Source organism: Bacteroidota bacterium, from assembly GCA_016715425.1.
Taxonomy (GTDB): Bacteria; Bacteroidota; Bacteroidia; order Chitinophagales; family BACL12; genus JADKAC01.
In genome coordinates this window covers 230,686-288,356 of sequence record JADKAC010000007.1, presented here as the reverse complement: position 1 = coordinate 288,356, position 57,671 = coordinate 230,686, and the positions used below count along the sequence as shown (strand labels likewise).

General features: G+C 34.5%; 52 protein-coding genes, 1 tRNA gene and 1 pseudogene (2 of these 54 only partly in view). 24 read left to right on the top strand and 30 right to left on the bottom strand.

Annotated elements, in window-relative coordinates:
* Window positions 1-237 carry the beginning of an anion permease gene (locus IPN31_13565; GenBank protein ID MBK8682902.1) on the bottom strand. 1,536 nt of this gene lie to the left of the window's left edge, so only the first 237 of its 1,773 coding nucleotides appear in the window; it begins with the start codon at window positions 235-237; its stop codon lies off the left edge, out of view.
* A gap of 75 nt (window positions 238-312) precedes the next feature.
* Here IPN31_13565 and IPN31_13560 point away from each other — a divergent pair, with 75 nt between their 5' ends.
* On the top strand, window positions 313-822 hold the full coding sequence (locus IPN31_13560) for a hypothetical protein (GenBank protein MBK8682901.1): 510 nt from the start codon (window positions 313-315) through the stop codon (window positions 820-822).
* Between the two features lie 9 nt (window positions 823-831).
* Window positions 832-1,902, top strand: coding sequence for a Rieske 2Fe-2S domain-containing protein (locus IPN31_13555; protein MBK8682900.1), 1,071 nt, complete (start codon window positions 832-834; stop codon window positions 1,900-1,902).
* A gap of 37 nt (window positions 1,903-1,939) precedes the next feature.
* Here the strand turns inward: IPN31_13555 and IPN31_13550 are convergent, their stop codons facing one another.
* The 6 genes and pseudogenes from IPN31_13550 to IPN31_13525 all read right to left on the bottom strand — a co-directional run bounded on the left by IPN31_13550 (window position 1,940) and on the right by IPN31_13525 (window position 9,096).
* Window positions 1,940-4,318, bottom strand: coding sequence for a Smr/MutS family protein (locus IPN31_13550; protein ID MBK8682899.1), 2,379 nt, complete (start codon window positions 4,316-4,318; stop codon window positions 1,940-1,942).
* 95 nt (window positions 4,319-4,413) lie between these two features.
* Entirely contained in the window at window positions 4,414-4,857 is a 444-nt protein-coding gene (locus IPN31_13545; GenBank protein ID MBK8682898.1) for an Hsp20/alpha crystallin family protein, read from the bottom strand.
* A 551-nt stretch (window positions 4,858-5,408) separates the two neighbouring features.
* Window positions 5,409-5,912, bottom strand: a complete 504-nt coding sequence (locus IPN31_13540) for a metallophosphoesterase family protein (protein MBK8682897.1) — start codon at window positions 5,910-5,912, stop codon at window positions 5,409-5,411.
* Window positions 5,909-6,823, bottom strand: coding sequence for a tRNA (adenosine(37)-N6)-dimethylallyltransferase MiaA (miaA, locus tag IPN31_13535; GenBank protein ID MBK8682896.1), 915 nt, complete (start codon window positions 6,821-6,823; stop codon window positions 5,909-5,911). Before miaA ends, IPN31_13540 begins: the two co-directional genes overlap by 4 nt.
* A gap of 4 nt (window positions 6,824-6,827) precedes the next feature.
* On the bottom strand, window positions 6,828-8,282 hold the full coding sequence (locus IPN31_13530) for an HD domain-containing protein (GenBank protein MBK8682895.1): 1,455 nt from the start codon (window positions 8,280-8,282) through the stop codon (window positions 6,828-6,830).
* Window positions 8,282-9,096: pseudogene (locus IPN31_13525) on the bottom strand (2,3,4,5-tetrahydropyridine-2,6-dicarboxylate N-succinyltransferase). Before IPN31_13525 ends, IPN31_13530 begins: the two are co-directional and overlap by 1 nt.
* 52 nt (window positions 9,097-9,148) lie before the next feature.
* On the opposite strand from IPN31_13525, the gene IPN31_13520 reads away from it, so the two are divergent.
* Window positions 9,149-9,892, top strand: coding sequence for an anion permease (locus tag IPN31_13520; GenBank protein MBK8682894.1), 744 nt, complete (start codon window positions 9,149-9,151; stop codon window positions 9,890-9,892).
* Window positions 9,832-10,617 (top strand): anion permease, encoded by a 786-nt coding sequence (locus IPN31_13515; protein ID MBK8682893.1) that lies wholly within the window; start codon window positions 9,832-9,834, stop codon window positions 10,615-10,617. The genes IPN31_13520 and IPN31_13515 overlap by 61 nt, the downstream gene beginning before the upstream one ends.
* 751 nt (window positions 10,618-11,368) lie before the next feature.
* Here the strand turns inward: IPN31_13515 and IPN31_13510 are convergent.
* The 3 genes from IPN31_13510 to IPN31_13500 form a co-directional block, all read right to left on the bottom strand.
* The gene (locus tag IPN31_13510) at window positions 11,369-12,436 is read right to left on the bottom strand and encodes a T9SS type A sorting domain-containing protein (protein ID MBK8682892.1); all 1,068 of its coding nucleotides are present in this window, start codon (window positions 12,434-12,436) and stop codon (window positions 11,369-11,371) included.
* 307 nt (window positions 12,437-12,743) lie between these two features.
* Complete coding sequence (locus IPN31_13505) at window positions 12,744-14,399, bottom strand: hypothetical protein (GenBank protein ID MBK8682891.1); 1,656 nt, start codon at window positions 14,397-14,399, stop codon at window positions 12,744-12,746.
* Between the two features lie 63 nt (window positions 14,400-14,462).
* Window positions 14,463-14,813, bottom strand: a complete 351-nt coding sequence (locus IPN31_13500; GenBank protein ID MBK8682890.1) for an SCP2 sterol-binding domain-containing protein — start codon at window positions 14,811-14,813, stop codon at window positions 14,463-14,465.
* A 67-nt stretch (window positions 14,814-14,880) separates the two neighbouring features.
* Here IPN31_13500 and IPN31_13495 point away from each other — a divergent pair, with 67 nt between their 5' ends.
* A complete protein-coding gene (locus IPN31_13495; GenBank protein MBK8682889.1) occupies window positions 14,881-15,258 on the top strand; it encodes an RNA-binding S4 domain-containing protein in 378 nt (125 codons plus the stop codon).
* A gap of 359 nt (window positions 15,259-15,617) precedes the next feature.
* Here the strand turns inward: IPN31_13495 and IPN31_13490 are convergent, their stop codons facing one another.
* Entirely contained in the window at window positions 15,618-16,340 is a 723-nt protein-coding gene (locus tag IPN31_13490) for a hypothetical protein (GenBank protein MBK8682888.1), read from the bottom strand.
* Window positions 16,341-16,354: 14 nt separating this feature from the next.
* On the bottom strand, window positions 16,355-16,627 hold the full coding sequence (locus IPN31_13485) for a DUF255 domain-containing protein (GenBank protein MBK8682887.1): 273 nt from the start codon (window positions 16,625-16,627) through the stop codon (window positions 16,355-16,357).
* Window positions 16,628-16,838: 211 nt separating this feature from the next.
* Between IPN31_13485 and IPN31_13480 the strand changes: the two genes are divergently transcribed.
* From IPN31_13480 to IPN31_13455, 6 genes are all read left to right on the top strand, one after another.
* Window positions 16,839-16,910 (top strand) — tRNA-Arg (locus IPN31_13480).
* A 13-nt stretch (window positions 16,911-16,923) separates the two neighbouring features.
* The gene (locus tag IPN31_13475) at window positions 16,924-17,433 is read left to right on the top strand and encodes a hypothetical protein (GenBank protein MBK8682886.1); all 510 of its coding nucleotides are present in this window, start codon (window positions 16,924-16,926) and stop codon (window positions 17,431-17,433) included.
* Between the two features lie 82 nt (window positions 17,434-17,515).
* Window positions 17,516-18,013 (top strand): hypothetical protein, encoded by a 498-nt coding sequence (locus tag IPN31_13470; GenBank protein ID MBK8682885.1) that lies wholly within the window; start codon window positions 17,516-17,518, stop codon window positions 18,011-18,013.
* Window positions 17,977-19,926 carry a TonB-dependent receptor gene (locus IPN31_13465; GenBank protein MBK8682884.1) on the top strand — a complete coding sequence of 650 codons (1,950 nt, stop codon included), beginning with the start codon at window positions 17,977-17,979 and terminating at the stop codon, window positions 19,924-19,926. The genes IPN31_13470 and IPN31_13465 overlap by 37 nt, the downstream gene beginning before the upstream one ends.
* Window positions 19,927-20,036: 110 nt before the next feature.
* Window positions 20,037-20,339 carry a hypothetical protein gene (locus IPN31_13460; GenBank protein ID MBK8682883.1) on the top strand — a complete coding sequence of 101 codons (303 nt, stop codon included), beginning with the start codon at window positions 20,037-20,039 and terminating at the stop codon, window positions 20,337-20,339.
* Between the two features lie 15 nt (window positions 20,340-20,354).
* The gene (locus tag IPN31_13455) at window positions 20,355-20,891 is read left to right on the top strand and encodes a cytochrome B (GenBank protein MBK8682882.1); all 537 of its coding nucleotides are present in this window, start codon (window positions 20,355-20,357) and stop codon (window positions 20,889-20,891) included.
* A 23-nt stretch (window positions 20,892-20,914) separates the two neighbouring features.
* On the opposite strand, the gene IPN31_13450 is transcribed toward IPN31_13455, so the two are convergent.
* From IPN31_13450 to IPN31_13440, 3 genes are all read right to left on the bottom strand, one after another.
* A complete protein-coding gene (locus IPN31_13450) occupies window positions 20,915-21,628 on the bottom strand; it encodes a Crp/Fnr family transcriptional regulator (protein ID MBK8682881.1) in 714 nt (237 codons plus the stop codon).
* 92 nt (window positions 21,629-21,720) lie between these two features.
* Window positions 21,721-22,569 carry a universal stress protein gene (locus IPN31_13445; GenBank protein MBK8682880.1) on the bottom strand — a complete coding sequence of 283 codons (849 nt, stop codon included), beginning with the start codon at window positions 22,567-22,569 and terminating at the stop codon, window positions 21,721-21,723.
* 212 nt (window positions 22,570-22,781) lie between these two features.
* Complete coding sequence (locus IPN31_13440) at window positions 22,782-23,345, bottom strand: DUF4468 domain-containing protein (GenBank protein ID MBK8682879.1); 564 nt, start codon at window positions 23,343-23,345, stop codon at window positions 22,782-22,784.
* A 157-nt stretch (window positions 23,346-23,502) separates the two neighbouring features.
* On the opposite strand from IPN31_13440, the gene IPN31_13435 reads away from it, so the two are divergent.
* Both IPN31_13435 and gyrB read left to right on the top strand, forming a co-directional pair.
* The gene (locus IPN31_13435) at window positions 23,503-25,188 is read left to right on the top strand and encodes a M1 family metallopeptidase (protein MBK8682878.1); all 1,686 of its coding nucleotides are present in this window, start codon (window positions 23,503-23,505) and stop codon (window positions 25,186-25,188) included.
* Window positions 25,189-25,296: 108 nt separating this feature from the next.
* Window positions 25,297-27,261, top strand: a complete 1,965-nt coding sequence (gyrB, locus tag IPN31_13430) for a DNA topoisomerase (ATP-hydrolyzing) subunit B (GenBank protein ID MBK8682877.1) — start codon at window positions 25,297-25,299, stop codon at window positions 27,259-27,261.
* 74 nt (window positions 27,262-27,335) lie between these two features.
* Here the strand turns inward: gyrB and IPN31_13425 are convergent, their stop codons facing one another.
* From IPN31_13425 to glmM, 5 genes are all read right to left on the bottom strand, one after another.
* Window positions 27,336-27,653 carry a hypothetical protein gene (locus tag IPN31_13425; GenBank protein MBK8682876.1) on the bottom strand — a complete coding sequence of 106 codons (318 nt, stop codon included), beginning with the start codon at window positions 27,651-27,653 and terminating at the stop codon, window positions 27,336-27,338.
* Window positions 27,654-27,706: 53 nt separating this feature from the next.
* The gene (locus tag IPN31_13420; protein ID MBK8682875.1) at window positions 27,707-28,243 is read right to left on the bottom strand and encodes a GNAT family N-acetyltransferase; all 537 of its coding nucleotides are present in this window, start codon (window positions 28,241-28,243) and stop codon (window positions 27,707-27,709) included.
* Window positions 28,244-28,297: 54 nt separating this feature from the next.
* Window positions 28,298-29,587 (bottom strand): aminotransferase class V-fold PLP-dependent enzyme, encoded by a 1,290-nt coding sequence (locus IPN31_13415; protein ID MBK8682874.1) that lies wholly within the window; start codon window positions 29,585-29,587, stop codon window positions 28,298-28,300.
* A 108-nt stretch (window positions 29,588-29,695) separates the two neighbouring features.
* Complete coding sequence (locus IPN31_13410; protein MBK8682873.1) at window positions 29,696-30,835, bottom strand: cysteine desulfurase; 1,140 nt, start codon at window positions 30,833-30,835, stop codon at window positions 29,696-29,698.
* A 33-nt stretch (window positions 30,836-30,868) separates the two neighbouring features.
* Window positions 30,869-32,257 (bottom strand): phosphoglucosamine mutase, encoded by a 1,389-nt coding sequence (glmM, locus tag IPN31_13405; protein MBK8682872.1) that lies wholly within the window; start codon window positions 32,255-32,257, stop codon window positions 30,869-30,871.
* A 170-nt stretch (window positions 32,258-32,427) separates the two neighbouring features.
* On the opposite strand from glmM, the gene IPN31_13400 reads away from it, so the two are divergent.
* The 7 genes from IPN31_13400 (at window position 32,428) to IPN31_13370 (ending at window position 41,801) form a co-directional block, all read left to right on the top strand.
* On the top strand, window positions 32,428-33,021 hold the full coding sequence (locus IPN31_13400; protein MBK8682871.1) for a phosphatase PAP2 family protein: 594 nt from the start codon (window positions 32,428-32,430) through the stop codon (window positions 33,019-33,021).
* Entirely contained in the window at window positions 33,018-33,743 is a 726-nt protein-coding gene (locus IPN31_13395) for a ZIP family metal transporter (protein ID MBK8682870.1), read from the top strand. The genes IPN31_13400 and IPN31_13395 overlap by 4 nt, the downstream gene beginning before the upstream one ends.
* Window positions 33,744-33,778: 35 nt before the next feature.
* Window positions 33,779-34,543, top strand: a complete 765-nt coding sequence (locus tag IPN31_13390) for a DNA alkylation repair protein (protein ID MBK8682869.1) — start codon at window positions 33,779-33,781, stop codon at window positions 34,541-34,543.
* A gap of 161 nt (window positions 34,544-34,704) precedes the next feature.
* On the top strand, window positions 34,705-34,911 hold the full coding sequence (locus tag IPN31_13385; GenBank protein ID MBK8682868.1) for a DUF2892 domain-containing protein: 207 nt from the start codon (window positions 34,705-34,707) through the stop codon (window positions 34,909-34,911).
* A 174-nt stretch (window positions 34,912-35,085) separates the two neighbouring features.
* Window positions 35,086-37,896, top strand: a complete 2,811-nt coding sequence (locus IPN31_13380; protein MBK8682867.1) for a choice-of-anchor B family protein — start codon at window positions 35,086-35,088, stop codon at window positions 37,894-37,896.
* Between the two features lie 46 nt (window positions 37,897-37,942).
* Window positions 37,943-39,466, top strand: coding sequence for a choice-of-anchor B family protein (locus IPN31_13375; GenBank protein MBK8682866.1), 1,524 nt, complete (start codon window positions 37,943-37,945; stop codon window positions 39,464-39,466).
* 70 nt (window positions 39,467-39,536) lie between these two features.
* Window positions 39,537-41,801, top strand: a complete 2,265-nt coding sequence (locus tag IPN31_13370) for a PKD domain-containing protein (protein ID MBK8682865.1) — start codon at window positions 39,537-39,539, stop codon at window positions 41,799-41,801.
* Between the two features lie 55 nt (window positions 41,802-41,856).
* Here IPN31_13370 and IPN31_13365 read toward each other — a convergent pair whose 3' ends face one another.
* Both IPN31_13365 and IPN31_13360 read right to left on the bottom strand, forming a co-directional pair.
* Window positions 41,857-43,137: a CHAT domain-containing protein gene (locus IPN31_13365; GenBank protein ID MBK8682864.1), complete on the bottom strand. Its 1,281-nt coding sequence runs from the start codon at window positions 43,135-43,137 to the stop codon at window positions 41,857-41,859.
* 23 nt (window positions 43,138-43,160) lie between these two features.
* Complete coding sequence (locus tag IPN31_13360) at window positions 43,161-43,622, bottom strand: hypothetical protein (protein ID MBK8682863.1); 462 nt, start codon at window positions 43,620-43,622, stop codon at window positions 43,161-43,163.
* A gap of 146 nt (window positions 43,623-43,768) precedes the next feature.
* On the opposite strand from IPN31_13360, the gene IPN31_13355 reads away from it, so the two are divergent.
* The gene (locus IPN31_13355; protein ID MBK8682862.1) at window positions 43,769-44,689 is read left to right on the top strand and encodes a hypothetical protein; all 921 of its coding nucleotides are present in this window, start codon (window positions 43,769-43,771) and stop codon (window positions 44,687-44,689) included.
* Window positions 44,690-44,698: 9 nt separating this feature from the next.
* Here IPN31_13355 and IPN31_13350 read toward each other — a convergent pair whose 3' ends face one another.
* Window positions 44,699-45,307: a DUF1684 domain-containing protein gene (locus IPN31_13350; GenBank protein ID MBK8682861.1), complete on the bottom strand. Its 609-nt coding sequence runs from the start codon at window positions 45,305-45,307 to the stop codon at window positions 44,699-44,701.
* A 96-nt stretch (window positions 45,308-45,403) separates the two neighbouring features.
* Between IPN31_13350 and IPN31_13345 the strand changes: the two genes are divergently transcribed.
* Together IPN31_13345 and IPN31_13340 are read left to right on the top strand one after the other, a co-directional pair.
* Window positions 45,404-46,117: a hypothetical protein gene (locus IPN31_13345; GenBank protein MBK8682860.1), complete on the top strand. Its 714-nt coding sequence runs from the start codon at window positions 45,404-45,406 to the stop codon at window positions 46,115-46,117.
* A gap of 68 nt (window positions 46,118-46,185) precedes the next feature.
* Window positions 46,186-49,257, top strand: a complete 3,072-nt coding sequence (locus IPN31_13340) for a glycosyl hydrolase (GenBank protein MBK8682859.1) — start codon at window positions 46,186-46,188, stop codon at window positions 49,255-49,257.
* Window positions 49,258-49,288: 31 nt separating this feature from the next.
* On the opposite strand, the gene IPN31_13335 is transcribed toward IPN31_13340, so the two are convergent.
* The 7 genes from IPN31_13335 to IPN31_13305 all read right to left on the bottom strand — a co-directional run bounded on the left by IPN31_13335 (window position 49,289) and on the right by IPN31_13305 (window position 56,986).
* Window positions 49,289-51,562, bottom strand: coding sequence for a TonB-dependent receptor (locus IPN31_13335; GenBank protein MBK8682858.1), 2,274 nt, complete (start codon window positions 51,560-51,562; stop codon window positions 49,289-49,291).
* Between the two features lie 120 nt (window positions 51,563-51,682).
* Window positions 51,683-52,780, bottom strand: coding sequence for a serine protease (locus IPN31_13330; GenBank protein ID MBK8682857.1), 1,098 nt, complete (start codon window positions 52,778-52,780; stop codon window positions 51,683-51,685).
* Between the two features lie 38 nt (window positions 52,781-52,818).
* Entirely contained in the window at window positions 52,819-53,436 is a 618-nt protein-coding gene (locus tag IPN31_13325; protein ID MBK8682856.1) for a YdeI/OmpD-associated family protein, read from the bottom strand.
* A 129-nt stretch (window positions 53,437-53,565) separates the two neighbouring features.
* Window positions 53,566-54,030, bottom strand: coding sequence for a hypothetical protein (locus IPN31_13320; GenBank protein ID MBK8682855.1), 465 nt, complete (start codon window positions 54,028-54,030; stop codon window positions 53,566-53,568).
* Window positions 54,031-54,111: 81 nt separating this feature from the next.
* Entirely contained in the window at window positions 54,112-54,318 is a 207-nt protein-coding gene (xseB, locus tag IPN31_13315; protein ID MBK8682854.1) for an exodeoxyribonuclease VII small subunit, read from the bottom strand.
* Window positions 54,311-55,714 (bottom strand): exodeoxyribonuclease VII large subunit, encoded by a 1,404-nt coding sequence (xseA, locus tag IPN31_13310; GenBank protein ID MBK8682853.1) that lies wholly within the window; start codon window positions 55,712-55,714, stop codon window positions 54,311-54,313. The genes xseB and xseA overlap by 8 nt, the downstream gene beginning before the upstream one ends.
* Before the next feature lie 66 nt (window positions 55,715-55,780).
* Complete coding sequence (locus IPN31_13305) at window positions 55,781-56,986, bottom strand: low temperature requirement protein A (GenBank protein ID MBK8682852.1); 1,206 nt, start codon at window positions 56,984-56,986, stop codon at window positions 55,781-55,783.
* An 89-nt stretch (window positions 56,987-57,075) separates the two neighbouring features.
* Here IPN31_13305 and IPN31_13300 point away from each other — a divergent pair, with 89 nt between their 5' ends.
* Window positions 57,076-57,671, top strand: partial view of a hypothetical protein gene (locus IPN31_13300; protein ID MBK8682851.1) — the 5' portion only. Its footprint extends 61 nt past the window's final position; 596 of the gene's 657 nt are visible here — the first part of the coding sequence; its start codon is at window positions 57,076-57,078; its stop codon lies beyond the right edge, outside the window.

Genomic DNA, 57,671 nt, shown 5'->3' with positions numbered 1-57,671 from the left:
GCCCATTAAATTTATGGCGCCGGTATTTTCAATTGCCGAACTCAATAGAAATAAAAATAAAATAGTGATGGTGGCATCATTGCTAAATCCTGCAATGCCTTCTTTAGTTGTTACCAGGCCGCTTAATAAAAGCATGGCCATGGAAATCATTGCAGTTATATCAATTGGAATTTTCTCCCATGCGAACATGAATATAGTAAACCCTACAATCAATAAAACGAGTAAAATTGGATCCATCAAAATCAAGTTGAACCTGACAAATATACGATTTGAGTAATTTTCAACTGAAATTGTTTGCATAAAAAAAATATTTTGAAAAAAATCTCTGACAACAACGATATGTTATTGCGCTCCATGCGCCAATATTTTATTACAGATATTTTGATATCTATAGTTATTTGTATATGTGGTTTTTTTCTTTTATTCAGTGGATTGAATGCACAACCAACGCCTACTTATTTTCCAATGTTTGCCGGCGGTCTTTTAATGTTCACTGGTTTAATGAGTGCCAATCAAACAGTGCGATACTATTTAAATGAAGAATTAATGGCTTATAGAATTCTATTGTTGGATACTGATCGTATTGTTTGGTTGTATTATTCCAAATTAAATTTGATGCCTTATGGAGTTGGTGTATTAAATCGTTGCCATTTTTTTGTTTGTACTATTGATGGAAAAATATATACGTTAAAGGCATCTGAAGCGAGTATCAAAAAAAATATGCAGCAGGCGACGAAAGAAAATCCGGATATTGTAACCGGGTATTCTGTGGATAGAGAACAATTATTTAAGGTAGATCCCCGCTTATTAAAAAACGATTAAAAATTAATTATGATAGACAAAGATATTCGCATAGCATCCACTCCTCCCGGACGTTTTTATTTGGATAGCGGTAATTACAAACTTGCCATAGAAAAAATATTTGCACGATGCTGGCATCTAATAGATCATCAATCACAATTCAATACAAATAATATGTTGTATCCTGTTTGGATGTTGCCAGGCAGTTTAAACGAACCATTAATTGTGGCAAAACAAAAAGGTGATTTTAATTTACTGTCAAATGTATGTACGCATCGGGGAAATATTTTATTAGATATTCCTGTGAAAGCAGGAACAATACGGTGTAAATATCATGGCAGATGTTTTTCTACAGCAGGTGAATTTATTTCAATGCCTGAATTTGAAGAGGCAGAAAATTTTCCAACCCGTATGGATAATCTTTCTAAAATTCCATTTGCGCAATGGGGTGGATTTTTGTTTGCATCTGTTTTTCCTGCAATGGATTTTTCTGAAGTGATTAATGATATTGAAAAACGGTTGGGTTGGTTTCCATTTGATAAATTAATATTTAGTGCAGAACATTCTCAAACCTATTCCATTAAAGCAAACTGGGCTTTGTATTGCGATAATTATCTGGAGGGGTTTCATATTCCCTTCGTGCATAAAACATTAAATAAAGTAATTGATTATGGTAATTATGAAACGCATCTTTTTAAATATTGTAATTTGCAATTGGGTATTGCAAAGGAAGGTGAATTAGTGTTTGATTTACCTGCGGATTCTATTGATTTTGGAAAGCAAGTGGCAGCATATTACTATTGGGTCTTTCCAAATTTGATGTTGAATTTTTATCCTTGGGGTTTAAGTGTAAATATTGTTCAGCCTAATGGAGTGGGGGAGACAACCGTAATTTTTAAAACTTATATTTCTGATGTTTCAAAATTTAACCAAGGTGCCGGCAGTGATTTAAACAAGGTGGAATTAGAAGATGAAGAAGTGGTGGAAAGTGTGCATCGTGGTTTGCAATCCCGTTTTTATTTTCGTGGAAGATATAGCCCTAAAATGGAAAAAGGAGTACATCATTTTCATTTGCTGATGCAGGAATTTATGCAAGAGTAACATGTAATAAAAAATAGAAATCATTTTTTATTTTTTTCTAAAATATGGCGACAGTTACACCATCGCCACCCATATTCTGTGATTCAAAATTGTGTTTTATCACACCGATATGTTGTTTTAAAATATATTGCACTGCCTGACGCAACACACCCGTTCCTTTGCCGTGAATAATGCGCACGTGATTTACATTGCGCATCATTGCAGAATCTAAAAACTTTTCTAACTCCATCATTGCTTCTTCTTTCGGCATTCCTCTTAAATCAATTTCCGGTGCTGCCTCTTCTTCTTTATCCAAAAGCAATTTTGTGGTGGATGGTTTTTTATTTTCTTCCGTAGGATTTTCTGCGAGTGATAATTCTGAAATCGCAATAGTACTTTTCATATTATTAAATACAACTATCGCTTTATCTTTTATAACAGATTCAACTAATCCCATTTCATCACCACCTGCAAGTTTTACATACATACCTGCTTGTAATGTACCTGCGGGAATTTCTTTTTCAACCAAACGTACTTGTGATTTACGATTGCGCAGATTGGTATTTTTATTTTGATTGATAAATGCTTTTAGTTTTTGTTGTGTCTCTTGTTTATGTGCAGGTTCCGCAGCCTTAAATGCTGCGAGCAATTCTTTAAACTCAGTTTCCATTTTTTGAATGGAATCATCTGCTTTCTCCAATTTCTTTATTTGAAATTGCTGTTGTTTTTCTTTGGCCTTTTGCAATTCAAATTTTAATTCTGCTTCTCTCTGTTTGAGTTGCTGCTCGTGTTGTTTAAATTCTTTTTCACGCAATCGCAAATGTTCTTTTTCAATGCGGACATTTTTTAGCAGTTCTTCAAACTTTATATGCTCTTCACTTACTAAACTTCTGGCTTTTGCAATTACATCTTCCGGTAATTTTGATTTCTGTGCAATTTCAAATGCAAATGAACTTCCCGGTTTACCGCTTTCTAAAATGTAAGTAGGTTTTAAATGTTCTTCATCATACAACATGCTTCCATTAATTACACCCGGATGATTGGATGCATACACTTTTAAATTTGCGTAGTGTGTTGTTATCACACCAAACACTTGTTGCTGATTTAATTTATCCAAAACAGATTCTGCAATTGCGCCTCCTGCATTTGGATCAGTACCCGTTCCGAATTCATCTATTAGTATCAGAGTTTCTTTATCGCCATGAAAAATAAATTTTTGCATTTTCATCAAGCGGCTGCTGTAAGTGGAAAGTTCATCTTCTATGCTTTGTGTATCACCGGCATCGCAAAATATCTTTTTAAATACGCCGATGCTACTTTGATCTGCGCATGGAATTAATAAGCCGCTTTGTGCCATCAATTGCAATAAACCAATAGTTTTTAAACTCACAGATTTTCCTCCTGCATTTGGTCCACTGATTACAAGTATGCGATTGTCTGCATTTAATTCTACTTGTAATGGAATTGTTGGCTTGTGTTGTTTTTTATTTAATAAATACAATACCGGATGATATGCATTGTATAATTGAATCACTTGTTTTTTATCAATGAATGGTTGTACTCCACCAATTTGAATTGCATATTTTGCAATTGCTTTTTTCATATCTATAACCGACAGCAACCATTGATACGATGCAAAATGATCTTTATAAATTGCAATCTCCGCAGTAAGTGCTTCCATGATTCGATAGCGTTCCCGTTTTTCTTCACGCTCTAATTCAAATAATTCATTTTGAATTATCACTACTTCCTGAGGTTCTATAAATGATGTTTTGCCGGTATCACTTTCATCATGAATAATTCCTTTTACTTGTCGCTTATATTCACTTTGCAAACCAATAACTCTGCGATTGTTGCGCATACTTTCTTCCACATCACTCAGCATTCCACTCTTGCGCAATTGAATCAATGCCTTCTGAAATTCTTTTTCTAATTCTCTTCTTGCGTTGGAAATTTGTTTATGAATTTTTACCAACTCCGGACTTGCATTCGGACGCATTACACCTTCATCATCAAGCACAATACTAATTGTCTGACCAATTTTTTTATCATATACAATTTGCTGAACCATTGTATTCAGCACCGGATATTTTTCTATGTTGTTGTGCAGAAATTTTATCAGGTTTCCGGATTGAATTGCATTTCTTCTGAGTTGATGCACTTGTATTTCGCTCAACACATATTTTTCAATTTGCAAAAGCGGAATAATTGTTCTTGTATCAAACGTGCGTTCCTCTGGAAGTTTGTCTTCAAACATGAGCATCTGTTTCATCTCATTTGCCTGAGATAATAACTTTACTATTTCTTCATGTTTGCTTTGCGGTTTAATATTATTTACTCTTTCTAAACCATGTGTAGTTTCGCAATAGGCTGCAATGGATTGAAGTACTTTATCGAATTCGAGAGTATGTAAAATATCGGTTGGAAATAAATGCACGGATAGCGATGTTGAATTGCAAAATTCTTGATAAATAAATGAAATAAAAAATCCCGGCAATTACTTACCGGGATTTACTTAACAATTTACTCACCTTATTTAATCTCAATTTTTTTTGCAGCGGCTGCGGCTTCCACTTCTTTTTTAGGAAGACCTACATGTAATACGCCGTTTTCATAAATGGCTTCCACATTATCTGTATTAATGTTTTCAGGAAGCGAGAATGTCCGTTTAAAACTTCCGAAAGAAAATTCTTTTCTTGTGTACTCATCAGTATTTTCTTCTTTGCTTTCTTCTTTTTTACCGGATATAGTGATGTAATCATTTTCAATTTGAACATCAAAATCATTTTTATTAAATCCGGGTACAGCAAACTCCAGCATAAATGCTTTTTCAGTTTCTTTAATGTTTACAGAAGGAATAAATTCTCCTTTTGTTGCCATCCAATTATTCGAGAAATTGCGATTCATTACTTCATCAAACATGTCGAATACAGTTGGAATACCATTCGGTCTGCGATTTACTTTTAACAGTGTCATAGCTTTTTATTTTTTATTGTTTTTAAATTATTGTCGATGCTGCTTGATCAATCTCCATTCCATTTGAAAATTGAATGTGTTTAACTGAAATAAATTCCGATTTACTTTATTTACTCTGACGAAAGTTCTGAATGAGAAAGATATTGCTGACAGAAATTCTTTTGACAGTTGACAATGAAAAGTATTGAGTATCGAGTATCGGGTATTAGGTTGGCTATTAGCTATTGGCCGTTAGCTGTTGGCGAAAAAAGATTCTTTTAGAATTAGCAAATTTGTTAATTAGCCGATTAGCGGATTAGCCGATGAAAAAAAAGTGTAGTATTTTTTAAAGTTGGCTTACCTGCTAAGGTTGAACAAAAGTTTTTAAAAGGAGATTTACATAATGTTTCTCGGAAATTCGGAAATATTTAGGAGAGCCGTAGGCTCGAATCATTTTTTATCTGCGTCCTCTGCGCAATCTGCGGGTTTATTTTTTTTTGCCACACAGTCTGCAAACATTGTTGGATGGTTTTAAAAGGACGCAAACCTTGGTGAAAATAAATTCTCCATTCCTAATTCTCACTTCCTCTCTTCCCCAATTCAATCACACTTAAATTTTCCGGTTTGCCATTATTAATTTCAAATTGAAGCATAGTGCGCATTTGATGAAATCCATTGCGACCGGCAGCTCCGGGATTTAAGGTGAGCATATTGTATTTTTTATCATGCATCACTTTTAAAATATGCGAATGTCCGCATACAAAAATATTTGGCGGATTTATGTTTAATATTTCTCTCACCCTTTTTTCATAGCGCCCGGGATAACCTCCAATATGTGTTATCCAAACATCTGCACCTGCACAATTAAATCTGTTATCCAATGGAAATTGCTGACGAATTTTTTGTCCGTCAATATTTCCATATACCGCTTGCAGTGGTTTTAATTTTGCAATGGCATCAGTAACTTCTACATCGCCAACATCACCTGCATGCCATACTTCATCTACTGTAGAAACATAATGCAGAATGCGATCATCAATATAACCATGTGTATCTGAAAGCAGTAGAATTTTCATTGCATCTTTTCTTTAATATAGTTTTTAACATCTACTACAGCAAGTGGATTAAACCATGTATAACTTTTGTCTTTGCGAAACCATGTGAGTTGACGTTTAGCATAGTTGCGTGTGTTCTGTTTTATTTTATTTATTGCAGTTTCTAAAGTGGATTTATCTTCCATAAATTCAAATAGTTCTTTGTATCCCACTGTTTGCAAAGCGTTTAAATGGCGATAAGAAAATAATTGTTCGGCTTCTTGTAACAAACAATTTTGCATCATCACATCCACTCTTGTATTAATTTGTTGATAGAGTTTTTCTCTTTCCATATCCAGACAAATTTGAATGGGTGTAAAATTTCTTTTTACAACATTCTTTTTTCTAAATGATGAATACGCTTTTCCTGTTTGCAAAATAACTTCCATTGCCCGCATTAATCGTTGTGGATTTTGAATGTCTGCAATTTGAAAATATTCAGGATCATTTTCTGAAATATAATTCTGTAAATATTCTAATCCTTTGGTTTCATATAATGCAATTATCTGCTTACGAATTTCTGCATCAGAGGCAGGTAAATTATCCAAACCATTTATAATTGCATCAATATATAATCCTGAACCACCAACCACAATTACAACATTATGAACAGTAAATAATCTATCTATAATTTGCAATGCTTCCTGTTCGTATTGTCCAACACTATAAGAATCGTGGATTGAAATATTGTTGATGAAATGATGGTTAATCGTAGCTAATAGTTCAGCATCCGGTTTGGCAGTTCCAATATGCATTTCCTTATAAAATTGTCGTGCATCGGCAGAAATAATTTCGGTGTTGTATTCTTTTGCTAATTGAATAGCAAGATTTGTTTTTCCAATTCCTGTTGGTCCTGCAATTATTATCAGAAATTTATTTTCGGGATTAGTCATGCAATTATTTTCCGTTTACTTTCAATCCCAACTCTAATCCTTTCTTCAACATTAATTCTTTTGCATTGGCATAATCATTTTGAATAATGCCATCGAGAATAGATTCACGAATATGATTCTTAATAATTCCCACTTCACGTCCGGGTTTTAAATTAAATGTGCGCATAATTTCATCGCCGGTAACCGGTGGTTGAAAATTGCGGATATGATCATGCTCTTCCACCGATTTTAATTTCTGTCGTACCATTTCAAAATTTTCACGATACTGCTTTATTTTCAACCGATTTTTTGTAGTGATATCTGCTTCACATAGCAACATTAAATTATCAATATCATCACCCGCATCAAATAATAGTCTACGAATGGCAGAGTCAGTTACATTTTCTTTTGTAAGTGATATTGGGCGCAAATGCAATTCAACCATTTTAGCAACAAAATGCATTTTATGATCTAATGGAAGTGAAAGTCGTTTAAAAATTTTAGGAACCATGCGGGCACCCAAAGCTTCATGCCCATGAAATGTCCAGCCTTGTTTTGGATAAAAACGTTTTGTTGCAGGTTTCGCAATATCATGTAATAACGCAGCCCATCGCAACCATAAATTTTCTGTCTTTAAACTAATATTATCCAACACTTCCAGCGTGTGATAAAAATTATCCTTATGTCCTTTACCATCTTTCATATCCACACCATGCATGGTGTATAATTCCGGAAAAATAATTTCAAGTAAACCACAATCAGACAACAATGAAAATCCGGTAGAAGGAATTGGTGAAAGAATAATTTTATTTAATTCATCGGTAATACGTTCTTGAGAAATAATTGCAATGCGTTCTTTATCTTTTGCTATTGCTGCAAATGTTTCTTCATCAATTCTAAAACCTAATTGCGAAGCAAAACGAATTGCCCGCATCATGCGCAACGGATCATCACTGAATGTTGTAAGCGGTGGTAATGGAGTTTTAATTAATCGTTCTCCCAAATGTTGTAAGCCATTAAACGGATCAATTAACTGACCGTAATTTTCTGCATTCAAAGAAATTGCCAATGCATTAATTGTAAAATCACGACGGTTCTGATCATCTTCCAATGTGCCATCTTCCACAATAGGTTTACGACTATTACTTCTATACGATTCTTTTCTTGCACCTACAAATTCTAAATCTAAATCACCCAAATGAATATGTGCAGTACCAAAATTTTCAAACACTTTTACATTTGTTGAATTAGGTAATAATGCACTTACCGATTGCGCAAGTTGAATACCGCTACCCACACAAACAAAATCTATATCAGTTACTTCACGATATAAAATTTTATCACGCACATAACCACCAACGATGTACACAGGAAAATTTAAAGCAGTTGCAGCATTTGCTACTTGCTTAAAAATATGCAGTTCTTCATCAGTGAAATGAAGAATGGTAAATAGATTTTTTTGTTGCAGATCAGTAAACATTATACGGCTACATTATGCTCACGCAATGCACTGTTGAGCGAAGTTTTTTTATCGGTAGATTCTTTGCGTTTCCCAATTATTAATGCACAAGGCACATTAAATTCTCCGGCAGGAAATTTTTTAGAAAAACTTCCCGGAATAACAACACTGCGGGAAGGAACACGACCAATATATGCAATCGGTTTATCACCACTTACATCAATGATTTTTGTAGATTGAGTAATCACCACATTCGCACCGAGAACTGCTTCTTCTTCCACAATCACACCTTCCACAACTATACATCTTGAACCAATAAAACAATTGTCTTCAATAATTACCGGGCCGGCTTGAACAGGTTCCAATACACCACCAATTCCGACGCCACCACTCAAGTGCACATTCTTACCAATCTGCGCACAACTGCCTACGGTTGCCCATGTATCCACCATAGTTCCGGAGTCCACATACGCACCAATATTAATATACGACGGCATCATGATTACACCTTTTGCAACATAACTTCCGTAACGGGCAATCGCATGAGGAACAACTCTTACACCTAATGCAGCATAATTTTTTTTCAATGGAATTTTATCATGAAATTCAAAAGGACCCACATTAATTGTTTCCATTTGCTGAATAGGAAAATACATAATCACGGCCTTCTTCACCCATTGATTTACCTGCCATTCACCATCCATTTTTCAGCAACACGCAATACACCTTCATCTAAATATTCTATAACCTGATGAATTGCATTGCGGGTTTCTTTAGTATCCAATAACGTTCTGTCTTCCCAGGCAGATTCTATTTGTTGCATTATTTTTTGCATGTGGTAAAGGTATAATGATTCTGTTTTTTATTTTAGAGTTTTAAAATATATCATGCACAAAAAACAATTTGTTTTTTTCGGGGGTCCGTTTCTCGCTTTGTTAGTTGGATTCGCATTTTATTTTTCAGGCTATCCATTTATATTGTGTTGCACTGCAGCAGTTTTAATATTAATGGCATATTGGTGGATGACGGAAGCCGTGAATTTATTTATCACCAGTTTTTTACCGCTCATGTTATTTCCTGTTTTTGGAATAATGAAAATGCAAGATGTAGCGCCATTATATATGCGGGATGTAATGTTTTTATATATCGGTGGTTTCTTACTCACCTTTGCTATTGAGCGATGGAATTTGCATAAACGTATTTCGCTCAACATACTTTTAAAATTTGGTGGATCGCCGGAAAAATTATTATTGGGATTTATTCTCGCCTCCTATTTTTTAAGTATGTGGTTAAATAATACTTCCACTACTTTAATGTTGTTGCCGATATGTTTAGCAGTAATTAATCAATTGCATAATAACAACGAGAAAAAATTAACCGGTATTTCTGCAGCCCTGTTAATCGGTGTTGCCTTTGCATCTTCTATCGGAGGCACAGCTACATTAATAGGTACTTTACCGAATATGGTGATGAAAGATTTTTATGATGCACAATTTTCCAATACAGCAAAATTGGATTTCGGGCGTTGGTTTTTATTTGCATTCCCTATGAGTTTTGTATTTGTAATGATATGTTATTGGGTGTTGCGTATAATGCTTGTAAAAAAGGTGAAACAGAATCTGTTCCTTTAGATTATATAGTTAATGAGAAACGCACACTGGGTAAAATGCAATATGAAGAGAAAGCAATTGCGATTATTTTTTCAATAGCAGTTGTGTTGTGGTTTACAATTGATGCAAAAGATTTTGGTGCATTTGTAATTCCGGGTTGGAGTAATTTATTACCCGATCCTGATTTTGTTTCCGAGAGTTATGTTGCAATGTTTATGATGGGATTATTATTTTTTACACCTTCAAAAAATAAGAAAGGAGAGAACTTAGTTACCTGGGAAGAATTTAAAAAAATACCCTTGGGAATCATCTTTTTATTTGGTGGTGGATTTGCATTAGCAGAAGGAGTGAAGGTATCAGGATTAGGAGATTGGATAGCACAAAATTTAGTGGCGTTGCAATATTTACCGTTGTGGTTAATGATATTTTGTTTGTGTTTAATAACCACACTTTTTTCTGAATTTGCTTCCAACACAGCAACTGCAATTTTATTCATGACGATATTAGTTCCGGTGATTGGGCAGATGCAGGATGTGCCGCCACTCATGATTATGATGCCTGTGGCAATGGCTGCCTCTTATTCATTTATGCTTCCTGTGGGTACACCACCAAACACAATTGTTTTCGGTACAGAAAAAGTTTCTGTAAGGCAAATGATGCGCACAGGAATTTGGTTAGATATAATTGGTGCAATTGTAATTACGTTGTTTATGATGACGCTTGGGAGGTTTGTGTTTGGGATATAAGAATTAATACTTGGTATTTTACCATTGCTATAATTAAAAAGTAATAATGCATTTTTAATTTGCTCCAATAACTTTTCAATTCCATATTACGGTAGATATCGAAACAATTCAGCATACTACAACTTCACATTCTTAATTCTATAATGTCACCCCTTCGGGGTTTGTTTTTTTTGTGTTTGCATTGTTAGTTACAATAATGCCAACCCTTCGGGTTTAACCCGTTTACAAATTCTATATTGATTATATAAAAAAAATGCGATTTTCACTGAAATAGAAAATGAGATATTTCTGCATATTAGAATTAAAAATTAAAAAAAATATCTTCCAATTCTGAAGGGGTGAAATTATTATAGCAGAAAACAATCATAAAACACAGAACCCCGAAGGGGTGATATTATTATAGCAGAAAATAGTCATAAAATACCGAACCCCGAAGGGGTGATATTATATTTCAATAAAAGATAAATTGGTTAATAGCCATTTCACATCTGTTTCACCATTTCGTATAATAGTAATATGGATTTGGCATTCCATAAATTTCAATCATCATGGAATTATTTACTCAGATCTAACAGATTTTGTAAAGAATATATTATCCGTGAAATCTGTGTAATCTTTTAAATCAGTGATTCAGACAATTATAATGAAAACAAGAACTTTATTGAAACATCAAATAATTTTTAAGGCTGGTTAGTTAATCTATTTGCGTTAGTGACCTTCAAAAGGTTATAAATAGTTTGAATAGATAATTCTAATGTTCCACCAAAACCGTTTTATTTGCAATAATCATCTCTTGATTAGAGTAAATTCTTAAATTGTATAATCCATTCGCCAAATCATTTGTAGCGATTATGGTATTTGAATTTATGTTGCCGGATATTACAAGTCTATTCTGAATATCATATAACTGATAATTATAATTTCCATTTTCAGGTATTGCAATCGTTAAATATGTATTTGCAGGATTTGGATACACATTGATATAATTAGAAACTGAAATAATATCTGTTGTTAAAATTTCCAGTGTTTCATTTGCAGTAGAAATTCCACACACATTCATTGCAATTAGTGAAATTGTATAAGTGCCCAATGTTGGAAATGTATAGGTCGGATTAATATCATTTATAATTTCTAAAGTACCAAAATTCCAATTATATAATAAATAATCACCAACAGATGTATTGATGAATTGCACAGTTGAAAAATCTATATCATAAGTGAATGCAGCAAGCGGACTTTTTATAATAACAATTTCAATACTGTCTGCAATTTCAAAACCCAAACCATCACTTAATGTTACTTTATAAACTCCGGAATTAGTTACTGTTATTGTTTCGGTTGTTTCTCCTGTATTCCAGTTATAATACATGCCGGAGGTTCCTGCATCTAAAACAACAGAATCGCAGAATTGTGTTTCTTCTTCCAGATCATAAAAAGGAATGCGCATTATAGAAACAGATTCACAATAATTATCATTAGAAGGATCATCATCAAACGGGTAATCAGTAAATGCGCAAATATTATGTATTCCTATTGCAGAAAAATCAACGTATTCAGAAAACGTATATAATGCAGATTCGCCACCTTCTATTGTACCTAAATATGTTTCACTGATTGGTGCTCCGCCATCCACAATACATTTTATAGAAAAACCTGCGGCAGATTCAACACCAAAGTTTGTAATAGTAACAGTTATTGTATCACCCATATAAAAGCCGGTAACCGGAGCATTAATAGCTGTAACACCAATATCGTAAGCGTATGTGGTAAAATGCAAGAAAACTAAAAGAGATAAAAGTATTTGGGTAGAAGTTTTCATTTGTTGTGAATTTTGTAATACAAATATACATGAATTGCTTTTTCATCTTGCTATAACTCAATCATAGTTTTGTAGAATTATATGCCGCAGGGTTTGCGAATTATTTATTTTTAATGGATGCAAGAACCCTGCTTAAACGAGGAAGAAAAAAATCATTGATGAAAAATCAGTAATCAGTTTTTAAACTCAGAACCCGAAACTTGAAACCTGAAACCCGAAACTCGAAACCCGAAACTCCTTTGTCAATGGTCAAAGTCAAAAGTCTAAGTTTTTTTTGTCAATAGTCAATGGTCTAAGTTTTTTTTAACTATTTCGGCTTATTATACGCATTTTCCAAAGTGGAAATACTTTTCTGATACCATGTATCTTCCAATACAAAATCAAAAGAGATAGAGGATAAACAGGTTACCTGATTTTTCCCATCATCAATATCATCAATATAAATTCTATGCTTACCTGCTGGTAAAGAAATGGGATATAAATTCTGAATAGGAAGATCAATAATTGAATATTTTCTGTCTTCCACTAATCCATCCACTGATGAAAAACGAATTACATCAACTTTACTTGAATTAGTAAAAACATCATCATTTAATTGATTGCCGTTGTAAATACGAATGGCACTTATCGGTTGCAACAATTCAAATTCTATATACTCACCCTTGCCTCTTCCGCTCGCACCTTCACACCAGGCAGTTTGCATTTGTAAATTTTCTTTTCCTACAAAAGCAGAATCATCCATATTGAAATTGGAAATATCAAAAGCATAAATCGGATGTCCGGATTCTTTTAATGTTATCTCCGCAACATTGCCTTTACAAGTGCTGAGTAAATAATCATTTAATAAATAAGAATTGTATTTTTTTGCTGTCCAGTTATTGCTGAAAATATCCAGATTCACCGGATTTCCTGTTTGATAAGTTTGTATCGTATTGGAAGTTGCGGCTTCATTAGTAGCTACATAATTTCTATCGGTAAGTTTTAATTCGCTCTTATCCCAACTGGAAGCAGTTACATTGCGAATAGGTGAGGGGATAATAGATTTTTCTACTGTTAATGCTTTGCTGCCACATTCTTTTACATTTTCACGAATGGTATAAAAAGCAATTTTATCATTGTTGACTGGCGTAATATTTTTAATTACTAAAACCTGACTGCGTTCGCCGGTGTACTGAGTTGTGTAATTATATTTTGAAGGAAGAATTGGTGTTGCATTAAATATATCATGTTGTAAATATAAATTCTGAATAGTGCCCGGCCAGTTCTTTTCGTAACCAATAGTAAACGGAGAATAAATTTGTAACTCATCAATACCTGCAACTGTGGAAGGTACTTTCATAAATGTGAGAATATTAAATTGTTCGTTGGGTTGAAATGTGATTTCTGCAATCATTTTTATATCTACAAATAACACTTCGGTATTTTTATTCAGGTTATAGGGATCTTCATCTAACCAACGAAATTCCATCAGCACTTTTGTATAATTCGTTTTTGAATTGTTGCGAAAAATATCACTTACAATTCCTAATTGTTTTAAATTTTGTGAACTCACATATCTGCGAATAAATAATCGTTGACCAAAATTATTTTTCAGTTGATCACGAATATCCACTCCCGGATCTTCTACTTTAAAAATATCGGGCATCAGTTTCGCCAATTGATTCAATGCATCGCTGCGCACTCCCGGTCTGAATTCATTAAAATATAATTGAATCGGTTGAGTCATCATCACCACTCCATAGCTGGTAGTAGTATTTTTAAATTCATATAAAATATCATACACAGCACCTGTATCTAACTCACGCATGTGAATCATTTCATTTTGCAATGTAATTCCGAAGTCGGGACCTTCCGGACGAAGATTACCTGTGATAACCGATAGTCCATTAAAATTTGATTCAATAGTTTGTGCAGATAATATACTTGCAACACAAAGGATAATAATTAAAGAATATATTTTCAACGCTTAAATTTTTTTATAAATATTTGAAATGAATTATGATAACGACATGAACAGATTACTATTTCACGCCTTGTAATAATCTTCGCAGCGATGAAATAAACCGATGAAATCCAGCATCTCGCCAATATCAGAAACTTTTATTTTACCAAACATAAAAGCCATTTGTGCATTGGTTCGGCCCCATTCCACATCTTCATATACTTCATCTTTTGCCTTCACCACACATTTTGCTTCACCAATTAATCCTTCCTGCACATCAATCGTTTCATCAGTAATGACAACCGTAAATTTGCCACCATTATCTCCGGAAATGTCTAAATGAAAAACACTTTCATAACCCGGTTCTGCTTTTTCCGGACGAAAGCGTTCTTTCAGGCTCATTATAATTTCTTTTGCTGTAGTTGGTTTTTCCATTTTATTTTAATTCGTTTTGCAAAGGTAAAGTGTACTCTATAAAATTCTATTTTTACATTGTTGATATATGGACAAGTGTAGAATTGATAAATGGTTATGGGCGGTGCGAATTTACAAAACCCGCTCTTTAGCTGCCGAAGCAGTGGCTTCAGGCAAAGTGCGTGTGAATGATGAAACAGTGAAACCTTCGCATAATTTACTGAAAAATAAAATTGTGAAAGTGCGTAAAGGATTAGTTACTTATCAATATAAAGTAATTCAGCTTTTGGAGAAAAGAGTAGGAGCACAATTAGTAAAAGAATATTTGGAAGACATTACTCCACAAGATGAACTGGATAAATTAGATATAAATAAAAATATGCCTGCTGCATTTCGTGAACGTGGTACCGGCCGACCAACGAAAAAAGAAAGAAGAGATTTGGATGATTGGAAAGAAGAGAATTAATGTGCGAATGTGACTGATGTGCGAATGTGAGAATGGAAAAAATTAGCAGATGAGATGATTAGCAGATTAGCTGATGAAAAAAAATGTGCAAATGTGGTTAATGTGCCCACGATTGCTATCGGGGTGAGAATGATTAGCAGATGGGAGAATGTAGAATTGTAGAACTGAAGAATTGTAGAACTGGAGAACTGAAAATTATTATTGTCGAATCGGGGAACTGTCTAATCGTCAAATCGGAAAAAGAGATGAGGATAACTTGATTTGAGTAATATTGAAACTCGAAATTTTTTTCGCCAAAAACAATTAAATCAATTTGATTTTTTTTCATTGTCAACTGTCAACTGTCAACTGCCAATTATTTAATTACTTTCCTCCTGAATTTTCTTCAAAAGCATTTCTGTTTCTTGCACATTTTCTCCTGTTTGTTTGCCGGTTTCAATTGCTTTGTTTGCCCAAAGTTTTGCTTCATCCAAATTATTTAATTTATAAAGTAAAGCAGCGTAAGTATCCATTACTGCATAGGTATTTAAGGTGGGAAGATAGGGTTGAAACCAAGCCTTTGCCATTTCCAGAATTTCGGGGTTATCACATTTTTCATAGAGTGTCCATGCAGCACTATTTATACCATCAATATCTATTTCCATTTTGCCATCTTTAATAACATTGGTCATCAACTCTGCAAAGCCTTCCCAATTTTCTGTGGCTTCATAATAATATTGTTGCAATTGCACTTTAAAATTATCCGGATCACCGGGAAAATAGGAATCTACTTCGGCAAGCACATCGCTAAACATTACTTCATCTTTTGCATTTGCTGCTTCCACAACTTCTGCAAATAATATTTTTTGCATTTTAGTTGTCGCTTCTTTTTTATAGAGCTTGTGGAGTTTGCCAAATCTCCTTTTAAATTCTTTGGTATAATATTCATCCAAATTAAATCTGCTCATCACTGCCCAATTTATTTCGGTAGTAATATCTTCTTGTTGCGCTAAATATCCGCTTACATCGGCATCTTTTGGAAACTTCCATGTGCTATCATTTGCATTGCGATACGCCTGGGCATAAAAATCCGGCCAATCCATATCTAATTTCTTTGCTAATCTCTTTCACAGTCTACTTTATAAGCAAGAAAATGTGCGTTGATATATTCAGCCACTTTTGCATTATCATGAAACATCATTTTATCCATTGCTTTACACGGACCACACCAATCTGTAAATGCATCCACCATTATAATTTTATTTTGTTGTAAAGCTTCTTTATTCAAAGCTTCCCAATCACCTTGAAAAAAATTAACATCTTGTGCATTTGTAGTTATAGCAACTAACAAAAACAAAAAATTTGCTGTAATACTTTTAGATAGTTTCATTTTGTAAAATTCATGAATAATTTTTAATTGTAATGTTAAGCTTTGCAATGTTTTTATTTATCGGGAAAAGTATTCTGCAAATAGGAGTAAAGAATTTATTATGCAAATAATCTTTGTTCCTTATGGTTACAATAGGGTAATCTTGGCGTTAGCTTCTACACATTATCCAACTTAATTTACAATCCCAATCTATTAACTTTGCCGATTATCAGGCTCCGTAGTTCAATGGATAGAATGGAAGATTCCGGTTCTTCTGATGTGGGTTCGATTCCCGCCGGGGCTACAAAAAATATTACTTGAGTAAGCTATTTGCATTAATACTATTGCCTGTTTTCTTGTATAATACCACAGGATTTTATTTTCAATTCAGGTGGCAAACAAATACTTTAAAGCAAACCGCAAACACACGTTTTAGTGATGAAGATTTAGTTACTCTTCAAAATATTCCTGCCAATCAATTATCATTTATAGACGAAGGCAAAGAGTGTTTATACAAAGGTGAAATGTATGATATCATCAGCGTAAGTCAATCAGATAATTATTATACTATTGTTGCCTATCACGATAAACATGAAACTGCAGCATTAGAAAAATTAAATAAGAATGTTGACGACAATTTACCTGTTGGGAATACAAGCAAGGATACACAAAAGCAAGGGATAAAATCCGGAATACAATCTTTTTTAAATCCTACTTCAGAATTTACATCAGATATAAATATTATTGCTTATTACTCAAGAAATGATATTAGCTATAATCTGTTATCCGGCTTTCAGTCACTGTTTTCTCCACCACCTCAATTGTAATTTTTGATATGTTTTAATTACATGTATTGCAAACAAAAAAGTTGCATCAGCATGCTATATATTATTAATTAAAATTTACAAAATGAAAAAAATTATATTCATGATAGTGGGCTTTATGCCCTTATACCTGATTGCACAATCTGTGCAATTAATTGATAAATCCACACACAATCCTTTAGCAGATGTTGCGGTGATGTCGGACAATGAAATCATTGCTATTACAGGCTTAAATGGTATGGCAAATATTAGTACTGCAAAAGTGGAAATGATAGTGTTTAATAAGATGGGTTATGAAACTACATCTATACTGAAAAGCACTATTTCTGATGGCGCTAAAATAGAGATGCTTCAGAAAACGTATGACTTAAATCCGGTAGTAGTTTCAGGTAGTAGATTTCCGGATAGCTTGCGCACATTAGCACAACAAATAAATGTAATATCCAGCTCTGAAATTGCTTTTCAAAATGCAATGTCAACTGCAGATGTTTTGCAAAATACAGGTGAAGTGTTAGTGCAAAAAGTCAGTTTGGCGGAGGTAGTCCGATGCTGCGAGGTTTTGAAGCAAGCAGAATTTTATTAGTTGTGGATGGTGTGCGTATGAACAATGCAATTTACAGAGCAGGGCATTTACAAAATAGTGTTACAATGGATCAGGCAATGTTGGATAATATCGAAATTGCTTACGGTCCTTCTTCTGTTGTGTATGGTAGTGATGCATTAGGTGGTGTTATACATTTCAGATCAAAAAATCCAACACTGCTTACTGATGGAAATTCGATGGCAAGTGGAAATGTATCTGCTCGTTATGGTACTGCGGCAAGTGATAAAACAGCACACTTTGATTTAAATCTTGCAGGTAAAAATATTGCATCATTAACATCTGTTACCTATTCAAATTTTGATGATTTGCATGCAGGAGGAACTCCTAATAAGGATAATAAATACGGCAGCTTTGGATTCCGACCAATTTATCAGGAAACCATTAATGGTGTAGATACAATTATTGTAAATCCGGATTCAACAAAGCAGGTAGCAAGTGGATATTCGCAATATGATATTTTAGAAAAAATCTTGTATCAACCAAATGAGAATACTTCGCATTTACTCAATTTGCAATTCTCAAATTCTACTGATGTACCTAGATATGATCGCTTAACAGTGGCAGGTAGTGGACCAAATACTTTAAAAAGTGCAGAGTGGTATTACGGACCTCAAACAAGATTTATGGCTTCATATCAATTTTCAAATACAAAAGCCACTAAGATTTATGATGACATGCATATTATTGCAAGTTACCAGCATATTGTAGAAAGCAGAAATGATAGAGGTTTTGGAAAAAAAGCATTAACAAGTCGTACAGAAAATGTGGGTGTAATAGGTTTAACTGCTGACTTTATGAAGAATATCGGCAGTAATAAATTGCATTATGGTTTGGAGGGATATTTTAATGATGTGCAATCTGAAGGTACTTCAACAGATGTTTTTACTGATGAAGTTTCTCCGGCAAGTACCCGCTATCCCGATGGTGGTTCCACGATGAATATGTATGCAGTATATGCAAATCATTCCCTTGCATTTGCAGACAATAAATTGATTCTGCATGATGGGTTGCGTTTTAATATTACAAACCTCAATGCATCATTTATTGATACTACTTTTTATCCGTTTCCTTATTCAGATATCACACAAAATAATAGTGCTCTTACAGGAAGTATCGGGTTGACATATTTGCCTGCGGATGATTGGAAAATTGCGATTTTGGGATCCACCGGATTTAAAGCACCGAATGTGGATGATCTGGCAAAAGTATTTGATAGCGAACCCGGAATTGTAGTTGTTCCAAATCCGAATTTAAAACCGGAATATACTTACAATACTGATTTGCAAATTGCAAAAGAGTTTGGTGATTTAGTGGAGTTGGAAGTAACAGGATTTTATACAATTTACCGCAATTATTTTACCACTGCTCCAAGTACTTTTAATGGACAGGATTCAATAATGTATGATGGTCAATTAAGTGAGGTATTAACTTCAACAAATTTTGGTAAAGCATTTATCTATGGATTTAATGCAGGTATAGATATTAATATTACAGACTATCTATCTTTAAGCAGCTATATTAATTATACCTACGGAAGAATAGAAACAGATACTACACCAATTCCATTGGATCATATTCCACCGGTGTATGGTAAAACATCTTTGAACTTGCAGGTTTCTAAATTCCGTGCTGAATTTTACAGCATGTATAACTCTTGGAAAAGAATAGAAGATTATAATACAACCGGGGGAGAGGATAACCTGAGTTCGGCAACAGTGGATGGAATGCCTTCATGGTTTACATTGAATTTAAAAGCAGCCTATGCAGTTACTGACTATTTACAAATTCAAGTCGGTTGTGAAAATATTTTAGATTTAAATTATAGAGTATTTGCTTCCGGAATTTCAGCACCTGGAAGAAATATATTTATTTCACTACGAGGAAGATTTTAATTTTTTATAATTTATTAAGGGCAACTTATTCAATTTAAGTTGCCCTTTTATTTTTTCCTTTACATTTTCTAAACTATCTTTATAACACTAACATTTAAAATTCATTTACAATGGCAAATATTTTTTCCCGCTTAGGTGGAAATTCAAAAGGTGGCGGAGCTGAGAGAGCTACTGCATTTATCAATGCATTAAAAGCACAATTGGGTATCAATGATACGCAGGCTTCTTCCATTGAGACAGCTTTACGCACATTTATGCAAGAGCGTAAACAAAATAAAGAAGAAGGTGATAAAGAGGCTATGAAAACTGCCAGGCAATCACTGATGCAAAATATACATTCTGTGCTTACCCCTGAACAACAAAAAATGTTTGATTCCAAAAAAGAGGAATTCAAAAACTTATTGAAGAAATAAAAACACCTAACCATTATGAACACACTTATCCTATCACTATTACCGAATCTATTATTAAATGGTGCAATACCGAAATTCCCTATTCCTCATGGAATGTATGTGGGTTTAATGCATACGCATTCTTTGGTGCGCTATTTAATTCTCATTGCACTTATCGCTGCTATTTATTTTGCTTATAAAGGACGTAAAAGCGGCGCACCTTATGCCGGGATTACAAAAAAAGCCGGATTATTTACAATGATTTTTGCGGATATTCAATTACTTATAGGTGCTATTTTATTTTATGTGTTTATTGATGTAAGAACCAACTTTAAATTGCAACGATTTAAAGAATTAATGGGTGATAGTACTAACCGATTTTTTATTATGGAACACGCTGTGTTAATGTTCATTGCAATTATATTAATTCATGTGGGATATATTAAAGCCAAGAAAGCAACCTCAGCAATTACCGCAAATAAAAATCAGTTTGTCTGGTATCTAATTGCATTGATAATAATTTTGGTAGCTATCCCTTGGCCATTCATGCCGGGTTATGGTCGTCCTTGGTAATTCATTAAAAGAAAAAAAAGGAATTAATCGTAGAGTTCGCACACTCGGGTGAGGCCTTGTGCATTCACAATTTTTATTGCGTGATTATCGGTAGTTACTAATCCTTCTTCTTTCAAATCTTTAAGAACACGGATAGCTGTTTCTTTTACAGTACCAACATAAGATGCAAGATCTTCACGTGTAATATTAATTACACCATCGGGATTATCTGCTGTTTTATAAGTTTCTTTTAGAATAAGTAATGCTTCTGCTATTCTGCCACGTACTGGTTTGTAAGCGATATGCGTCATTTTTTCAACTGTATCATCCAATGTTTTGGTGAGCATTTTAACCATGCCCTCACTAAAGCGAGCATTTTCTTTAAACAATTGAGTGATTAAATCTTTTGGTATAAAACAAATGATGGCATCTTCCATTACTTCAGCAGTAACTCTGTAAGGTGTGGCGGCCAATAAAGCACCATATCCTAAAAAATCTCCGGGAGCTACAATTTTTAAAATTTGTTCTTTACCATCAGGGGCCATTTTAAATAATTTCACCTTACCAGAATTCAAGCAATATAATCCATAGGAATTTGCACCTTCATGAAAAATAACCTGCCCTTTTTTATAAATAGCCGAGGTTTTATTTTCATTAATTGTAGCTGATTCATGCGTATGACAAAAATGAAATAGGGAGTCGTTGTAACTTTTGCATTGTTCGCAATCAGGAACGGTAAATTTATTTTTTACAGCCATATTAGTTGAGTAAACTTTCACTAAAATACAAAAATATTTCGCTTTGGTTCAAATGCGTTTATGATAGTAGCAAGCAGGTGATAGGTTTGCTTTTATTGTTCTGCATTAAAGGCCAGCAGTGGAATATTATTATATAGTGCAATATGCCGGGTAGTGCTCATGTGAAAGATGGTAGCCATAAATCCCATGTGATGAGTTATCATAACAATGGCACCGGCCGAATGTGTATCTGCAAAGCGGGTAATTGCTTCAGTAATATTTTTATCAACTACAAAATTTAAATTCAAATCACCATCAGCAATCTCTTTCCTGAATGTTGTATTAATTTTATTTACGATAGACTTATTTCCTACAGTACCATCCTGCATAAAATGAATGGCATATACTTTACTATTAAATAAGCTGCTGAATAATAAGCATTGCCTTAAGACATCCACATCTTCTTCAATACATTCGAAGGGAAAAATAATATTGCTACCGTCGGGAATATCTGCATCTTGTGGGATTACTAAAACAGGAATATGAGAATGGCGGATTGTATTCCAGGTTACTGTTCCAAACATACGGTCCTCTACACTATTACAACCCTGAGTACTCATCACTATTAAATCTGCATTTGCTTCTTCAGCACCATCGGCAATTGTTTCTGCAGTGAAACCCATTTTTGCTTCTGTTGTAATTTTAATATGCTCGAGCTTTTGTGTTTTTAAAAATGTTTGGAGATCCTTATTTGCCTTCAATTCATTTTCCTTCATCAGATTGTCCACCATAGTGCTCGGCATATACTCATCCACAAAGGGAATTTTAAATGCATGGAATACCACAATAGAAGCTTTGGTTTTTTCTGCAATTCTATATGCCATGCGAATAGCTTCTGCGGATTGATCTGAAAAATCAGTTGGACAGAATATTTGTTTTATACCAATTGCATTTGTTCCCATAGTCTGGTTTTTCCACGAAACTTCATTAGCCTTTGTCACTTGTTATTTCTCCTTTCTGGCTGCAAACCATTTATATTAAAAATAGAAATTCAAAAAAAGCCTTATTATCCTATATATGCCATGATAAGCATCAGGATTTTGGGTGATTAAAATCATTTTAAAAAAAAAGGCCTCTTTTTCAAGAGACCTTTTAGAAATTTAGTTTTTTGATATTACCATTCTTCTTCCACTTTCACCTTTGCAGGTTGAATAGCGGCTTCCATTGCAGGAATAAATTCCTCAGTAAAGAATACATAAATCTGTTCCAGATATGTTTGAATTTCATAGTCGGATGATTTTTCATCGTCGTTAATCCAATTCTCAATGCCGTAATAGGCTGCTTTCTGTACATTGATTTTTGTTATTACATATTTATATCTTTCATCTTTAAACTGAAGTTTAAAAGAATACTTTATCAAATCACCTTTTGTTTCCTGACCATTTATTTCACGCATTACATAAAAACTATGGCGACCTTCTAATATACCACCCGGCTTATCTTGTACCTGCATTACAGTGGTAGAATTTTTATAGTATTTGCGAATCCACTCAATTCCTAAATCATAGAGACTATCCTGGGGAACTCCATCAACATTTACCACTTCGGAAAATATAACCATCTTGGTTTCTTCATCTATTTCAAAAGGAGGTAAACCTGAAACATCGGCATTTTTTGATTGGGCATGCAATAACACAGGAATTGATATTAAGCATAAAAGCAACATTCTTTTCATCATAATTCTATTTATTTGCGGTTAAAGTTAAAAATGAACGTGCTGGGCTTTCAAAAATTTTGCCACAAATATTGTTGATAAAGCAACGTTTTATCCATTCATTTAAAAAATCTAACATTACCCTAAATAATTTTAACAACTTTACTTTTTAAGTTTGCCTATGTTTTTACCTAAATCATTTTTATTCACTGTAATTGCAGCAATGCTGCTTACAGTCAATACTTTCGGACAATTATTTGACGAAAAAAATACCTACACACATGCAGATACTTTGCGTGGAACTATAACACCTGAAAGGGCATGGTGGGATGTAACGCATTATGATCTGGATTTGAAATTCGATTTGGAAAAGAAAAGTGTTTCAGGTGTAAACACGATGGCGTTTCATGTCATTGAAGCGGGTGATAAAATGCAGATTGATTTAATGAAGCCAATGGAAATTACAGCAATCACTTTTGAAGGAAAGAAAGTGCCGTTTAAGCAAGATGGCAATGTATATATACTTCATTTTAAAACTCCATTTGAAGCAGGAACAGATGCTGTTATTGAAATGGAATTTAATGGTGCGCCACCAGTTGCAAAAAATCCGCCTTGGGATGGTGGATTTATTTTTAAAACAGATGCCAATGGAAAACCTTGGGTGAGTGTTGCTTGTCAGGGTTTGGGAGCCAGTGTTTGGTATCCGAATAAAGACCAGCAAGCAGATGAACCAGACAGTGCAAGAATGCATATTACCATTCCTAAAGATTTGGTGGGGATTTCCAATGGAAAATTTGAATCCCGTAATTTAAATGAGGATGGAACAGTAACTTATACATGGCGTGTAGTTAATCCGATCAACAATTACAATTTTGTTTTTTATATCGGAGATTATGTGCGCTACAATGAAATTTATAAGGGTGAAAAAGGACCACTAGATATTGATTTGTGGTTTTTAAGTTATGATATGGATAAAGCGAAGAGTCATGTTTTGCTCGATGTACAAAGGATGTTGGAAGCATTTGAATATTGGTTTGGACCTTACCCTTTTTATGAGGACGGATATAAAATGGTAGAAGCACCGCATTTGGGAATGGAGCATCAAAGTGCAATTGCTTATGGCAATAATTTTAAAAACGGATATCTCGGTTATGATTTAAGTGGAAGTGATGCAGGTATGAAGTGGGATTATATTGTAGTGCATGAATCCGGACACGAATGGTTTGCAAATAATATTACTACAAAAGATATTGCAGATATGTGGGTGCATGAAGGCATTACTTCGTATTCTGAAGTATTATTTACAGAATATTTCTATGGGAAAAAAGATGCAAATGCATACATGCAGGGATTAATGAAAGGGATCGAGAATAAACAACCTGTTATTGGTGATTATGGTGTGAACAGCGAAGGCTCGGGAGATATGTATCCCAAAGGTGCTGCGTTGATGCATACCATCCGACAAGTAATGGATAATGATGAAAAATTTCGCAATATGCTGCGCAGTATGAATGCGGATTTCTATCATAAAACAGTTACCTCAACCGAGATTGAGAATTATATCAGCAAATGGATGGGCAGAGATTTATCTAAAGTATTTGATCAATACCTGAGAACTATTCAGGTTCCTGAATTAGAATTTAATACCATTGAGACTAGCAAAGGAGATTTGTTAATTTATAAATGGAATAATGTAGTGCCCGGATTTGATATGCCTGTGAAAGTGTTTGTAAAAAATGCTCCCGTCTGGTTAGTCCCTTCTATCGTACCTAAAAAACTACCTATCCCAGATTTAAATGCTGTAGATAATAATCATTTTGCGGATCCGAATTTTTATATTACTGTTAAAAAATCCGATCTGAGATAAGGCAGTAAAAACCCTTATTTAATCCAATAAAAATAATATTGAAAATTGTGCAGTAATTGTGTGCAATTTTCTTCCAAAAGTCTTGTAGATTCAGTATCTTCGCCAACTATGCAAGAAACAGAAGAAACAAATTTACCCATCGCTAATAAAGGCGATTACACAGCAGAAAATATTCAGGTATTAGAAGGATTGGAAGCCGTTAGAAAACGGCCCGCCATGTACATCGGCGATACCGGTTTTAAAGGACTGCATCATTTAGTGTATGAAGTGGTGGATAATTCCATTGATGAAGCACTGGCAGGTTATGCAAAAAATATTTACGTAACTATTCATGAAGGCAATTCTATCACCGTGAAAGATGATGGTCGTGGTATTCCAACTGAGATTCATAAAAAAGAAAAGAGATCAGCATTAGAAGTGGTAATGACCGTGCTGCATGCCGGAGGAAAATTTGATAAAGATTCCTACAAAGTTTCCGGTGGTTTACATGGTGTGGGTGTTTCTTGTGTGAATGCATTATCTATCGCATTTAAAGTGGAAGTGCATCGTCTGGGTAAAATATTTGTGCAGGAATATTCCGAAGGCAAACCTCTTTATCCAGTAAAAGAAATCGGCGATACAGATATTACAGGAACCATTGTAACTTTTAAGCCGGATGCTACAATATTTAATGTGCTTGAGTATAAGTTTGATACAATAGCAGCACGACTTCGTGAGCTGGCGTATTTAAATCGAGGAATACGAATGGAGTTGGTAGATGAAAGACAAACTGAAGAAGATGGTAGCTTCCTTAGAAAGGAGTTTTATTCTGAAGGTGGTTTGTTAGAGTTTGTAACTTATCTGGATGCGGGTCGGGTTTCCATTCTTCCTTTTCCTATTTATGCAGAAGGGACGAGAGATAATGTGATAGTAGAAATTGCATTGCAATACAATAACTCTTACAATGAGAATATTCATAGCTACGTAAATAATATTAATACCATAGAAGGAGGAACGCATGTAGCAGGTTTCCGCAGGGCACTTACTCGCACATTTAAATCGTATGGTGATAAGCAAAAATTATTTGAGAAAATAAAAGTAGAAGTTACCGGTGATGATTTTCGTGAAGGATTAACGGCATTGATTTCTATTAAAGTACCCGAGCCTCAATTTGAAGGTCAGACAAAAACCAAACTTGGTAACTCGGAAGTAATGGGTATCGTGGATACAATTTCAGGTGAAGCATTAAATAATTATCTGGAAGAAAATCCCAAAATGGCCAGAGTAATTATTAATAAAGTAATAGTTGCAGCACAAGCCAGAACTGCCGCTCGCAAAGCAAGAGAAATGGTTCAGCGTAAAGGTGCATTAAGTGGTTCAGGATTGCCGGGAAAATTGGCGGATTGTTCAGAAAAAGATCCGAAATTATGTGAGTTGTTTTTAGTGGAAGGGGATTCTGCTGGTGGCACAGCAAAGCAAGGTCGTAACCGTGGCTTTCAGGCAATATTACCATTGCGTGGAAAAATATTAAACGTAGAGAAAGCACTTGATTTTAGAATTTTCGACAACGAAGAAATAAAAAATATTTTCACTGCATTGGGTGTAATGCCTTTAGAAGATAAATCGGTGGATACAACAAAATTGCGCTATCATAAAATTGTGATTATGACGGATGCCGATGTGGATGGCAGCCATATCACTACATTAATTCTCACTTTCTTTTTCCGCAAAATGTATGAACTTGTAGAGCAGGGATATATTTATATTGCGACACCTCCATTGTATTTAGTGAAGAAAGGGAAGGAGCAAAAATATTGCTGGAATGAAGAACAACGTAAAGCCGCAGTAATTGAATTAGCTAAAGGTGGCAAAGAAGAATCTGTAGGTATTCAACGTTACAAAGGTTTGGGTGAAATGAACGCAGAACAACTTTGGGAAACAACTATGAATCCTGAAACAAGAACATTGCGCAGAGTAACAATTGATAGTGCTGCAGAAGCAGACAGAGTTTTCAGTATGTTGATGGGAGATGAAGTTCCTCCTCGTCGTGAATTTATTGAAGCGAATGCACGCTATGCAAATCTGGATGTGTAATCTTTAGAAATCGTATTTATAAAAAATCCCGTTGTAATTTTTTACAACGGGATTTTTATTTTTAAAGAGAGTGATTAATTATCACCGCCTTTTTTAGTAACATCAATTTTCTTTTCGCCGTCTTTTACTTTCACGTCAATTTTTGTGTTGCTGCCATCTTTGTGCTCAATATTAACACCTTCATCCGTTACCTCTACATTTGTGGAAGTACCATCTTCTTTAACGGTATTACCATCCGTAGTTATTTCTGTGTTTCCGTCGCTGTCAGTGGTAATTACAGTTGTGTCTATATTATTATCTTCATCAGCATCTTTTTTTGCAGAGTTGCTGCAAGCTGCCATTGTAAATACCATAAATGCACTGGCACAGAATAGAATTGAAATTTTTCTCATAGTTTGATTTTGATTTTTCTTTGATTTTTAAAATGTGTTATAAAGTTAATTGATTATAAATTTCTGATTAGCTTTTTCCATCGGGGCTTTGTCATTTCATAAACAAAATTTAATCGTACGGGTTCACCGAAGTAAGCAATCTCTTCTTCGTTTGTCTTTATTGCACCCAATTTTTCCATAGCTTTTTGTGAGCGTATATTGCTTGCACCAACATGAAAATACACTGTATCCACAAATGTAAACGCATGGTTAAGCATCAATGATTTCATAGCAGAATTATATCCTTTACCCCAACAATTTTTCGCTAAAAAAGAGTAACCTATCAACAGTGTTTTTTTATTTACATCATAATCATAAAATCGGGTGGAACCAATTGCTTTCCCATTTGCAATATCATACACAATATAAGCACCTTGAGATTTAATTGCTCCTTCAAAAAATGTTTTAAATACATCACGTTCATATCTATTTTTATTGGGATGCTGTTCCCAAATTGCAGGATCAGATGCAACATCATATAATATTTCAAAATCAGTTTCTTGTAAGGGAATAAGTTTGATTAAATCGTTTTGTAATATAGGTAAATGCATTTTTTTTTGTTTGTGTTTGCAAATTTAAGAAGGGTAATAAATAAATATCGGAAATCAATCTTCCATCATCTCATTCAATCCATCTACTAAAATATCCAATTCACTTGTAGTAGTATATACATTTGGTGCAATGCGAATACCGTGAATATTTTCCCAATTGATTCCTACACAATGAATGTTTTTATTTGTAAATAAATAACTATCCATAGTGCCGGCTTCCATTCCATCAATTCGCACATTTGCAATAGCACATGAAAATCTGGGATCTAGTGAAGTATTGGAAATGAGTTTCGGATTATCAATTACCTGTGTTAACCAATAATCTTTTAAATACCGCAACCTTGCTTCTTTCCTTGCAGAGCCAATCATTAAATGAAAATCTATAGCCTGACCAATTGCTTGTTCAATTGCAAAAGAACGTGTACCCAGATTTTCAAACTTGCGGATATTATCACTTTGCGGATCATCACCCGGCATCAGTGGCCAGATGTTTTTTATCTTTTCTTTTTTAATCCAAAGCATTCCACTTCCGAATGGAGCACATAACCATTTATGTAAACTTGTTGCAAAATAATCACCACCTAAATCGGGAATATTAAAAACAAAATGTCCAAATGTATGTGCGCCATCAATCATTACATCAATACCTTTTGCATGTGCAACATCTGCTATTTTTCTCACCGGATTAATATGACCTGTCCAATTGATGATATGATTAATCTGAACCACTTTTGTTTTATCGGTAAATTGTTCTGCATATTTATTTACAAGATAATTTTCATCTTCAGTTGGCAATTCTAACTCAACCCATTTTAAAACAATGCCATGTCGTTTTTCTCTTTGCTTCCATGCATTTATCATGTTGGGATAATCTTGTCTTGTCAACACCACTTCATCACCCGCTTTTAAATCAATTCCATTAATAATATTATTCAATCCTTCTGTGGTATTTCTGTTGATTGCAATTTCTTCTGCATCACATCCTGCTAATTCAGCAAGCTTAGTGCGCAGTCCTTCACGACCTTTATCCAATATGCGCCACATATAATAACTGGGGGCTTCATTGCTCAATTTATTATACCGTTCCACAGCTTCTTGCACTACTCTTGGCGAAGGGCTTACTCCACCATTATTCAGATTAATAAGATTGGTAGAAACAGTGTAGGAATTTTTTATAATCATCCAGAATTCTTCATCTGCTGCAATTGATTCTATAGATTTATTTTCGGCATTCAGTAATGCAGACTGCAATAAACTATTATCCGCAAAAGCTTCCATCTGAGTAAATCCTAATAAGCTTGAAGTAATTGCAAGTTGTTTGAAAAATTTTCTGCGATGTGTCATTGCTATAAAATTTGTTGGGGAAGTTACAAATTCTATTTAAATCAATAATTGGTAATGTGAATTAGAATAGGAAGATAAGATTGCTTTTGTAATCAATTATAAAAAAAATCAGGATGCAGCAACACTCATTGGAACAAGTTCTTTAAGTTTTGCAATTACATAATCCACTTCTTCTTTTGTATTGAATTTGGAAAATGAAAATCGTACTGCTGCAGAATTTTTTTCACGATGTAATTGTGCAATCACATGTGAGCCGACATTACTTCCTGAACTGCATGCGCTACCTCCACTTGCAGCAATTCCATTGATATCTAAATTAAATAACAACATCTCATTTTTTTCTGATGGAGGGAAGTTTACATTCAACACTGTATATAATCCTTCCGGATCGGAGTTGAGAAGAATTCCAGGGATTTCCTGTTGCAATTGTTGCAACATATAATCTCTTAATCCAAGAATATAACTATGGGTTTCTTCCAATTCATCGTATGCAATTTCAATTGCTTTTGCCATGCCGATAATACCGTATAAATTTTCAGTTCCTGCCCGCATATTGCGTTCTTGTCCGCCTCCTTGAATCATTGGTTTTATCTGCGCTTCTTTATTGATGTAGATAAAACCAATTCCTTTTGGGCCGTGAAATTTATGTGCAGCAGCAGTGATGAAATGTATTGGAATTTTTTGCAGATCTAATTTATAATGTGCAATGGTTTGTACGGTATCACTATGAAAATATGCATTGTATTGATTGCATAATGCCGATACTTTTTCAATATCTAACAAGACACCAATTTCATTATTTGCATGCATTAAACTCACTAAAGTTTTTTCATTACTATCTGCTAGTAATTGTTCAAGATGATTATAATTTATTTTGCCATCTGGCATTAAATCAACAAATTCTATTTGTACTCCCGAACTCAGTTTCATCATTTCAACAGTATGTGTTACAGCATGGTGTTCAATAACTGAAGAAATAATTCTTGTAACACCAAGGTCACGTACACTGCATGCAATTGCCATATTATCTGCTTCTGTTCCACCCGATGTAAAAAATATTTCTCCGGGTGAAACATTCAACAATTTTGCAATTGTTTTTCTTGCTTTTTCTATTGCAGCTCTTGTTTCTCTACCAAAAGAATGAATGGCAGAAGGATTGCCAAAATGCGTTTGCATAAAAGGCAACATTGCTTGCAGCACTTGCGAATCCATTGGTGTAGTTGCTGCATTATCAAAATATACTCTCATGAATTAAAGATGTCTTTCTAAAATGAATTTTCACTATTTGGAATTAATCAGTTGCTTAATATCTTCCATTAATTTCATTGCGATGTTTTCAGCAGTAGTTTGCGAATTACTTTCTGTATAAATACGAATAATAGGTTCTGTATTAGATACACGCAAATGCACCCAATCATTATCCAGAAATATTTTTAATCCGTCTTCTTTATTTTGCGGATTACTTTTATATTTCTCTTCTATTTTTTTTAGAAGTGCTTTTACATTTATACTATCCGGCAAATCAATTTTTTTCTTAGCCATATAATAATTCGGATACTGGGCTCTCAACATCGAACATGATTTACCAAATTTTGCAAGATGCGTTAAAAACAATGCGATACCCACTAAAGCATCTCTGCCATAATGCAAATCAGGATATATAATTCCGCCATTTCCTTCGCCACCAATTACGGCATTCAACTCCTTCATTTTTTTTACCACATTCACTTCACCAACTGCACTTTGCGCATGCACAACACCATGCTTTTCCGAAACATCACGCAATGCTTGTGTAGAAGAAAGATTTGAAACAGTGGCTCCTTTTTTATGTTGCAACACATAATCTGCAATTGCGACTAATGTATATTCTTCACCAAAAAATTCACCGTCTTCACACACAATTGCGAGGCGATCAACATCCGGATCTACCACTAATCCTAAATCTGCTTTTTGAAATTTTACTTCGTTGCTAATTGTACTTAAATGTTCAGGTAATGGTTCTGGATTGTGCGGAAACCGACCGTTAGGAGAACAGAATAATTCAACAGTATCGGTAACGCCAAGAGCAACTAATAATTCCGGAACAGAAATGCCGCCGGTGGAATTCACACAATCAATAACAATTTTAAAATTTCTTTCTTTAATTGCTTCAATATCTACTAAAGGTAATTCAAGAATTTTTTCAATATGTTTTTGAATATAAAATCCTTTGGTTTGATAATCACCTAATTTATCTACAAGCGCAAATTCAAAATTTTCTTTTTCAGCAATTTTTAAAACAGTATCTGCTTCTTCGGTATTTAAAAATTCACCTTTGCTGTTTAATAATTTTAGTGCATTCCATTGTTTGGGATTGTGGCTGGCTGTAAGAATAATGCCACCACCTGCTTCTTCCATTTGCACTGCAATTTCTACCGTGGGAGTAGTGGATAATCCAACATCTACAACAGAAATGCCCAGTGATTGCAATGTGCCGCATACAATGCGATTCACCATTTCGCCGGAAATTCTCGCATCTCTGCCTACCACCACAATGGGAGTTGAATTTGTTTGTAAAAGCCATGTGCCATAAGCACTTGTAAATTTTACAATATCTAGGGGAGTCAGGTTTTCTTTTGCTACACCGCCAATGGTTCCACGAATACCTGAGATTGATTTAATTAAAGTCAACGAAAAATAGTTTTGCCGGCAAAAATACAAATTCAGTTCTATCTTACTTTAAATGTGATAGGTGTAGATACTATAAAATTTTTCATCTTTGCCGTATCATGCAAAGTAATTCAATACTTTACGAGATTTATACAATCACTTTTAGCAACTAAAATTTAAATTCAGAAACATTGCAATTTCCATCGGGCATAGAGCAATTTGATCGTAATTTATACCTCACTGTGAATAGTGATTGGTCGAATTCTTTTTTTGATGTTATTATGCCAGTTATCCGCACTAAAGAAAATTGGATTCCATTATATATTCTGCTTGCTATTTGGTTGATTTATAAATTTAAATGGAATGGGTTTTTTGTAATACTTACTATTGCAATTACTGTTACGATAACAGATCAGGTAAGTAGTTTTATTATGAAGCCATTATTTGCTCGACCAAGACCTTGCAGTATTCCGGAAATTGCAGAGCATGCGAATTTAATTATCGGTTGCAGTCCTAGTTATAGTTTTACTTCCTCACATGCCGCAAATCATTTTGGATTAGCAGTTGTGTTTGGACTTTTATTTTTGCGAAGAAGTTATTGGTTTATAATTGTAGGTATTTTTTGGGCAGCAAGTATTTCCTTTGCACAAGTGTATGTTGGTGTACATTATCCTTTAGATGTAATTGGCGGCGCATTATTGGGTTCTTTTCTCGGATTTTTAATTTATATAATTGCGATGCATTTCATTTTCAAAAAAAGAAACTGGTTAAATAAAACACTATGAATTTCACTTATATAATTCTATTGATAAGTGCTGCCGGTTTGGGTTCTGTTGCTGCATGGTTAATGCGCAAGCAAACTAATAATGAGGTATTGAATATTTTACTTTCATTTACGGGTGCTTACTTGCTGGGAGTAACAGTAATTCATTTATTACCTGAAGTGTTTGCACATGCAACCGGCACCACAATACCATTATTTATTTTCGCCGGATTTTTTGTGCAATTAATTATCGTGCAATTTACTCGTGGTATAGAACATGGCCATTTACATCTGCACGAACAATTCAGTAAGAGTTATGTGTTTGGTGTTTTTTTTGGATTAAGTATGCATGCATTTTTAGAAGGTATTCCTTTAGCCGCAACTGAAATGGGTTTAGAAAGTACAAGGCAAATATTTTTAGCGGTGATGTTGCATAAAATTCCAGAAAGCTTTGCATTGGCTACGGTATTATTTTTTTCATTTAAAGATTTACGTGCAGCAATTCCACTTTTAATTGTATTTATTTTCATGACACCATTGGGAGGGATTTTTGGTAGTTTTCTCACACATGAATCTGCATCACATAGTATCAATTGGTTGCTTGCAATGGTGAGTGGAACATTTATTCATATTTCCACTACTATAATTTTTGAAGCAGGAGGGAAGTCGCATCGCATTAGCTTGTATAAATTTTTAGCAATTATTGCAGGCGCACTTGTTACTTATATTGCGGCAATGATGTGATGTAAATTTCTTTCATCAATTATAAAAACTATTTCATGCAAGAAAAACAATTACACGCATATATTGATGAAATAAAAATTGCTTTACTTGAATTGGCGGAAACCAACCAAACAGATTTTCAATACAAGCAATTAGAAAAATACTTTGGAACGCAATTGCAGATTTTGGGATTAAGCATGGGTGATCAACGTATGTTATATCAAGAATCTTTTAGCTTTTCCAATTTAGCATTAGAAGAAAAATTAAAAATTTATTATGCCGTTTGGAAACAATCAACGATATATGAAGTGCGATTTCAATCGGTATTTTTTATTATAAAGAATGCTAAAAAACTCGATCCGAATTTAGTATTGGAAACTATTAATTCTTGGATGGAAACAGTGGATTGCTGGCCACATTCTGATGATCTTGCCAAAGCATCTTGTATTGCAGGTATAAAAATTCCCAAACAATATAAATCGCTAATTCAAGAATGGAATACTTCTGAGCTTTTATGGAAGCGCCGACAAAGTGCAGTAGCTCTGGTGCGGGAACGCAAAGCCTTTGTTGATGTTTTTAATTGGAAAGAATTAGAGAAATTATTTTTGAATTTGATAGATGATAAAACCTATATGGTTCAAAAAGGATTAGGTTGGGCATTGCGTGATACAGGAAGAATTTATAATCAGGAACTACTTCGCTTTTTAGATAAATATGCAACTGCGTTATCCACTGTTGCATTCTCCACTGCAACAGAAAAAATTGATTTATCTGAAAAAGAAGTGTTCAAACAAAAAAGAATAATGCATCGCAAAAAGTAATCATCCTGAAATTACATTAACTATGTAACATTGGTTACTAAACATACTTTTATTCCATTCTACATTTGCAAATCACAATTAGCATTTTATCATACTAACAAAGTTGTTTGTTTAAATTGTTTACAGTGATTTTAATTTTTATTCTCAAAAAAAAATAAATTATGAAAAAGAATATTGGAAATGCCGATAAAATAATACGCATAATACTCGCCGCTATTATTGCAATTCTGTTTTTTACACATGTAATTACCGGTACGCTGGGAATTGTCTTAATTGTAATAGCAGGAGTGCTTGTGCTTACAAGTTTTGTGAGTTTTTGTCCGATATATGCAATTCTGGGAATACGTACTTGCCCTGTTAAAAATTAGGATTGCAACAATCTTTATTCCTTTATTTCAATACAGATACTGATATTTTCATGTGATCAGGCAATCATTCTAATATATTGTCCGGTTAGTGTTAAAGTATTTCATCCTACCAAAGTATGCCGTAGCTCTATACAAGATAGATATTATCTTTGTTTGGATTAAACAATACAATAAATGAAAAATCACTTACTACTTTCTGTATTTCTTTTGGGCTTTACTTTAATTTCAAATGCGCAATTAAATGTTGATTTTGTTGGTCAACTCACTTATGATGATAATATGTCAAACGTTTGGGGATGGACAAATGACGATGGAGATGAATATGTAATTGCAGGTACTTATGATGGAACCAGTTTAGTGGATATTACAGATCCAACTTCACCGGTTGAGTTACAATTTATAGATGGTGGAAATAGTACTTGGAGGCAAATTGCTACATGGGATCATTATGCTTATGTGGTGAATGAAACAAGTGGTGGCTTATTATGCATTGATCTTTCTTCACTACCCGGGACTTGTACCTATAATTTTACTGATGGTGGAATTGGACTAGTAACAACACATCAGGTATGGGCAGATGAAAATGGTATTGTGTATTTATTTGGATCTAATTTATATGGTGGAGCAACAGTGATGCTTGATGCAAATGTTGATCCCCTTAATCCCACATTTGTAGGCTCAACAGATACTTGGTATGTGCATCATGGTTATGCAAGAGGCGACACCTTATGGGAATCGAATATTTATGAAGGATTCTTTTCAGTATGGGATATTGCAGATAAAGACTCGCCTATATTATTAGCAACACAAACAACTCCCGGATTATTTACACATAATGTTGTATTAAATGATGCCGGCAATTATTTATTTAGTACTGATGAAATTACCAATGGTTCATTAGGTGCTTATGATGTTTCTGATTTAACAGATATAGAATATTTAAGTGAGTTTCGTCCAACTCCAGGTACTTCTTCAATTCCGCATTATGCATGGGCAAAAGATGATTATGTTGTTACTGCATGGTATCGTGATGGTTTAATTATTACGGATGTAAGTAATCCGAACTACATGATAAAAACAGCATGGTATGATACTTCTCCTTTTAGTGGAGATGGTTTTAATGGAGCATGGGGAGTGTATCCATATTTCCCATCGGGTGTAGTTGCAGTAACTGATATTGAAGAAGGATTATTTATTTTATCACCCACTTATGTTTTGGGATGTCATCTTCAGGGAACAGTTACAGATGCATCAACTGCCGCTACTTTATTTGGAGTGGAGATTGAAATTACAGCAGACCCTGAAACAGCAGTTACAACTAACTTATCAGGAGATTATATTACGGGACTTGCTGAAGCTGGTACTTATACAGTTTCATTTTTTAAACCCGGTTATGAAGTGCTTTCTATTTCAGGGGTAACATTGGAGAATGGCGTGACTACTACTTTAAATGCAGAGCTTGTTCCCTTTGTTACTTTTCCTTATACAGGTCAGGTAGTGGATGCTTATACCGGTGATGGAATTGAAGGCGCAGATGTGTATTTACTAGGTGATATGATTGCCTATTCAGCCGTTACTGATGTCGATGGAAATTTTACTTTACCTTCAATTATTCATGATACTTATAATATTTATAGTGGCAAGTGGGGCTATATAACCAAATTAACTTCAGACTTAGATATTGATGGAACAGATCCATTACTTGTCGTTTTAAATAAAGGCTATTACGATGATTTTTATTTTGAAAATGATTGGATAGAAACATCTACTGCATCCAGTGGTGATTGGGTGAGAGGAATTCCTGAGGGTACTTCTTATGGTGCCGGTTATGCAAATACGAATGCAGATATAAATGATGATTTTGGTCTGTATTGTTTTATGACAGGTAATGGTGGTGGTAGTTCCGGAACTGATGATGTAGATGATGGCACCGTTACTTTAATTACACCTGAATTTGATTTAACGGATTATTCAAATGCATTTATAAGATTTGATTATTGGTGGTTTAATAATGGCGGTACAGGTACACCAAATGATACTTTGAAACTTGTATTGACAAATGGAACTACAACTTCTACTATTATTATTGAAGGTGGACTTACCACATTAACAAGTTGGGATGAAGTTGAACTTAAAATAGCAGATTATATTACACCTACTTCCACCATGCATGCAAAATTTGTTACTTCAGATTTTTCTGCAACAGGTCATGTAGTGGAAGTTGCAATTGATAAATTTTTTGTGTTTGATTCAATTACAGTTATGCCTGTAGCTGCTTTCACTCAAAATACAACAGAGCTTTGTGTCGGTGAATCAGTTTCTTTTACAGATATGAGTGAGTTGGCTACTTCATGGGATTGGTTTTTTTCAGGTGGAACTCCAACAACATCCGCAATTGCAAATCCTGTTATTACTTATTCAACACCGGGTGTGTATGATGTAACATTAATTGCAACAAATGTTTTAGGAAATGATGTGCTTACTTATACAGATTTAATTACTGTATATGCAGCACCTGCATTATCAGTTTCATCTGGTGCAGGTGAAGCAAGTGTTGCGATAAGTGGTGGTGCATCTCCTTATTCAATTGTATGGAGTAATGGAGGCACAACGGAAACAATTACCGATGTGCCAGTGGGTGATTATACAGTTACTGTTACTGATGCAAATGGTTGTTCTGCTAATGCTACTGCTACTGTTTCGCAACCAAGTGCAATAGAAAATTTAGAAGAAGGGATTTCAATTACAGTTTTTCCAAATCCTGTAAGTGATTATTTTACTTTAAATATTCAAACAGAAAATAATTATTCAAATGGTATGATTCAAATTCTGGATGTGCAAGGTAAAATTGTTGTAACTGAAAATATTCAGGTGGAAAATAATTCGCAAATACAAGTTTCATCACTTGCAGCAGGTGTTTATAATTGTACAGTAATTATGGATGAGGCACCGGTTGCTCGCTTTAATATTATTAAGACAAACTAAAGTGCGGTTTACATTTTTTGTTTTTATTTTTCACAGTTTTTTACAGATGCTTTCTGCGCAGGATAATGTGGAATATCTTGGACAGATACAATACGATGTGCGTGCAAGTGATATATGGGGATATACAGATTCATTAGGAAATGAATATGCATTAATTGGTTTACTTAACGGTACATCCATAGTTGATATCAGCGACCCATCTTCACCAATTGAAGTAGCATTTGTTGAGGGTCCTGAAAGTATTTGGCGGGATATAAAAACTTGGGATAGTTACGCCTATATTTCTAATGAAACAGATAGTGGTGTGCAGATAATAAATCTTGCGAATTTACCTGCAAGTGTTGATTCAAAATTTTACAAACAAGATGATTTAAAAACTTCACATAATCTTTGGATTGATGAACAAGGATTTTTATATGTCATAGGTTCAAATTTAAATGGAGGTGGAGTTGTATTTGTTGATTTAAATGCAGATCCCTGGAATCCAAATAGTGTAGGAGAATATAGTGTTACCTATTGCCATGATGTTTTCGTACGAGGAGATACAATGTACACGGCAGAATTATATGAGGGAAGATTTGGTATTGTAAATGTTGCTGATAAATCGGATCCTATTGTCTTAGCTACCAATCCAACACCTTCTGCATTTACACATAATATTTGGCCAAGTGATGATGGTAAATTTGTATTTACTACCGATGAAGTTTCAGGTGCTTATGTAGCTGCTTATGATATTTCTGATTTTACAGATATTAAAGAAGTGGATCGCTATCGTTCCTCTCCAGGTTCGGGAGTTATTCCGCATAACACGCATTTTAAAAATAATTTTTTAATCACTTCTTATTATAGAGATGGAGTTACAATTGTGGATGCAACAAAACCTGATAATCTTATTCAAACAGGATATTACGATACATCACCATTTCCGGCACAAGGTTTTTTTAATGGCTGTTGGGGTGCGTATCCGTTTTTAAATTCAGGACTGTTATTAGCATCCGATATTGAAGAGGGATTATTTATTTTGCAACCCACTTACAAACGTGCTGCATATTTAGAAGGTAGTGTGGTGAACGATGCAGATGGTACATTATTAAACAGTACACTCATTGAAATATTAACAACCTCCGATAATACTTATACTGATTTTGTAGGAAATTTTAAAACAGGAACAGCCGAAGATGGTGTGTATGATATTCGAATTTCTAAACCGGGATGTATTACAAATATTTATTCAGGAATCGAATTATTAAGTGCAGAAACCATTACTTTAAATGCATCATTAACTTGCACAGCTACTGCAACAATTTCTGTGATACCGGATTTATTTCAGCTACATATTTTTCCTACTGTATCTGCATCCACTTTTTCAATTGATTATTCATTGCCTTCAGATTTGAATAATGCAATGCTTGTAATTTATAATTTGCAAGGTATAGCAGTAGAACGTATTTCGTTAATGAAAAATCAAGATGTGTTTCAGCATACATTTAATGCAGCATCTGGCTTTTACTTCGCCCGGATTATTGCGGGAAATTACAGCAGTAATAATCTACCAATTGTAATAATTTAGCTTTCCCACTTATTTCTTTTTTTGTTATCTGAATATTATTGATAATTTTAAAATAATATAAAATCAGATTATGAAAAAAATTATACTCTTTACAACATTATTATTCGCAGCAAATTTTCTTTTTGCTCAAACGGTGGTTTTTTCCGATGACTTTGAATCAGGTGCAGACCTTTGGGATGTGGATGGTTATTGGGACGTTACAGATGAATATGCCTTTGAAGGTGAATACTCATTTAATGAAAGTCCTTATGATGCCACTTATGTCCCCGGTGTTGTGCAAACAGCTACCATGGCCGAATCAATAGCTTTGGTTGGTGGTCTTGATGCTTCTGTGAGTTTTAAAGCATTAATTGATCTTGAAGAAGGTTTCGATTTTACTTATTTAGATGCATCTCCCGATGGCGGCGACACATGGATTAACATTGCCACATTTAATGGAGAAGATATGCTGGATACCTGGCAGGAATTTGAATTTCCTTTAGGTGCATTTTTCGGAAGCTTAGATTTTAAATTGAGGTTCCGTTTTGTGCCGGATATGCTAGTAGAATACAATGGAATGTTTATAGACGATATTGAAATTTTTATTTCTAATGTGGATGTATCACCTCCATTAATTTTACATACTCCTTCTGTGTTATATGAAGGTACTTTAGAAGCAACTTCTATAGCTGCAACATTAATGGATGCCACAGGAATTTCTGAAACTTCTTTATTTTATAAAACGGATTCAAGTCCTTTTACTGAAGTAGAAGGAACTGCTCTTTCTCTAACAGATTTTATTTATGTAATTCCGGCACAAGCACCTGGTGTTTGGGTGGATTATTATATTGTTGCAACGGATAGTTTTTTTCTAGCAACTAATACTGCTGTTTCTGATACATTTAGTTATATCGCCGGAAATTATATTGGCTATGATGATGCTGTTATTGATTATGTGCAAGAAGTGGGTGATGAAGCTTTTTCCGGATATCTTGCTGCGGCTGTACAAATTTCATTGCCTGCACCAACAGATTTGGTTGCGGTTGTAATTCAAAATTATACCGATAATATGCGACCTAATGATAGTATAACGGTGCATATTTGGGCTGATGATGATGGCTTACCGGGAGTAGATTTAATTACACCTTTTAAAGTAAAACCGGAGGCAAAACTTTCAGAACCTAATCGGGGAACAAGAGTGGACTTGCGTGATTATGTAGATGAATTGTCGGGTATTTACGGTGATATTTTTATTGGCTTTTCTTGTGATAGTGCCGCATGGGTTTCTCAAACTACTCCTGCAGAAGCAAACCGTACATATACAAAAACTACATGGGGTGGATGGAATGCCATTTTTGATGACTATCATTTCCGTGCAATTACTTCAGAATTTGAAGGCGCACCAAGCGCATTCTTTAGTTATGATTTGGTAGGGGAACCCATGGTTGCCTTTACAGATCTCTCAACGAATTCCCCTACATCTTGGTCCTGGACTTTAGGTGATGGTGGTACAAGTACAGATGCAAATCCATTGCATACTTATTTGGCAAACGGAACATATTATGTTTGTTTAACTGCATCAAATGTAGTAGGCTCAGGTACCTATTGTGATTTTGTAACTGTAGATAATTATGCAGTGCCGGTTGCTGCATTTTCTTATGCAGGAGATCCTATGGTAGCATTTACTGATTTAAGTTTAAATGATCCCGGATCTTGGGCTTGGGAATTTGGTGATGGTGCAACAAGTGATTTGGCAAATCCAACTCATACTTATGCAACTAACGGAACATATAATGTGTGTTTAACCGCTACAAATTTTATGGGAAGTAATGAAGATTGTCAATCCGTAGTTATTGGTGGAAATATCGTTGCGCCGGTTGCTGATTTTACATTTGCTATTATCGGTGAAACAGTAACTTTTACAGACCTCTCTACAAATACACCTACTTTCTGGGGTTGGAATTTTAATGATGGCAGTTCAAGCGCAGAACAAAATCCAACGCATATTTATGCAACTCCGGGAGAATATAATGTGTGCTTAACATCGGGCAATATTGCGGGAACGAATGAAGCTTGTAAAATGATTTCTATTTTAAATAGTGTAAATACAATAACACTGGAAAACATTGCATTATATCCCAATCCTGTAAATACAAATTTGCAGATAGACTTTAAAGATTTAAATGGACAAAAATCTTTGTATGTATATAATGCAAGCGGACAATTAACGCAATCATTTTCTACAACAGATGATACATTTAGTTTAAATGTGGAAGCATTGCCGGCAGGTAATTATCAATTGAAAATTATCAATGATAAAAATATCGGCATGTTCGACTTTTTAATAATCAGGTAAAAAATAATAAGACAAAAAATAATCGTAGTATTGGAAACATTACTGCGATTATTTTTTATTCAACAAGAATAAATCCAGCCCAGTAATAAGGATTTGGAAATCGCTTTTTTATAGTGATTTGTGTTTTCTGAAAACTTGCGTTATAACTCAATCCTTCAAAAATATACTGATAAAATGTTTCCATAAATAGTGCAGTTTGTGCATCAGGTACTTTCCACAAACTCATTATTAAATTATTTGCTCCTGCAGTTTTAAAAGATCGCTGTAATCCATATACCCCTTCGCTGCCTTTTATATCACCCAATCCGGTTTCGCATGCAGACAGTACCACCAAGTCAGTGTTAGGTAATGTTATATTCGCTGCTTCAAAAGCGGTTAAAATGCCATCTTCAATCGAATGATTTTTTGTGTTGTTTAGCCAAGTATTATTAGCGCCGGCAAATAATAATCCCGATCGGTTTAATGGATTAGTGGATGAGCTGAACTCGGCATTTGTTCCCGGTGTTGCAGGTGCATTTGCAATTGCAGGATCAGGGAAAAAGAAACCATGTGTTGCAATATGAATTATGGTAGGTGAGTTTTTTCCCGACAAAGATTTGTAGCGTTCTTCTACTGCTTCATAATTGATATATTCTACAATTGGTATATTGTTTCTTTCAGCTTTATTATAAATAGAATCTACTTCGGTAAGTGTTGCTGGTAAATAATTCCAGTTATCACCACGTTGCACATCAGTTGCTAAATATTGTTTGGTGGATGCTTCTGGTTTTACTGGTAATTGATTAATAACTGAAGTCAATTCTACATCACTTGCATCATAACGAATTCCTCCAAATGCAACAATATTTTTAATTTTATTTTCATCAATTATACTATCTGTTATTACAGCAACAGAGCTTGTTTGTACAAGGCCATATTTATCGGAGATGTATGTATTTTCCGAATTTGGTATTGCGGAAAAAGAAATCAGATTTAAATATCCTGTGGGAGAAAAATATATAACATTACCTTCTTGTAAATAGGGTTCAATTGGTTGCCAAAATAATTCAAATAATTTTTCACCATTTGTTTGTTCTTCAAAATCAGGATCAGGCCATGTATATAAATTGGAAACATATTGCATACTGCTAAATGCATCCGGTTTGTTTAATAATTGCTTTATCTCTTTCTCTTCTCCCAATCGAATGAGTTTTGGATATTCCGCATTTTTTGTAATTACTAATGCAATATAAATTATGCTATCAGTCCAGTCCTTACCATCATAAAAAGTAAAGTGTGTAAATTCTATTGCTACTTCATTTTCTTTTAAATGATTTTGGACATCCTGCCACTTCACTCGAATAAGTTTACTATTAGAATTCATTGCAGAAGTAATACGATGTAAATCTTTTCCAATGTATTTGTTTTTTTCTCTAAAGATTCCATACCCGTAATTCTTTTTGAAGGCGGCAAGCTATATTCTTTTGCAAGCTTTTCCTTGTTTTTTATCCATTGATTATACATGGACATTGCCAACGTATCTCCACTTTGTGAAATCAATTGTCGCATTTCAATTCCGGAATTTAAAATCATTCCTTTAGTTGCAAGTGCCAGATTCATGGATTGTCCACCTAGCTCAGGAAACCTGTTTGCAAATGGATAACAAAAACTTTGAAACATGTATAAATTATATTGATAGCGATTTAAATAATCTTCCTGTTCTGCTTCTGATAAAAATCCAAAGCTTTCATCAATATCATCCAGAAATATATTTATCATTTCACTTTGTTGCACAATTACATCTTCCCATTTTTGGCAAAGTATATTTTGAGGATTGGACATCACAAAAAATAGAATACAAATAGCATTTCGTATTAACTTTATTTTATGCATAGTTCGGTTAAGATATTATTAAACAGACACAGGTTGCAATCAGCAATGTTTGGGTTACCTCAATGCATCATTTCAATATGTAATTTTGCTACACTATGAAAAAGTATGATGTGGTTTTACTTACTGATGCAAGGTATGTTGCGCCAATTAATCCGGGAGAATACGAGCAGAATATTTTGAATGAAGACAAATTGCTTTCTGCTGCATTAGCAGAGAAAGGATTAAAAGTATATCGCACAAAATGGGATGATCCGGATATTGATTGGTCAGAAACCAAGTCAGTAATATTTCGAACTACATGGGATTATTTTCATCGCTTTAAAGAGTTTTTGGAGTGGTTACATTCTCTTAATAAGAAAACTATTTTAATAAATCCGATGGAATTGTTGCTATGGAATTTAGATAAACATTATCTGGATGATCTTCAAAAAAAAGGTATTGCAATTCCTCCAACAGTATTTATTGAAAAAGGAGATTTGCGTGCATTACAATCTATTGTTGAAGAAGCGGGATGGGATGAAATTATTTTAAAACCGGCAGTGGGTGGTGCTGCAAGGCATACCTATCGAATAGCAAAAACAGAATTGGATTCGTATGAAAATATTTTCCGAAAACATATTATTGAAGAATCATTTTTAATACAGCAATTTCAAGAATCTGTTTTGGTAAATGGAGAAGTATCCTTAATGGTAATGGATGGAAGATTCACACATGCAGTTTTAAAGATTGCAAAGCAAGGAGATTTTCGTGTGCAAGATGATTTCGGCGGAACAGTATATCCATACACGCCATCAAAAAAAGAAATTGCATTTGCAGAACAAGTGGTTGCGGCTGCGCCAATTCTTCCTTTCTATGCAAGAGTGGATATTATCTGGAGTAATAATAATGAGGCGTATGTTTCCGAACTGGAAATTTTAGAACCTGAATTATGGTTTCGTTTTCATCCGAATGCAACAAAAATATTTGCAAAAAGTATTTCTGAATTTCTGCAAAAACAATCTGCAATTGATTCCTGAAAAATTGCTTTAATGTTTCTTTAAAAAATTCTTTTCACCTGCATTAATTTGAACATCCAAAAAATTTTCCTTTGGTGGAACAGGGCAGGAGTATCCATCTGAATACACGCAATACGGATTGTATGCTTTATTGAAATCTATAATTAAAGTATTGTTTTTTATTTCATCTATTTCTAAATCCATATATCTTCCACCACCATAAGTAGTAACTGAATTAGTAGCATCATTAAATGGAATAAATAAATAGTTTTTATACTGTTCAAATTCTCTCAGTTGAGTGCTTTGATATACGCTTATAGTAAATGCGGTATCGTGCAATAAAAAAGTTGCTTCACCATACTTGATATACTCTTTCATTTTGCCGCTGCTGGTTGGCATATCAAAGGGCAATGCATCTTCAGTGCGTTTAAAATTTGCAGTTACCACATACCTGGAATCAGGTTCAAAAAAATCTAAATATTTCAAATCCTTTTTTTTCAAAGGACTGTTTGCATCCTTTAAAAATCCTTGTTTGTATTCAGTTCTATATTCAGTTATTTGATCCGCATAAGTTTGTGAGAAACAAACTATACCGCACAATATGAAAATCAAAATAGCACTTAAAGATTTTATTTGCATTATATTACTTAGTTAAATAGTTGTTAATTCCCAGACTAAATTACTATAAACTTCAAATGCAGACATTAACTTTGACCAAAATCTATCAACTACAATATGAAAAAACTTATTTCTTTTTTGCTGGTGGCAATACTTGCAGTACCGGCATTTGCACAATCTCTTGACAAAGTATTAAAAGAATATTTTGATGCAGTGGGTCAAGATAAATTAGTAAAAATTGAATCCATTAAGGCAACCGGAAATATTGTACAGATGGGAATTGAAATCCCATTTATTATGTATAATAAGCGCCCGAATTCTTATCGCACAGAAGGTACTTTTCAAGGTATGACTTTTATTCAAGCTTATAATGGAACAGATGGTTATACTATTAATCCATTTTCCGGATCCACTGAACCACAGCCACTTTCACCTGATGAATTGAAAAGCATGAAGGTCCAAGCTGATATAGATGGTGTATTATGGAATTATAAAGAAAAGGGTAATAAAGTATCATTAGAAGCTGACCAGGATGTGGAAGGAACTCCTTGTTACACTATTAAAATCATTACCTCCGATAGCGATCAATACTTATATTATATAGACAAGGAAAGTTATATGAGCATCAAAAACTCTTCAATCGTAAAAGTGCAGGGTGCTGATGTAGAATCCGATACCTATATGAGTAACTTTTTGAAAGTGGATGGTGTAGTTTTACCGGGTAAAATTGAAAGCAGATATCAGGGCGAAACAACTATGGTTATAAATATTAATAGTTATGAGTTGAATACAAAACTCGATGATTCTCTTTTCGGCCCTCCCACTAAATAATTAAACATAAGTTATCTTAGGCTCCATGATTTATGGAGCCTTTTTTTTAATGATTAAAATTCAATAATGTGAAAAAATTACTTGGTCTTATTTCAATTGCTTTTCCACTTTTAGTATTTGGACAATCAACAATTACTGATGCAACATTTAGTGTGAAAGAAGGCAGGCAAATTGGTCCTGCGGTTATGAGTGGACGTATTGCTGCTATTGATGCAGTGGATTCTGATCCTAATATTGTGTATGTAGGAGCTGCAGGTGGCGGAGTTTGGAAATCAAAAAATCAGGGTACTACTTTTAAAGCGGTTTTCGATGATTACTCGCAATCTATTGGTGCAATTTGTATTGACCAATCCAAACCTGAAACTGTTTGGGTGGGAACCGGCGAGCCTTGGGTGAGAAACAGTGTATCCATTGGAACAGGTGTTTATCGTACTACAAATGGTGGTGAAAAATGGGAACTAATGGGTTTAGAAAAATCAGAACGTATAGCACAAATAGCCGTACATCCTAAAAATTCTGATATTATTTATGTTGCCGCACTCGGTGCGTTATGGGCTGAAAGTGAGGACAGAGGATTATACAGAAGTATGGATGCCGGAAAAACCTGGACAAAGATTTTATATACCAATGCATCAAGCGGTTGTACAGAAATTGTATTCGATCCACAAAATCCGGAAGTATTATATACTGCCTTGTGGGATTTCAGGAGAACAGCTTACGATCTGCGTTCAGGAGGTCCGGGCAGCGGATTATATCGCTCTGAAGATGGCGGAAATACCTGGAATAAAATTCAAAATGGATTACCTAATGAAACACTTGGTCGCATTGCGATTTCTGCTTCTCCAGTTGCTCCATATTATGTATATGCTTTAGTGGAGAGCGATAAGTCTGCTTTATATCGCTCGACTGATAAAGGAAATAATTGGGTAAGAGTAAGTAATCAATTAGAAATGGGTTCAAGACCGTTTTACTTTTCGAAAATTGTAGCCGATCCAATAGATAGTGCAAGGGTTTATAAGCCCGGATTTTATACACTCTCTAGTAATAATGCGGGTGCAACTTTCAGTTCTGTTTCTGTGGAAGGCGGTGGTTATCATCCCGATCATCATGCGTTATATATTAGTCCAATTGACAATCGTTTAATGTATGTGGGTACCGATGGCGGTGTATATGTTTCTGTGGATCGAGGAAATACCTGGAGGCATTGTCAGAATTTGCCTGTATCTCAATTTTATCATGTGAGTTTAGATAATGCAGTCCCTTATAATGTGTATGGTGGTTTACAGGATAATGGCTCATGGACCGGACCTTCCAGTAAATTAGGAGGAATAAAAAACAGCGATTGGAAAACGCTTGGTTATGGTGATGGCTTCAATTGCTTTGCAGATAGAGATGATCCAAACGTAACCTATTGGCAATATCAGGGTGGACGTATTTATCGTAGTAATTCTGCAACGGGTGAAAGCAAATACATTAAACCTTTTCCGGATGCGGAAACAGATGACTTGCGTTTTAACTGGAATGCGCCTGTTGTTTGGAGCAAAAAGAAAAACAATCTATATGTGGGTTCTCAATATTTATACAGATCGAAAAATAAAGGGGATAGCTGGGAGCGTATCTCTCCAGATCTTTCCACTAACGATCCTAATCGTCAAAAACAGGAAGAGTCCGGCGGCTTAACTCCGGATAATTCAACAGCAGAAAATAACACAACCATCTTTTCAATTGCCGAATCTCCATTGGATGAGAATATCATTTGGGTGGGGACGGATGATGGCAATGTGCAGTTGACAAAAGACGGCGGAAAAACCTGGACTTTATTAAATCCAAAAATTACAGGTCTTCCAAAACTTGCCTTTATTTCAGGCATTGATGCCGATAATTTTGACAAAGCCTCTGCCTATATTACAGTGGATGCGCATCGCAATGGTGACATGAGTGCTTATGTTTTTGCAACGCATGACTTTGGGCAAACTTGGCAAAACATTGCAACTGATGATATTAAAGGGTATTGCCATGTAATTAAACAGGATTTACAAAAAGCTAACATGTTCTTTTTGGGGACAGAGCTGGGCTTGTTTATCTCAATTGATAATGGCGCTAACTGGACAAGATATAAAAGCAATATACCTCCTGTAGCAGTTTACGATATGGCAATTCATCCAAGAGATAACGATTTGGTTTTAGCTACTCATGGTCGGGGTATTATCATTATTGATGATCTGACTCCGATAAGAGGACTAAGTACAGAAGTTTTAGAATCAGAATTTTCCTTTGTTCCAAACAGACCTTATGTATTTCCAAAAGATGGAATAATGCAGGATTTTTCCGGCGATCAGGAGTTTGTAGGTAAGAGTGCAAGTTCGGCAGCACAGATTTCTTACTTTATGAGTAAGCGCCATGTATTTGGTGACATGTACCTTGAGGTGTATGATAGTGACGGCAACTTGCTGAAGAAACTTCCTGCCTCCGGTAGAAAAGGTTTGAATATAGTATCTATTGACACCCGTATGAAAGCACCTAAAGTTCCGCTTTCAATAAATCCTTTGGGTGAAGCTATTTTCGGACCGGACAGGCCTGCCGGAACTTATACCATTAAGGTTATTAAAGAGGATCAGACTTATGAAACCCAATTAGATTTAAATGATAATCCGGTATTAAACTATTCGGATGCCGATAAAAAAGCAAGAATGGATGGACTAATGAAAGCTTATAATATGTTGGAGGAGTTGGCTTTCATTGATAAACAGGTAACTGAACTTCGGGATCAATCTATCATCCTGGCAGATTCAGTAAAGAGCAAGGGAATGAGAGGTTTATGTTTTGAGATTAATCAACTTACTACCACTATGCATGAGCAAACTGTTTCCACTCAACAGGGTGAAGGAGGCATTGTTGGGCAAGTGCGTTTGCGAGAAAAGATAGGTGAAGTGTATGGAGCAATTTTGGGTTATAGCGGCAAACCGGGTGAGCCGCAACTCAATGCCTTGGAATTATATAATACACAAGTTAAAACTATGGGTGAATTACTTGATCCAATAAAGAACGATCAAATGAAAGATTTAAATGCGTTCTGTGTAAAACAAGGATTAACACCAATCACACTCACAACCCGAGAAGAATTTTTTAAAGAAGAATGATTAGAAAGCCCCGAAAGGGGCTTTTCTTATTTTAGAAATTATAGCTTAATGCTAAGCTGGGAAGTATCGGCAATTGATTCACCCTTTCATATCTCACACGGTCGAAATAAAAGATATTCTCACGATCGTAAACATTGGTTACACTGAAGGTAGCTTCCATTTTATTTCCGTTCATAAATTCAAATTTCTTCTTGGTAGAAAAGTCTAATCTATGATAAGTTGGCAGCCTTCCACCATTGAGTTTATCATCGTAAATAATTCCCAAATTACCATTGGTGTTGGTATAGTCAGTTCCTATACCATCCACAAAATCAATGCTTTCATAAAATCCGGCTGTTTGAGTAAAAGGAAATCCAGAACCGAAATTCCATCTTACACTCACTTCCCAACTTTCATCGGCACCTAATGCATAGGAGCTTACAAAGTTGACATTATTACGGCGGTCGTAATGAGGCGGATAAGTTTGTTCACCATTGAATCGGGTAATCCAACCTAAGGAATATCCCACCCAAACATACAGACGCTTATAGTCGTATTTCACCAAAAAGTCTATACCATATGCTTTACCATTCTCTGTTGCGAAGTCCGGGTCAGTAACCGTTAATTTGTTTCGGTTAATTTCTATTAATTGGTTGAAGTATTTGATATATGGCTCAACATTAAACTCAATATAATTAGTAACATCATATTCAATTCCAAAGATGGCATGTGTCGCTTTTTGAAGTTTGGAATTTGCAGGTGCTGTTCCATCGGGATTCATAAGTGTGCTTTCCGGACCTGATAAGAAACCGGTAAATAAATTCACTACATCCTGATCGCTTTTTGTACTGATAAGATTCTGAGAATATAAACCACCAGCAAACTTCAATCGCAATCTATCAGTCAGGTTATATTTCATACCCAATCTTGGTTCGGGAGAAATTTCACCGAGGGAAGCATAGTATTGAATTCGTAAACTGGGTTCAATAATAAATTTATGGTCATAAACCTTGCGCACCTTCACATATAATCCCAACTCAGTGGTAAATTGTTGTTGCTGATATTGTTGACCAATACGGTTGAAAAAAGTATAATCCGTTTGAAAGCCAATTGCTTCAAAACCATATTTCACATCGCCTTCCGGAATAAAATAAGTAAAGTCAATACCTCCGTTAAATCCGCTAATGAAACTGTTTCTCGGTTTATTATCCGCTTCAGTTTGGGTCACATCATATTGGGAATAGGCAAACACACCTTCAATCAATGCATTGGAATTGGCCGGTACCACAACAAAGTTGGTTCCTGCACCAAAGCTGTTCCACTTAAACTGTGTGATATCCGTATAATTTACACTATCTCTAAAGTTGAAACCAAAAACATTGATTTTATTTCCAGAAGTATTATTCAGTGAAAGCTTGCCGTAATAATCGGTGAACTGATAAGGGATTCCTTCGCCTTCATTTACATATGGATACAAACCTGTGGAGGTTTTATCTAAATAAGAATGTTTTACTGATACAAGATAAGTTAAACTCGTTTCGGAGTTTTCAGGATTGGTAAGCGGTCCTTCTAAAAGCAAACGAGCTAAGAATGGACTGGCGGAAACCTGACCTGCAAATTCCTTTTTATTTCCATCACGACTCGTAATATCAATAACTGCGGAAATTCTGTCGCCATATTCAGCACCAAAACCACCAGTGTACACATCAACACTGCGGATGATATCTGTTTCAAATACTGAGAATAAACCAATGGAATGGAAGGGATTGTAAATAACCATACCATCCAGCAATACTTTATTTTGAATAGGAGAGCCCCCACGAATATATAATTGACCACCCTGATCTCCGGTGAAAATTACTCCCGGCAACACTTGTAAATATTGTGCAAGATCCGGTTCACCACCGATAGATGGCAATCGTTCTATTTGTTTTACAGTAATGGGAATTGTAGAAATTTTTACTTCCGTCATGCGCTCCTGTGTTTGAGCCGTAACCGTAACCACATTTAATGTGCGTTCTGCCGTAACTAATTCTAGTTTCACAGTGGTGATTTTACCATCTTCAACAATTACTTCCTGAAACAAACTATCGTACTCAATATTAGTAACCAATAAATTATATGTTCCTACAGGCACTTTAGAAATGCTGAAGAAACCATTTACATCGGTTGCGGCTCCTTGAGAAGTTCCGGATATAATAACATTTGTAAATATTACGGGCTCACCAGTTTTAAGGTCGTAAACAAAGCCACGAACATCTCCTGTTTGAGCCTGCGCCGCATAGGCGAAAATGATAATCAGAGTTAGGGTGAAGATTCTTTTCATACAAGTGGGCGAAAATACAACATCAACTGAATAGCGTTAAAAATATAAAAGAGAAATTTTGGGTTTATGACTGCCTATTGACTTACAAGTTTACCGAGCATTAAATGTTGAAGTAATATATCAACGCACCTCCGCAGGATCAATAATGAAAATTACCGGAAGCAACAGTTCCATTTGTAATTCCTGTGGTTTCATATTTACGTCACTCAATACTTTTTGTGCAAGAGCAATATTATTATCAGTAATTATTTTACGAATACTGTTTACCGGGATTACTGTGCTGCTTCCATTTGCCAAATCAGTACTCACCATACCGGCCAAATTTCCCTGTCTGTCAAACACCGGACTTCCATTACACCAGGGATTTATTTTTGGTGAAACACCATAGCGATTATTTGATGAAGAAATTATCACTGCATTTTGTAGATGTTTATTTTTTAAAGTTGAAGTATCAGCAGTATTATAGCCAAGACAAAATATATTATCACCAATAGAAAGTGCAGTTCCAAAATTGTAGGGTAGTGTATCCTGAAAAATAAATGTGGGATCATTCACTTGAACTAAAGCCAGATTACTTTCAATATTGCGATTGATAATTGTAGCAGAATATTTTTCTCCGGTGGTCGCATTTTTTACAATCACATTGTCAGAATCATCCAGCATATTATTCTGTGTGAGTAAAATTCCTTTTGCAGAAACTAAAAAGGCATTTACCAAAGTAGGATCGTAAATCGGTTCAGCAACTATTGTCGCCACATTCGTCTGCTGAATAATAATTTGTTTATCCGGGAAAACACGATTGTAAATCACCGCCGGTCGTGTATTCCAATTCACATGCATCACACCTGCTTCAATCATAATACTTAAAACCTTGCTACTGCTTTTATCACCCATATACCATTTCGCCTTATAAGTATTTGCAGTATTGCCCCCGGTAAGATTTGCCTTTGTATCACCCACACTCCAAAGAGAAGCATCTTCCTGTGCAGCACCCGATAAATAAATAAGTTGATAGGAATTAGTACCGTTGCTCTTCAATGCAACTGTATATTTCGGACTGCCACTTTCTGCCTGCACATTTTCATAGATGCCTTCATTCGCATCTGTTCCATTGGCAAGCCAGTATTGTTGTAATGATTCATAAGTCCATTGAGGAGATTGCGCTGAAGCACAATAGAAAATATTCAAGAGGATGTATAATGAAAAGAGTTTACTCATTTGCGGAGCCGTAAAGTTAAGCAATGCCTTTCTTGCAATTAAGATTTTTCATAACGCCAGTTTCGGGACTTCCCTTCCGCCAGCCATTCCAAGGTTGTAGATATTCGCTTCTCACGGGTAGGTTCTGTTTTGGCTTCCGTTATCCATTCTAAGGATTCTTTTTTATGAGAAGGCGGCATTTTCTCAAAAGTTGCTTTTGCTATTTTGTTTTTGTTTAATCGTTTTTGAAAATATTCGGGGATAATCAATTTTGTTTCTGCAATAACTTTTTTAGTCTTCGGCAATTTTACATCTGCATCATTCAGCGCCATAGCTTCTTTTATGTACGACTTAATAATAGCATCTGAAGGCAAATCTTTTAAAGCAGTAATTTTTCCAAAATGCCCCATTGCAGTTTTTCCACTTATTTCAAAAATTTTCTTATTATCCTTCATCAAAGCAGCTTTCCAAAAAGTAAAAGCACAATGATTTTTAAAAGCAGCCATGCTACAAAGAATTTCTTTCTTATAAATAAAATTTGGAAAACCCCATTTAATCTTTTCCTCCACATCAGGACAAGCAGTATGCACAAGTTTTCTTAAATGATTGAGAACAGGTTTTGCAAATTCCTCTGCCTTGTCAATGTATGCATCAATGAGTGGATTGGTGGTGGGCATTTTTTTTATTAAAGATAGAGAATTGGTGAGAGGTGAGAAGTGAGTAGTGAGGAAAAAAAGCGAAGTCGAAGGCTAAGGCAATGGCAAAAGTTGCAAACAATAGAGTATTCAATTTTAAAGACTAAATCTTTATTCAATAATAAGATTACAAAGCCGGATTCTTAATTCAGCTAAGCCATCCAGGTTAGGCATTTTAATTTCAATGTCTGTAATCATGTGGGTATTATATTTAAGTTGAAAGGCTCTGTAATCTGCAAATTTTTTCAACTTGCTATCGGCGCTTACTTCTTTTAGAACTTCCTCACCAAGTTCCTCTCCATATCGTGTAATTAATATTTTATTTGCAATATCATTGGCTGCATAAATAGTTAATACATTTGCTTCACTGATTTCCAACGGTAGGGTTTCCTCTCCCGCTTTTATTTTTTCTTCCAGAGTTTTTGCTTCTTCTATAGTTATTATTTTTTCTATTTCTTCATAAGGGAATAATAATATTTTACTGGCCATTAAATATGCTTGCATATAATGTAAGGTGGCTCTTAAATGATACCTGTATTCATGCACCGGGGGTAAAGAAATTTCATTATAGTCCATTTGTGATATTTGTTGTAGTAGATAAATTTAGGTTGATTCTTTTATTTATTCTGATGAAAATAGCTTCAAAGAATTAATATCTCACTCATCCCCCTTATCCAGTTCCTTCAATATTTTATTTACATCTTCTTCTGTGGTGGTGAGTTTTTCTTTGCATATCTGGATGAGGAATGCTGCTCGTTTTACTTTTTCTGAAAGCTCGTCAACGGATATTTCGCCTTCTTCTATTTCTGATACTATGGTTTGCAATTCTTCAAATGCTTCTGTGTATTTCATTGTTTCACTCATCGCTATTTTTTTTAGTGGTAATTACTTCGCTTGTTATTATTCCTGAATATATTTTTGTTTGCAGTAAATCTCCTGCTTTTATATTTTTTATTTGCTGCACAAGTTTACCATTTAATGTGGTTATACTGAATCCTCTTTTTAATATATTTTCCGGATGCATTACCTGTATTTTTTCTTCAATATGTTTCAGACCAATTCTCTCTTGCTTAAAAATTCGGGGTAGGGAATATTGCACTGCACTTGCGGCTTGTGTAAGTTGCACTCGTTTATGCATTACATAGTTGTTGCTGTCTTTTATAATGATAATACTCTTGTGTTTTATTTCTCTGTGTTGTTTTAGCAGAATAGCTTCTGAGTGTTGTTGAAGTTCACCAATACATTCAGCAATGCGGTATTTACCATTGGTCACCATGTTTTCTGTAACAGACTTAAATAATTTTAATTCTGCAAGTAATTGTTGTGTAGCATAATCCAAAATCTGTTTTGCATGTACCGCAATATATTTCTCCGCATTTTTTACAGGCACAGAAACATTATGAAATTTCTGAATTAAAAATTCTGCGAGTTTAGTGGGTGTAATTGCATTGGTATGCGCAATCATTTCACTCACAGTTTCATTTGTGGAATGTCCGATACCGGTTAACACAGGAAGTGGGAATTCTGCAATTGTTTTAGCGAGATTGTAATTATTATAACAACTCAAACCAACATCGCCACCACCACCACGAATAATTGCCACTGCATCAAAATGTTGTTTTACTTTTTTTATTCTGTTGAGTTGTGAAATAATATTTTGTGCTGCTTTATCACCTTGCAATAAAGAGGGGAGGAGCATAAAGAAAAATTTATAATTCCAACTATTGGTTTTAATTACTTGCAAAAAATCTGCATAACCTTTACTTGTTTCCACCGATATAATTGCAATGCGTTGTGGTAGGAGTGGAAGTGCGATTGATTTATTTGTATTGAAAACATGTTCTGTTTGCAATCTTTTAATCGTGTCTTGTTTTTCTTTTTCTAGATCACCTAAAGTATAACCCGGATCAATATCTAAAATTTGAATACTCAATCCATGTAAAGCATCAAAAGATATTTTGGCAAGAAGCAAAATTTTAATACCATCTTTCAGTGGTTCTTTTAATACAGTTAAAAATTTTCTGTTGATATTTTGAAAATCACCTTTCCACAATGTTGCCCGAACTTGCGCAATTACTTTTTCATTATTTCTTTCTATTAAATCAGGATAACAATGTCCGGAATGTTTATAGTAATTTAATTTATTCATTTCGGCAGTCATCCAAAATGCACTCTTATATCTTGCTTCAATTGTCCGCTCAATACTTGCAGTAACTTCAGAAAGCGAAAACACTTTTTTATTTGAAATTTCTATTGGCATTATGCTATAAAAATAATTTAAATTTTATCTCAAAATACAATTATCGAAATTTAACTTTTCTATTAATTATATTTCTTCTTGCAGATTAATTCCATCTTGTGAAACCCTTCTGTAATACATGAAATTTAAATAGAGTATTTCCATTGTGAGTATCGCAATTACAGAAATTAAATACCATGTTTGAGAAAGGGGAAGGTTTAGCAGAGAGAAAATAATAAACACAACACCTGTGATAAGTATGGATAGTCGCAATTTTGCTATTAAATCATCAAATTGAATTGGATACTTCAGTAGTCCGATTAACAAACTGATAGAAATTAAAAATGCGGCAATCCCATATCCAAATAATGGTTGTAAATCCACTGTGGAGGCCTCACCAAAAAAAGAAGAAAAAATTGCAGCAAGAAAACCCAATGCTATAATTGTTGGAAGATAAATTAACTCTAATAATGAAGCTCTTAAAAAATTATCTTTCGCTTCCCGTGCGGCAATTACTGTAAAGAATATCCACCATAATGCAAAAGCAATAGTCATTGCTAAAGCGAAATTTAACCACAATGAAAAATCGAATGTATGTATTCCAATTACACCATTTACTACACCGAGTACAAGTTCGCCAAAGAGTATTATAGTGAGTAATCCTAATCGTTCGAACATGCTGGATGACAGATTGAATTCTCTGGATAAGGGGTTAAGAAAAAAGTATGAAATAAATGGTGGACTATAGTTGCAAATAATTATAAAAGGAATAATAAATTGAAGTGAGTTATCCGGCAAAAACAAACTTAAACCCATAAGAGCAAATGAAATCAGATAAAGTAAAATGTAGTGCCAACTGTAACGACGATGTTCTTTATCATAAAAGCCCACACTCCACCACAGATAAGTAATAAACAATTGCATAATCATAAACACAATGATGATGTAATGGTGATGTGGATCCGGATTTATCTCTAATGCAATTACTATCGCTGCAATAATCATCATTTGCCAAAGCGTAATTAGTCGGGTTCTCAGTCCCTCGTTTCCGTGCAAATCATGATATATACTTCCATTCAGCCAGCCCCAATATATAAGTGTGAACAGACAACAATATTCCAAAAAACTGTCGAAACTTATATGCACTGCTAAATGATGTGTGATGTGTGAGATTGCAATCACATACACAAGATCAAAGAATAATTCCAACCAACTTATCCTGCGCTCTTTTTGAAGTGGTTCAAATTTTTTTGGCGGCCCCCACCATGCTGTTGCACTTTTGCGTATTTGCATAAAAAATAGTTGAAGCAAAATTATACATTCATAGATTGCATTCGAAAGTGATAGGAGAGAAATTTCTTTTCTTATTTTTAGAAATTAATATGATGCAAAGAATATCTATTTTATTTTCGATTTTACTTCTTATCCTTTTCAGTTCCTGCGCAGCGAGCAAAGGAGGTAACAGACATCTCACTAAATTACCTATGGAAGGTAAAACACCTGAAATAGTAATTAAGAATAATAGCACCATAGCTTCAATTGAAATAGAACCAATTTTTCTAACTGAAATAAATTCTTCTGATGCCAGTGGAATTTATTTTGAAGAACGTGATTATAAATTGAATGATGCAAAACCAGAAATGGTAAAACTCACAACGAATGGTCAGGATATAAAGGAAGATAGGAATACAAAGGATAAAGAAGAAAAAAAACTGGAAGAAAAGAATACGGAGAAGAAGAAATTCTCTATGGCAAATCTGAGTTTCCTTTTTGGTGTAACTGGTCTCGGCATATTTGTATTAGCACTTTTATTATTTGTTCTGTTTTCATTTTCAATGAGTCTTTTCTTTCTTGTGCTTGCTTATTTATTTACAATTACTGCATTCATTTTAGGGATTATAGCATTGCAAAGAATAAAGAAAGAAATGGAATCTTCTAATGAAATTTGGAAAGCAAAGTTTGGAGTCATTGTAGGGTC

Excerpts from the sequence above, each read along its gene's own strand:
- IPN31_13355 (MBK8682862.1), top strand. The coding sequence starts at position 43,769 with ATGAAAAAGTATGATGTGGTTTTACTTACTGATGCAAGGTATGTTGCG.
- IPN31_13530 (MBK8682895.1), bottom strand. The coding sequence starts at position 8,282 with ATGTTTACTGATCTGCAACAAAAAAATCTATTTACCATTCTTCATTTC.
- IPN31_13410 (MBK8682873.1), bottom strand. The coding sequence starts at position 30,835 with ATGAGAGTATATTTTGATAATGCAGCAACTACACCAATGGATTCGCAA.
- IPN31_13465 (MBK8682884.1), top strand. The coding sequence starts at position 17,977 with ATGCTGCGAGGTTTTGAAGCAAGCAGAATTTTATTAGTTGTGGATGGT.
- gyrB (MBK8682877.1), top strand. The coding sequence starts at position 25,297 with ATGCAAGAAACAGAAGAAACAAATTTACCCATCGCTAATAAAGGCGAT.
- IPN31_13500 (MBK8682890.1), bottom strand. The coding sequence starts at position 14,813 with ATGGAAAAACCAACTACAGCAAAAGAAATTATAATGAGCCTGAAAGAA.
- IPN31_13540 (MBK8682897.1), bottom strand. The coding sequence starts at position 5,912 with ATGAAAATTCTACTGCTTTCAGATACACATGGTTATATTGATGATCGC.
- IPN31_13445 (MBK8682880.1), bottom strand. The coding sequence starts at position 22,569 with ATGGGAACAAATGCAATTGGTATAAAACAAATATTCTGTCCAACTGAT.
- IPN31_13415 (MBK8682874.1), bottom strand. The coding sequence starts at position 29,587 with ATGACACATCGCAGAAAATTTTTCAAACAACTTGCAATTACTTCAAGC.
- IPN31_13420 (MBK8682875.1), bottom strand. The coding sequence starts at position 28,243 with ATGCATTTACCTATATTACAAAACGATTTAATCAAACTTATTCCCTTA.
- IPN31_13515 (MBK8682893.1), top strand. The coding sequence starts at position 9,832 with ATGTTATTGGGTGTTGCGTATAATGCTTGTAAAAAAGGTGAAACAGAA.
- xseA (MBK8682853.1), bottom strand. The coding sequence starts at position 55,714 with ATGCCAATAGAAATTTCAAATAAAAAAGTGTTTTCGCTTTCTGAAGTT.
- IPN31_13485 (MBK8682887.1), bottom strand. The coding sequence starts at position 16,627 with ATGAAACTATCTAAAAGTATTACAGCAAATTTTTTGTTTTTGTTAGTT.
- miaA (MBK8682896.1), bottom strand. The coding sequence starts at position 6,823 with ATGACTAATCCCGAAAATAAATTTCTGATAATAATTGCAGGACCAACA.
- IPN31_13390 (MBK8682869.1), top strand. The coding sequence starts at position 33,779 with ATGCAAGAAAAACAATTACACGCATATATTGATGAAATAAAAATTGCT.
- IPN31_13490 (MBK8682888.1), bottom strand. The coding sequence starts at position 16,340 with ATGGATTGGCCGGATTTTTATGCCCAGGCGTATCGCAATGCAAATGAT.
- IPN31_13375 (MBK8682866.1), top strand. The coding sequence starts at position 37,943 with ATGCTTTCTGCGCAGGATAATGTGGAATATCTTGGACAGATACAATAC.
- IPN31_13520 (MBK8682894.1), top strand. The coding sequence starts at position 9,149 with ATGCACAAAAAACAATTTGTTTTTTTCGGGGGTCCGTTTCTCGCTTTG.
- IPN31_13385 (MBK8682868.1), top strand. The coding sequence starts at position 34,705 with ATGAAAAAGAATATTGGAAATGCCGATAAAATAATACGCATAATACTC.
- IPN31_13545 (MBK8682898.1), bottom strand. The coding sequence starts at position 4,857 with ATGACACTGTTAAAAGTAAATCGCAGACCGAATGGTATTCCAACTGTA.
- xseB (MBK8682854.1), bottom strand. The coding sequence starts at position 54,318 with ATGAGTGAAACAATGAAATACACAGAAGCATTTGAAGAATTGCAAACC.
- IPN31_13395 (MBK8682870.1), top strand. The coding sequence starts at position 33,018 with ATGAATTTCACTTATATAATTCTATTGATAAGTGCTGCCGGTTTGGGT.
- IPN31_13450 (MBK8682881.1), bottom strand. The coding sequence starts at position 21,628 with ATGGCTGTAAAAAATAAATTTACCGTTCCTGATTGCGAACAATGCAAA.
- IPN31_13330 (MBK8682857.1), bottom strand. The coding sequence starts at position 52,780 with ATGAGTAAACTCTTTTCATTATACATCCTCTTGAATATTTTCTATTGT.
- IPN31_13435 (MBK8682878.1), top strand. The coding sequence starts at position 23,503 with ATGTTTTTACCTAAATCATTTTTATTCACTGTAATTGCAGCAATGCTG.
- IPN31_13320 (MBK8682855.1), bottom strand. The coding sequence starts at position 54,030 with ATGGACTATAATGAAATTTCTTTACCCCCGGTGCATGAATACAGGTAT.
- IPN31_13350 (MBK8682861.1), bottom strand. The coding sequence starts at position 45,307 with ATGCAAATAAAATCTTTAAGTGCTATTTTGATTTTCATATTGTGCGGT.
- IPN31_13460 (MBK8682883.1), top strand. The coding sequence starts at position 20,037 with ATGGCAAATATTTTTTCCCGCTTAGGTGGAAATTCAAAAGGTGGCGGA.
- IPN31_13470 (MBK8682885.1), top strand. The coding sequence starts at position 17,516 with ATGAAAAAAATTATATTCATGATAGTGGGCTTTATGCCCTTATACCTG.
- IPN31_13455 (MBK8682882.1), top strand. The coding sequence starts at position 20,355 with ATGAACACACTTATCCTATCACTATTACCGAATCTATTATTAAATGGT.
- IPN31_13370 (MBK8682865.1), top strand. The coding sequence starts at position 39,537 with ATGAAAAAAATTATACTCTTTACAACATTATTATTCGCAGCAAATTTT.
- IPN31_13325 (MBK8682856.1), bottom strand. The coding sequence starts at position 53,436 with ATGCCCACCACCAATCCACTCATTGATGCATACATTGACAAGGCAGAG.
- IPN31_13440 (MBK8682879.1), bottom strand. The coding sequence starts at position 23,345 with ATGATGAAAAGAATGTTGCTTTTATGCTTAATATCAATTCCTGTGTTA.
- IPN31_13380 (MBK8682867.1), top strand. The coding sequence starts at position 35,086 with ATGAAAAATCACTTACTACTTTCTGTATTTCTTTTGGGCTTTACTTTA.
- IPN31_13555 (MBK8682900.1), top strand. The coding sequence starts at position 832 with ATGATAGACAAAGATATTCGCATAGCATCCACTCCTCCCGGACGTTTT.
- IPN31_13345 (MBK8682860.1), top strand. The coding sequence starts at position 45,404 with ATGAAAAAACTTATTTCTTTTTTGCTGGTGGCAATACTTGCAGTACCG.
- IPN31_13510 (MBK8682892.1), bottom strand. The coding sequence starts at position 12,436 with ATGAAAACTTCTACCCAAATACTTTTATCTCTTTTAGTTTTCTTGCAT.
- IPN31_13425 (MBK8682876.1), bottom strand. The coding sequence starts at position 27,653 with ATGAGAAAAATTTCAATTCTATTCTGTGCCAGTGCATTTATGGTATTT.
- IPN31_13305 (MBK8682852.1), bottom strand. The coding sequence starts at position 56,986 with ATGCAAATACGCAAAAGTGCAACAGCATGGTGGGGGCCGCCAAAAAAA.
- IPN31_13360 (MBK8682863.1), bottom strand. The coding sequence starts at position 43,622 with ATGTCCAATCCTCAAAATATACTTTGCCAAAAATGGGAAGATGTAATT.
- IPN31_13335 (MBK8682858.1), bottom strand. The coding sequence starts at position 51,562 with ATGAAAAGAATCTTCACCCTAACTCTGATTATCATTTTCGCCTATGCG.
- IPN31_13495 (MBK8682889.1), top strand. The coding sequence starts at position 14,881 with ATGGACAAGTGTAGAATTGATAAATGGTTATGGGCGGTGCGAATTTAC.